This window comes from Paenibacillus sp. J22FR83 (assembly GCF_059691955.1).
In genome coordinates this window covers 288,358-346,028 of the sequence record NZ_JCAUAM010000008.1, presented here as the reverse complement: position 1 = coordinate 346,028, position 57,671 = coordinate 288,358, and the positions used below count along the sequence as shown (strand labels likewise).

The following is a 57,671-nucleotide window of genomic DNA, read 5'->3' as shown; positions in this document are numbered from 1 at the left end:
TACGTGAACGTACGGCCGTTACACGATAGGTCTGTTCGATTCTCGACAGATTGAGAATGGCCATCAGAAGCAGTCCATAACCTAGTGTCCGTACAATTCCTTGCACGGTATCTGCTCCTAGTACGAGCTGAATGCCTACGAGATAGATCAAGGTAGCCATCACAAACCAAAGACTGTGCTGCCTTTGGAGCATTAACGCTTGAACAACCGAGAGGAGCAGCGCCCAACCCATTAGAAACAGAAGCGTGCGCATTTCGCCGCTGATCATGTCAAAATGAGCCTGTACGATATAGAGCATATCTTGCACGAGCGTTCTCGCGAGCGAGAGAATCCATCCTCCAGCAAGCACGGTATCTCGGTTAAACATATAACCTATAAAAACCAGAATTATGCTGGACTTTGCCAACCAACCCCATCCATAAGGGACGCGGAAACAATCCAGTGCAAGACACAGAGCAAACACCACTAGAATCGGTCCAATTTGGATCACTTCATCGCCCATCCAGGCCAAAGGTCGCAGCCATTCCGAGAGAAGGAGAAACAGCAACAAGGTGATGAGACCATCTCGGAAGAGATTATTGTGCGCCTGCGGCTGGTTGTCTGCGCGGAAGATGAGCTGTGATGGGTGATGGGATGAAGTGTCTAGGTGGGTGGGATTCATATTGCTAGCGTGCGGATTGTCTAGGTGTGCGTTACTTGACTGGGAAGATCGTAAGTTCGATGTGTCCGAACGTGAAGATCCTAAGTCTGAAGTGCCCGAACGTGAAGATCCTAAATCCGAAGTGCCCGAACGTAAAAATCCTAAGTGCGATGCGCGAGAGCGCGTGTGCCCCCCGCGGCGTGGTTCAAGCGGTTGCATCCTGAGCACCCCCTTGCCTTGGCCACTGGCTCTGCGGATGCGGCACTTCCGTGAAGCTGCAGCCTACGGCCTGCAGCTGGGAAGCCCCCTCTCGCTCTGCGACCGAGAGGGAAGGCCGCGCGTGCACGTAGATCACGTGCACGGCCCTGCGCCTGGTGCGCGCGTCAGCAACCGCGCGCACCAGCGCCACATCCAGCGTCGATGTGATGCACAGCATCGACGCTTGGGGCGGCAAGTCCCCCGCCTCTTTCCTGACGAGGTCAGGAAAGGGCATGGCGGGCTTGCCGCCAACGCTCGCGAGTACTTCGTACGCGAGCGTCAGATCGGGGCGAATCGTCGGCGCGATTCGCCTCGCCTGAGAGGAGCTGCAGGCGAAGCCGCAGCTCTCTCGCCCGCCCGCGGCGGCTTCGAAGAAGCCGGCCGCCAGGGCGACGCCCTTCTCAAGCAGCGGCTGAGCCGCCTCAGCTTGGCCCGCCGCAGGCGCCACATCGAGCAGCAGCATCCACTTCGTGGAGGCGGCCTGCTCGGGGTCTTTGGTCATCAGACGGCTCAGGCGAGCCGTCGATTTCCAGTGGATGCGGTGATACGGATCACCGCTGACGTAATCGCGAACGGAGCTGACCAGCGGCGTTTCGCCCTTTGAACTAAGCGGTGTAGAACCTTCATCGGATTGAAACGTCATCCCGCTCCGCCCCAAAGCATCCGGTCGTGGATACACAACATAACGCTGTAAATCTTCTCTCTGTACTTTGCGCAGTGCGAAACCAAAGAGATCTCCCGCAGCAGCTTCAAGATGAGTGAAGCGATAGCTTCCTCGCATGAGATGAGTGATTCGGTAAGGCAGTATAATGGACTTCTGGAACCAAGGGAGAAGCAGCTTGCTGTACGTCAGCTTTCTCCCACTTCCTTCATGAATCCACGTTTCTTTCAAGAGCAGCCACGGTAAAGGAACCCATGAACGATGCTGGAGCTCCAGCACAATCGTCACATCTTCACCCGCAAGAAACACGTCACCTGATAGGCGCCGATTCACATTCAAACCTTTCAGCGCAAATACATAAAATAATCCTGCCTGTATCCAGATCAAGGATAAACAAATACCGAGATACCACACAGCAAATCCGCCTTGGCGATACGCCAAAAAGACCACCAACATACAACTGACGAGCAGTATCGTCGTCTTCCCCCAGCTTCTCATGTGATGGCCCCCTACTTCGCTGTAACGTAACGAAGAACTGGTGTTTGCATGCCATCTAGCAGGCTTTGAAGAATCAGATCGGACGAGCGCCCCATCATGCGGGCATCTGAAGTCAGAATAAGGCGGTGTGTCCAAACAGGTAAAACCAAGTCTTTAATATCATCAGGGACAACGAAGCTTCTCCCTTTCACGTAAGCCGAGGTTTGTGCCCCTCGCATCAACGCATAGGACGCCCGCGGGCTTGCACCTACGTAAAAATCAGCATGATCCCGCGTTGCTAAAGCTAAACGAACGATGAAATCCTTCAACGTGTTATCCACATGGACCATGGACGCTTCTTTCTGCAATTGCACAAACTCATCCTGCACGATAACAGGTTTCAAGCTTTCCAATGGGTGACGATCCTGTAGTCGATCCAGCATCAGAATCTCTTGATCATGCGAGGGGTAACCAAGTGAAAGCTTCATCATGAAACGGTCCATCTGCGCTTCCGGAAGCGCGTACGTGCCTTCATAATCCATCGGATTCTGTGTAGCAATGACAACGAAAGGTTTCGGCAGTTCGTAACTTGTGCCGTCAATCGTCACTCGCTTCTCTTCCATCGCTTCCAAGAAAGCAGACTGCGTCTTCGGAGAAGTCCGATTACATTCATCTGCAAGTACGACAGACGTCATCAAGGGTCCTGGCCGGAACTCAAATTCATTGCTTTTGACATTCCAAACAGAAACACCGGTCACATCCGAAGGAAGCAAATCTGGCGTACATTGAATTCTCTTAAACTCGCAACCGATCGTTTTGGCCAGCGCGCGTGCTAGCATGGTTTTACCAACACCTGGAACGTCCTCTAGCAGCAGATGCCCGCCGCTCAACATGGCAATGAAAGCTTTCTCTATCGTTTCTCTTTTGCCTACGATTACTTTCTCTACGTTCATGATCATCCGTTCCACGAGAGGCTGCGGTTGATCGAATATTCGGGTTTTCGATGCCATAGTCAAGAAGCCTCCTTTATAAGGGTATGCTTCTAGTTTTTCCATCTCTCTACTCTTTTAGACATTAGCTTCCCATTGCAAATAGAGAGTTTGTGAGAATCGTATTATTTTCTTTGAAAAAATGAAGGGGACGCAGCGCCATAGAAACCCCACGGTAGTCAGGATCGATCACAGCATTCGTAATCTGGCCGCCGAGTGACACGATCGTTTTGCGCAAAGGTACGATAATTTGATTATCTTGCATGTTCATATCTGCTAGCGAATAAGAGGCTGTTTGCTTACCTAAAGTAAACAAATGAATACTTCTATTCACAAGATCGTAGTCCAAATCATAAATGCCATAATGGGCACTGGCTGTCATCGTATCCGCTTGCCATGCCACTTTCCCACCCATCTTCTCGATCAGATAGCGCAGAGGCAACTCGATTTGATTCGCATGTAGTTTATAAATAGAAGGTTCTATCGTAAATGTATTACCCCCAAGCACATGAACCTGCAAAGGTAGAGCAGCTTGCTTCGCTAACATACGGGCAGCCTCAGCTTCTTCTTCCTTCTTCGCTTTAGCCTTCTCCTCCGCTTCGGCCTCCAGCTGCTGAGCCAGCCGTTTTTCCTCTTTCTTGGCAAGCTCTGTTGGACTAGGGTGTGCCGCAGCATACTGCTGTGTCTGGTCTACCAGCGCTTGAAATTGCTTGAAGCTCATGTTCCGCGACCATTTTGGCTTCGTGATTGCGAATTGTTTCGGTTTCACTTGTTCCGTTAACGTAGCGAACGTGTACCCTAGCTTTTTGTAATAGCTAATGACTTGAGGTAACACTTGCACGGAAGATTCATGACCCGTTCCATCGTGAAATAAAATATTAATCTCGTGATCGAGAGGGGAAGCCTTCACCGTCTGCCAAATTTCATTCACAGGCACATTGGCTCTCTTAGAGTCCCCACTATCAACATTCCAGTCATGTATGATATATCCGGCTTGTTCCATCAGGTAATAGTAGTTCGCATCGAAATTCGTTGCTGTCCCGCCAGGCGCGCGCACGAGTTGGGGACGTATCCCCACAATATTAGAAATAACGTCCTCGCTGCGTTGAATTTGGTTCCAGAAGGTTTGAAAATCACTATAAAGCTCTTTATATACATGATTATAGGTATGATTGCCAATGGCATGACCGTCGTTTACGATTCTCTTAAGTTCATTCGGATGCGCTTTCGCTTGTTCACCTAGTACAAAGAACGTTGCTTTAACTTCTTCTCTATCTAAAATATCCAATACCTGATTCGTCAATTTGCTAGGACCATCATCAAATGTCAGATACACAGTAGGCTGCTCCGGTGTTACGTAAGTCCGCTCACTCTTCAGTCGCTTCCCTGCTTGAAGTTGCTGGAATGCCTCTTGTACGGCTGGGTCCCCTTCATTGTCTGCGGCTTGGGCTGGCATCCTACCAACCAAGAGTGAAACTAGTAAAACAACAACCATCATGATTTGAAAACGTAGTCGTCCGTTGTTTGGAGCCTGTACCTGTGAGCGCATCCGATGATCCCTCCGCATGTTCTATCATTTTGACATCTGATAGATTATATGGGCGGAGGTGCGAGAGTATGACACGAAAAAACGGCTTGCAACGGTACGGATTTTACGCATTTGTACACATTTGAATTAAATGGAAAATATGCAGCTATTCATAAGAGTTTCCTTTGAAAACTAGAATTAACTGTAAAATATGTAGTTAAAATCATCTTTTTCTTTGAAATCAACTAAAATGTTTGTAATTAGCTGTATCCTTTACGAACAAAAAACGATCCCTCTCCACAAGGAGAAGCATCGTTTGAGGTTGATCGTATTCGTCCTCTACTTCATTTCCATCACAGCATCCAACACGGACTGCACATGATTCTTTATCTTCACTTTGCTCCACTCTTTCACAATGTATCCTTTTTCATTGATAAGGAACGTCGATCGAATGATGCCCATGTACTCGCGGCCATACAACTTTTTCAGGGCCCATACCCCATACTTTTCTGCTATTTTATGATTGGTGTCCGAGAGCAGGAGGAAGGGAAGCTCATACTTCGCAATAAACTTATCGTGCGATTTCAACTCATCTGGGCTGATGCCAATCACTTCAACGCCTAATTCAGCAAACTTGCCGTTATAATCTCGAAAGTCGCAGGATTGCTGTGTACAGGTCGGTGTATTATCTTGTGGGTAAAAATAAATAACGACTTTACGCCCTTTATAATCGGCTAAAGAAACTTTCTCTCCGTTCGAGGCAGGCAGCGTGAAGGCTGGCGCCTTGCGCTTGGTTACTGCCGGTTCATTGACTTTTTTCACTATGACTCTCTCCTCTTTCTTGTCTTGCTAGGTAACGCCTGACTTCCTCCCATTATGCGACATTCACCTTGCGACATCAAACGAAAAAAACTGCTAAGAATTACAATGTATTCCGAGCAGCTTTCTATGAGAAAAGGTTAAGACCTCACGCTTCCGTTCGCCTTGTATCGAGGTGCCTCAATTTATCAGGATTCATGACGAGGTAGAAAGCTTTGATCTGCCCATCCTCCAATAGGAACGTCATCACATTATGGGGCTGATCATTCACATACGCAACAATACCTAGTTGTTTGTTTACCGTCATAAAGGTTGAGCGATAGCTCTCGGGCAATTTGGCTAAAACCCCAGATAGGAACTTGGCAATTCTCTCCGCTCCTAGAATAGGGTTGGTCGCCGCATTCACCTTGCCTCCGCCATCAGAGTACAGAACTGCATCGGATTTCACGATCGTTAACAATTGCGCAATATTCCCCGACACTAGCGCTTGCACGAATTGTTCCACGACGGCTGTCGTTTGATTAACATCCTGTGATTTGAGCGGTAACTTCGGTTCACTTCCCCGCCCCTCTGCCGGAAGGCTTATCGCATTCTTGGCACGACGGAAAATTTGGCGGCAATTCGCGCTGCTTTTGCCCACGATATCGGCGATTTCATCATATTCATACTGCAGGACCTCGCGAAGCAGGAAGACTGCCCGCTCTACCCAAGACAGCTGCTGCAAGAGCAAGAGATATGCGGTGGATAGCGATTCTTTGTGTGAATAGGCGAGCTCAGGTTCGATCTGATGATCTGTACTAGGTGTTACGAGTGGCTCTGGCAACCAAGGCCCGATGTAGACCTCTCGGTTTTTGCTGGCTGATCGCAGGTTGTCGATACAGCGGTTGGTCACGATTTTGCATAGATACGCTTTGGGATTGTGAACATGATCTAGATTCGTCTCATTGGCGTACAGAAACGCCTCTTGCACGACATCCTCCGCATCCATCACACTGCCTAACATGCGATAAGCAAGTGAGAACATCAATGGTTTATAGGATAGATAGATCTGCTCGGACGCTTCTGCCCCTGTGATTTCCATCTTGCCACACCTCCCGTCTCTACTGTTGATAGCATCATTTTAAGCGAACTGCGGTGTTTTTAAAATAGCCCGAGCCGCACGTCTTGCACTAGCCGCTGAAGCATCAGCCAACATCTCGCCATGACTGACCCAGTCACCAGCTACATAGAGACCCCGAACACCTTCAACTGCAGGCCCTATTTGCAGATTGGATTTCCCCACATGCAACGTGTCATGGACGACCGTCATGTTCGGCAGAAACTGTTTGGTTACGACTTCTTGTTCCCAACCTGGATGTAGGGTCGTCATGGCAGCCTTAAGGGCTTCCTCATCTTCTTTCGGATTACTTTCCCCAGATCCGTTATATTTGACCATATGCACGACGAGTGTGCCATCCTCACTCAGCTTGGCATTTAAAGTGTGATGCGAGAAAAAGATGGGTTGGTCCAGCGCAATCGCCACATTTCTGCCTGGAACGGAGAGCTTCTTCAATCCTAAGTCTAGACATGCAGCTTTCGAAGGACGCGCTTCGTCCTTCCACTGCCTCAATATCGTGTGGTCAGCATCCACGACTAGCTTGTAGGTCTCCGACGGGGACGCAGTGCTGATGACATGCGATACCTCTATCATTTCGTCATGAGCAAGTTTGATGCCCTGTACCTGACCGTTCACGTGTACGATCTCTTTCACGTCAGCGCCACTTAAGATGTGGACACCTGCATCCATTGCTTTTTGTTGGAGCTGATCGACGATTGTTTGCCAGCCTCCATTGATGTAAAGTACTCCTTTTAACGAGCGTTGTACCTGCCCTAGTACTGGACCAGCAAGCTGATGATCTGGATCAAATGTGTATGTTGCCGTTCGGCACAATGAGTAGAAAATATGACGAACCATCGGATCCGCAATTTCTTGCTCTGCCCACCGTCTGAGCGGTGTGTTTTCAACTTTGCTCGCATCCATTTTGGTTAACCGTATGACAAGTCGCAGCAGTCCCAGTTTCCCTGACCAGGTGAGCAGCTTCGATGTGAGCATGCTTAGCGGTGTTGCCGGCATGGGCGCGACCCCTTGGTTCCACAACGCATTGACCTTCGCAGATGGTGGACCCCCTTCGAGGCGAATACCTAACTCTTGCAGAATACGAAAAGCTTCTCCCTTACGGTATAGAGCGTGGCCCCCCAGGTTAAAAAGCACACCGTTTTTCTTATTCGTCATCGCTCTGCCGCCCATTCGTCCCGAACGTTCCAGCAGAACAACACGTCTGCCCCCTTTCGCTACTTCAAGTGCAGCAATGAATCCAGCTAAGCCCCCGCCAATAACGGCTGTATCGTATTTGGTCATGTTCATCATCCTCCAGTTTCGCTTTTATATGACTTAAGGCGAATTAGGAGTGCGTTTTGTGACAAGTGCAGAAAAAATTATTTCTGCGCGCTGCTCAGGTGAGGTGGGGGAGGGCTAATTTGTTTTCGGGCAATGGGGATGGAGATGGGGGGATGAGGGTAAGTGAACTTGACGGGCCACTTTCGGACATGAATGGAGGTGGATGAGGCGGGAGGGGAGTGTTTAGCTGTATAACCTACAGCTATTCCTGCAGATTAGACGCTTTCTCTAGAATAGCTGTAAAAACTACAGTTAAAATATCGAATAACCGAAGAAACCGGATAATCGAAGGAAAATAGATGTAGGAAAGCAAGTTATACGTTCAGAAACGCGAAATTCGGTTCGAATAGCTGTAGGAAGTCCAGTTAGTTAGACCACCGACAGTTAACAACGTGCGCGCGTAGTTGATGAGATCGGTTACAACGCAATAACTCCCGCGAAAAATAATCCACAGGTACATTTCTGTGGATATCTTGGCATGTGGATATGTTAATATGCACGAAATAAGTTATGCACACCAGGGACTTAAGTCCCTGTGGACTTGTGGACAACTCTGTGGATAGTTGTGTGTAACGATAACAAAGTGGCATTACCTATTGGAGAAACATCCTCTGAGATGCCCCTGTTTACTTTTGTAATCACACTATCTAAGGTTGCCGTTACACTTTTCCATCACCCGCCATCCGCCGCACTCCCCCAATATAACAGAGCCCCATTCCTCTATTCGCCAAATTATTCACAAATTCCAATATGTACGGAACGAGGTTCCGCTATTTCATCGAATTACGCTCCCAAGCTTCAAATTCCTGCTGAAATAGCGCCCTCACGTTCCGTTGCGTCTTAGAAGTGGCTGTTCTCGGCGAATAACGGAAACTCGTTCCGCATCTCCAAGAAAACGAACCCCTTACGACTACTTATACTTACTACCCTCAAGCGTAACTCCCTTATGCAGCCGCAAGGCTTCACGCCAATAGTAGCCTGCAATGGCTATATCGAAGATACCTAGGCCCATCGGGTTAAAAAATACGTGCTCCTGCGCTCCCACCCCAGCTAGCTCGTCGCGCAGCACGACATCGGCTAAGGTGCGCACGTCCGATTCCTGTAAGTTGTACCGCAGATGCAGTTGCTCGATATCTGTCCCCTCACGGCATACCTCGCGCCAATCATCTACAATGATCGCTTTCACGCCAGCGACGCTTTCTGGTTTATAGTCCCGGAGGGAGACATTGAGCAGAAGCGCACCTTGAGGCGGGGCCTCATCAATGTACCTCTCCGCCGACACCGTGCATGTCATAATGACATTAGCCTCGCGATAGCCTACGCGCCAATCATGAATGACCTGCGTCCTGCTCTGAATTGCTTCCGGAATCGTCTCCATCTCGACACCATTCAAATCATAAATCCGCACCTCTTCAATCCATTCGCCGAATAAAGCGGTACACATATCCAGATGCAGGCGCCCAATAGGTCCCCACCCGATTAAGTGAATACGCAGACGCTCAGGCTGCCTTGCTTTCACAAATTGACTCAACATGACACCGCTCACCGCTGCGGTCCGCAGACCGTTTAACAGTCCGCTGTGGATAAATGCCAGTGGCTCACCTGTTGAAGGCTTATTCAGAATCAGCGTATTATGAGCCCGGGGAAGTCCCATAAGGCGATTGTCTGGAAAACTCGCAATCCATTTAATCCCCGAAATATCGATGCTACCGCCTACATAGGCAGGCATGGCAATAATCCGGTTTTTGGGATCACGAAAACGTAAGTATGGCTTCAAGGGATGCGCACAATCCCCGTTATCTTGTATGGCAACGACATCTTGAATGATATCGGTTAGCTTCTTCCAATCGATTCCGATTTCTCGGATATGGTCATCCTGTAAATACAACATTCGCTAGTCTCCCATGCTAGTTACTCGGTATATACCCTATTTCTCGCCCAACCCATTCATCGTTGTACACCGTATTCAAATACCGTTCACCACGATCCGGCAAAATCGCCGCAACAACGGCTCCCGCAGGAATGATTCCACTCATTCGTTGTATCGCTGAAATAACGCCCCCGGAGGAAGCACCAGCTAGAACGGCCTCTTCACGAACTAAGGCACGGCAGCCCTCCACACACTCCCTGTCGGATACATAGATGACCTTGTCCGCAACATCATGCCGATGCAAGCCAGGCGTGATACCTGCGCCGAGTCCAGGGAATTTCCTCGACCCCTTTTCCCCGCCAAAAATAACACTGCCTTCGGCATCCACCGCCACAATCTGTGTCGACCATCCACGACTTCGGATATACTCCATACATCCTCGAATCGTTCCACAGGAGGAAACACCGCAAAACAAATAATCAACCGCCCCTAATTGCTCCCCAATTTCCCGCATCGTTGTTTCACTATGAGCCAGCGCATTGTCCGGGCTTGCGTACTGATTCGTCCAGTAGGCATGAGGGATTTGACTCACAAGCTCTGCTACTCGCCGGATGCGAGCTGGCAGAAATTCCCCCGTCGCTTCATCCGGTACTGAGACGAGGTCAATTTCACCGTGGAAGCTGCGGATGATTTGCAAATGCTGCTGCGTCGTACGCGGATCGACAACACAGATGAACCGTAGCCCGAGATAACGACAGAGCTGAGCCAGACTGATCGCGAGGTTGCCCGAGCTAGACTCCACGATGACACTCTCGCTCGTCACCTCGCCGCGACGGATTGCCTCCCGCAGCATGAACAGAGCCGGCCGATCCTTCGCGCTGCCGCCAGGGTTCATCCACTCCATTTTGCCATAAACATCAAAGGGTTGATCTTTAAACAAACGCGACAGCCGAATCAAGGGCGTATGCCCGATCGCACGGACAATTCCACCTTCAAGTTCCATTCACTTCACGCTCCTTTATGTGTAAAAAATCTTTTTATTTTTCACGGAGGTGCGGTTCTGTGAATCCTCAAAGGTGCCCCCGATAACTTGGATACCATCCAAAAGTTTGGCCTTAATCATCATGCCGATCGCTGGAATGTGGTTCTCGACATCCGCACGAATGCTGTTCAGAACCGCAGGCGTCGCCAGCGCACTGTAGATATACACAGTTAAGGCATTGACACTCACCTGCACACGAACACTGGCTTCACGCAGATGACGATACACGACATCCTCGATGTCATAGATACTTATTTTCTCCCCATGCTTCAGGTCGGGCCCGATGCGCTTGACGATACTCTGAAAGCTCTGCGTTGGAACGCCGTCCACATCAATAACTTTCAGATCGCGCACAACATCATACGTCACATAGCGCAGTGCCGGAAACGAATCCCTCACTGTCGAAGTAAGCACCAATACTTGCTCTAACTTATCCGGCAGCGGCTCCAAGTCCGCACCTAGAAGCTCAGGCTGGATCCCCTCTGCGAGGAGCCCTTCCGCCAATAAATACCTACCATAAACGTGGGAAAAGTAGGCAATGGTCCCAATCTCGATAGATCCATACGTATCGGTGACTTGCGTCTCCGCTATCCCCAATCTTTCGGCCGTGCGCTGTCTCCATCCGGGAGAAGCAATTTCCCCAACTAGAATGACATGCTGGATGCCATACGCTTCAGGATTCTCCGACGCTTGCATAATCCGATCCAAAATGGAAGGCATCGTGTACAGCACCTCGGGTCTAAAGCTTTGAAGCCGTTCAATATGCTCCTCGATCGGAAGCCGAAAGGATACCGATTCTACCTCCATACCGAGCTCGCGGAATACCTCGACAGCCGTTGCCTCCGCGTGCCCTGTTCCCATGTCTGCCATCGCAGTTCGATAACTAGTGCCTGCCAGAATAGTGCGGAACACATCCCCTTTAATTCTCAGGTAATCCTCTTCGTCGGATTGGGAATAAAAGATGGTCTTACGCCGTTTCGAACTCGTACCTGACGTTAGATAGCGATTCATTGGCTCCTGCAGAAATGGATTGGTATCTGCATAATAATGCGATTCCAACATTCCAGCTGTCACTAGCGGCATTGCAGCGAGTTCTTCCAGCTCGTGTCCTGGCAACAACCAGGGAAATTGCCGTTTCATCTTCTGAATAACTTCCTCTACGCGCATAGATGTGCGGCTCCTCCTCTCAGCTCTAGTAACTGAACCTGTTCTCCAAATCCACCTGACTACATATTCTATGCGCCCTTCCCGCCTATCGTTCTTTTTTCCTAATTTCCTACCTAATTCCCTGTTCACCCGTCCCCAGTGTCGTTCATATCATAGTGAAATAACGTAACGCGGAACTCCGTAGAGAGAGGATCATTTCCATGACAAGTTCACTGAAAGCCGTCTCAAGCAAATGGATAAAAACACGCATTATGCAGCGGAATGTGAAATTAAGTAAATATGTGCCTGCGACACACCCTTTTGATCGAAATCGACTATCGACCATGCTCACCCGGCACGGTATGCTCTACGTTAAACCCGACATCGGTTCGCTCGGAATTGGCGTTATCCGCGTTGAGAAACGCAGTGGTACTTACCGCTATCAAAGCGGCACGCGCATCTTTCATTTTCAGACATTCGATAAGCTGTATCTCTCCCTGAGGCACCGCTTCGGCACCAAGCGTTATCTCATTCAAAAAGGTATTCACGTGCTAACGCACGAAGGCAATCCCTACGACTTCCGTGTCATGATCCAGCGAAACCCTTCGGGCAGATGGGAATGCACAGGAACTGCAGCCCGGGTCGCACACCCGCAGAAAGCTGTCACCAATGGCAGTCAAGGCGGCACCATCTACAGCCCTTATGATCTCCTGTCACCGCGAATCGGTGTCCAAGCAACAACTCTTCTCCTGCATGAAATGGAAAAAATATCACACCTTACCGCGGGTCAACTCAGCCGCTCCTACCCAGGCATGAATGAGCTCGGCATCGATATTGCCGTCGATCAAAGGCTGAAGCCATGGATCCTCGAGGTCAACACACGACCCGATCCCTGTCCCTTCACCAAGCTGGCGGATCAAACCATCATCCGCAGAATCGTCCGCTTCGGCAGAGCCAATGGCCGGAAGTATGATTTGACGTGCTCGAAGGCGAAGAAGGCGCCTAAGCGGCGCTTCTCGACTGCATCTTTAGATCAGGAGCAGCCGCTTCCGAGTGCAGAACCTTCTGCTCACCCTTTTTCAGAACCGTTTCCTGAGAAAGAATGATTAATATCGAGGTTACAGCTCCCTTTCCGACGGATTCCTCGGCGGCTTCACGCTGTAAGCGTGTTTTTCACCGTTACAGCTCCCTTCCGGACGGATTCCTCGACGGCTTCACGCTGTAAGCGTGTTTTTCACCGTTACAGCTCGCTTCCGGACCGATTCCTCGGCGGCTTCATGCTGTAAGCGTGTTTTTCACCGTTACAGCTCGCTTTCCGACTCATTCCTCGGCGGCTTCACGCTGTAAGCGTGTTTTTTCACCGTTACAGCTCGCTTTCCGACTCATTCCTCGGCGACTTCACGCTGTAAGCGTGTTTTTCACCGTTACAGCAGTTTCCATACAAAACAGGCCGTCCCACAAGGTTAATCACCTTGTAGGACGGCCTGTTGATTTGAGCTATGAACCTGCGCCGCGATAACGCTTCACGCCAATGTTCCACACCGTGATGCCCAGCGCACTAAACGCGATGCCCACCACCGGGGTAAGCAAAGCAAACCATTTCCAGTTCTCTGGATCAATGAAATAGGCTGCCGGGTAAAAGCCCACGAATGCAAAAGGCAGTATCCACGTCAGAATACTCCGCAGCAATTTATTATAGATCGTTGCCGGGTAACGCCCGTAGTTCTGAATGTTCCATATCAACGGCAGGATACCTGTTGGCGCATCCGAGAAGAACGCTAGCGAGGTCAATGAAATGTATACACCTGCATAAATCAGAATCGAACCCACCACCATGACGATGAAAATCAGCGGATCATGCCAATGGAACGGCAGGTCCAACTGCACCCAGGAGTAGATCATGACGACCAAGCCTCCCAATGCACTGAACATCGAGGCAGGATCGAGATTCTCCATCATCAGCTGCCACAGATTATACGCTGGCCGCGTTAGGATACGATCCATTTCCCCTTTGACAATGTAGCGCTCACTAAAGCCCCACAGATTAAAAAAGGAAATAAATATGCCATAGGGGATCATAAAATAACCGTAGATGAACAAAATTTGTTCTTGATTCCAGCCGCCCATCGATTGCGTTTGCATAAAAACGACGAGAATGAAGAATAGATTCAGTCCATTGAATAACAAATCGGACAGCACTTCAATCCAAAAATCGGATCGGTAGGTGAGCCGCGTTTTCATGTAGTTTTTGAAATAGTCGAAAACGAGGGTGATATAAAACATGCGTTACCCTCCTTGTACGAATAAACGTGTTTTGGATTTTACCCACAGTGCATAGATCGGAATAATCAGAATCAAGAACCAGAGTACTTGTACGCCAAAGTTTTGGAGTATAGCGTTGCCCGTTATTTTGCCGGTAAACACTGCGCTGGGTAAATAAGTAATGGCCTGAAAGGGCAGCCATTCAAGAATCGACTTGGACCATCCTGGGAAAAATGAGATCGGGATAATGAGCCCTGAAAACAAGTCCACCGCTACGCGCTTCATGCGCATAAGGCCTTCATTATTTTCGAGGAAAAAGGCAAATAAACCCGTAATAATATTCAACTGCGTATTAATTAGAAAGCTGAAGAACAGCATCACTAAGTAGATAACCCACAAGCTCGGATCCGCTGGGAATTGAATCGGCAGCAGCAACCAGATCAGAATCATGCCTGGTGTAGTGAAGAGCAATAGCCGGAAAACCCCTTCGCCTAACCCCTGCATCATTTTCACAAAAATATAATTGTAGGGCCGGATGAATTGAATCGCGACACTTCCATCACGAATCTCGTTTGCAATCTCGCGATCTAGGTTATTAAAATAGAAAGCGCGTCCCATCCAGGATATCGCCACATAGGTTGTCATTTGCCCGAGGGTAAGACCACCAATAACAGCTTGATCGCCGTAAATCGCTTTGTAGACGAAATAGTAAGAACCAATATTCAGGGCATAAATCAGGATCCCGCTGTAATAATTCACCCGATAAGCGAGCATCATGAGAAACCGCATGCGTATAACTTCTATATAAGCTTTATGCATGGGTTGTAACTCCCTCTGGCTGATCGATCTCCAAACGTTTCACTTCGGCCGAGCCTGATTTATAAATTTCACGCACGATATCGTCGGTATTCGTTTCATTGATTTTGATATCTTGGATTTGCAGCACCCCAACGACGCGACTTAATACATCCGAGATATTCGCTCTTTCGTACGGGATGAACACTTTGGCGGATAGCTCGTTCTCAAGCTGCCAAGCGACATCCAAACCCTGGGTCAGCTCTTGAAGTCGCGGTAACGTCGTTGGCTGCTCGAACTGTAGGACAACTTCTTTTCCTTTGCCCCATCTAGCTTTCAGCTCTTCCAGACCGCCATCATAAATAATTCGGCCGTCATCCAGCATAATAACACGGGAGCATAGTGCTTCGATGTCCTGCAGATCATGCGTTGTCAGCAGAATCGTCGTCTCATATCGCTGATTGAGTGACTTCAGAAATTCACGAATCTCTGTTTTGACCACAATGTCGAGGCCGATAGTCGGCTCATCCAGAAACAGAATTGCAGGATTATGCAGCAGCGAAGCCGCTAATTCACAACGCATCCGCTGACCTAAGCTGAGTTTACGGACAGGTCGTGACAGGAGATCGGATAGCTGCAAACGGTCAACGAGTTCGTCGAGGCGTTTTTTGTAATCGGCTTCGGAGACCCGATATACCTTTTTCAACAGCTGGAAAGACTCTACAACACCGATGTCCCACCAGAGCTGACTGCGCTGACCGAACACGACACCGATCCCAGCGACGAATTTCTCACGCTCTTTGAACGGCACATAGCCATTCACTTTGATGTGTCCCGAAGTTGGGACGAGGATACCGGTCAACATTTTGATCGTCGTCGATTTCCCGGCACCATTTTCACCGATATATCCACAAATTTCGCCCTTCGGAATCTGAAAGCTTATGTCTTTCACAGCTGTAATTTGCTTGTACTCACGTTTGAATAAATCTTGCATGGCTCCCTTAAGGCCACCGCGGCTTTGCTGAACTTGAAATTCTTTGCGCAGCATTTGAACATCTATGGCTAACATGCGTCTTCCCCCCTGACTTCGTCGTCTCGGTTACAGATTACGGCAACATTCGTCATAACTTGCTATCGAAGTTTCGTAGCATCTATAATATGGATCATAATGGCGTTTCATACAACCGTACAACAAGCTCATGATACCCCAATTCTGTAAGAAAAAAAAGTACAGATTAATAGGCATCGTTTTTCACCTTACATCAACGCTAAATTTACCTTGGAGAGGAGCTTACATAGTATGAAAATTTTCAAACGGACCATGCTCCTGATCGTCATGCTTCTGCTAGTTGTCGCCGGCTATTATACTTACGCCTTCTACAGTTTCGCGAACAGTATCTCTCATAACTCAGACACGAAGGATGGGAAAGGTAGTGGAACCATATCCTCACTTCCAAACAACGTGAAGGATGCAGATAAATACCTACCACCCAAATGGGAGAGCAAGCAGCGAGTGAATATTCTGCTATTAGGCGGCGATTCTCGCGGCATGGTGAAGAATGAATTACCTCGGTCAGACAGTATTATGCTAGCCTCTATCGACCCGGTCACCAAGAAAGCTCACCTGTTCTCGATTCTGCGGGACACCTACGTGAAAATCCCTGGCGAAGGCGAGGATCGGATTAATACCGCGATTACGACAGGCGGACCTAATTTGGCCATGAAAACCGTCAGCGATCTGCTTGGCATTCCTGTTCAATATTATGTGTATACGGATTTCAAGGGTTTCATCGCGCTTATTGACGCGGTAGGCGGCATCGACATTGATGTTGAAAAGGATATGAAATATTCCGATTCCGAAGATGATCATGTGTACGACATTAATTTGAAAAAAGGGCAGCAGCATCTAGATGGCAAAACCGCCTTGCAATATGTGCGTTTCCGCCATGACGCGTTGTCTGACTTCTCTCGGACAGAGAGACAGAGAAAGTTCCTGACAGCTGTTGCGGCTAAAATGCAATCCACATCATCGCTGATCAAGCTCCCGCGCATTCTGAATGCGATCGATCCGTACATCGATACGAATCTTAGCGTAACGGACATGCTCAAGCTCGGAAGCCTTGGCTATGAAGCCAAAGCTGACGGTATCGTCACTTCACAGCTTCCCCCTTCAGAATTACTGATGGAGAAAACGATCCGTGGGGCTTCCGTGATCACTGCCGATAAAACGAAGCTTCAAAAGTATTTGAAAGACCTTTTTGCAGGTACAGCCGAAGCGGATTCTGGGCCAACTAAGCCATCACCTTCGCCAACACCGAAGGTTGCTACCAAAGCCGCGAAGTAGGACACACATGCTTGACAAACAGATAATAAGAGTGGGTATCCACTCTTATTTTTTGTATGATTATGGCCTGCTGAGAAAGATTGCGAATGACTGCTCAGGCAAATAACGAATGACAAAATTGGAATTTTGTTTTTCGTTATTTGTCAGTCGCTAGGCGAATGAGGCTAGGTTATGGCGATCCCGTGCTAGCCGCGCTTCCTAACGGAACGTCAGGGAGCTATTCCCCTGAAATCAGCCGTTCCGCTACGTTTCGTTGGCGGATTAGGAGCACACCTGAAGAAAGATTCAAAATGCTGTTAGTAATTACCACTACATATAAAGGACTGATATCGCATGGAACGCAAGCAATCCGAACTCCTCTATCAAGAAGCACTACAACACATCGTTGGCGGGGTCAACTCCCCTTCCCGCTCATTCAAAGCCGTTGGCGGCGGCGCCCCCGTCTTCATGAAGCGTGCGCAAGGCGCACACTTTTGGGACGTAGACGGGAATCGCTTCATTGACTACCTCGCCGCCTATGGCCCCATCATTACCGGTCACGCGCATCCGCACGTGACCGAAGCCATTATCCGCGCCGCACAGAACGGCACGCTGTACGGTACTCCGACCGAACTCGAGATCGAGTTCGCCAAAATGCTGAAGTCGGCGATTCCCTCGCTCGACAAAGTGCGCTTCGTCAACTCCGGCACCGAGGCCGTGATGACGACGATCCGCGTGGCGCGCGCGTACACGAAGCGCACCAAGATCATTAAGTTCGCCGGGTGCTACCACGGCCACTCGGATCTCGTGCTCGTGGCGGCCGGCTCCGGGCCGTCCACATTAGGCACGCCAGACAGCGCTGGCGTGCCGGCGAGCATCGCGCAAGAGGTCATCACCGTGCCGTTCAACGACATACCGGCACTCGAAGCCGCGCTTGCGCGTTGGGGTGAAGACATTGCCGCGGTGATGGTCGAGCCCATCGTCGGCAACTTCGGCATGGTCATGCCCCATGCCGGCTACCTCGAGCAGCTCTGCGCAGCTGCTCGCAAACACGGCGCCCTCGTCATCTACGACGAGGTGATCACGGCGTTCCGATTCCATTACGGAACGGCACAGACCTACGATGGCCTCCCGATTCTAGCGGGAGGCCCCACAGAGGCGGCGGCGCGCTTCGCCGCCGTAGAGCCGGACCTGACGGCCCTCGGCAAAGTAATCGGCGGCGGGCTGCCGATCGGGGCCTACGGGGGCCGCAAGGAAGTGATGGAGCAGGTCGCGCCGCTCGGACCTGCGTATCAAGCCGGCACGATGGCGGGGAACCCCGCCTCCATCTCGGCCGGCATCGCCTGCTTGGAGGTGCTCCAGCAGCCGGGTGTTTACGCCAAGCTTGAGCTGCTTGGCTCAGCACTTGCTAGTGGCATCGCCGAATCCGCCGCCCGCCATGGCATCGCCTTGACGCTGAACCGAATCGGCGGCGCGTTCTCTACACATTTTTGTGATCATCCAATCACCAATTATGAAGAAGCGCAAGATACCGATGGCGAGAAATTTGCCGATTTCTTCCGACTTATGCTGGAGCAAGGCATTAATCTTGCCCCATCCAAATACGAAGCGTGGTTCATGACCATCGCCCACACAGAGGAAGATATTGCCCAAACGCTAGAGGCGGCAGACCACGCTTTCAAAGTCATGAAAAATCGATGATTGTCCCAAAAACGAACTATGACCGGCAACGGTTTATAGTTCGTTCGTCTTTACACTCTTACATGGGGTGTTAGGAATTTTGGTTTTATTCACCAATATACAAAAAAGATAACGCTTACATTTTTGATTTCGGTCTGCAAGTATTGTCGGATGAACTTTTTCATGCTATTCTAAGATTACTTTTACCCTTTTAGCGAAACGGCTTGAATACACAGTATTTTCCTAGAAAGTTAGGGCATCATTTACAAATACTGCACGAATTTTTGTGTGTAGTGCCTTACTTTACTACGAGTCGATTTATGCCGCATTTCGAGAGATTAATCTCCTGGAATTTGGCATGATATTCAGTGATATTGCATTTTTATACACAATCATGCATATTTCGGATTTAAGCGAATTGTAGCTTTTCTCCAAAACCAGAGCTGAGGGGCTCGATCATTTGTGCCAGAATGCAAGAAGCGTAAGCAAGAGGAGTTTAATTATGTATGGGGGGTGACGGTCAGGCGACTGACCAAAGCAAATGAATGAAATTATGCGTAATGAAGGCCGTTTTCAAGATCTACTAGGAACCGAACACGACAGCTGCGGTATTATTTGTATTATTGAGAAGAATGGTCATCCTTCCCGTGATAACATCCAGAAGACGATTGATGCTCTTGTTAAAATGGAACATCGCTCAGGATTTATCAATGGTGAGGGCGATGGTTGCGGTATTCTAACAGATATTCCACGTGCTCTTTGGGAAAAGAAGCTAACAGATGCGGGTCTGGACAGCAAGCTTGCTTATGACAATCGTTTCTCTGTCGGACATATCTTCGTTCCACGCAAGTTGGATTTGACTGTTACTGAGATTCAAAACGGCATTCGTGAGCTATTTGCCTCCCATGATGTATCCATTATTCTAGAGCAAGAAAACCTAGTTGATAGCGGCTCATTAGGCGCTAATGGTTTGCTCGATGAGCCTACGTTCTGGCAAATTGCAGCCATCAGCAACAAGACCGAAGGTCAAGTTGCCGATCACCTTTATGAACTGCATATTGCGATTGAAGATCGTTACAACGTACATGTTGCGACACTTAGCAATGTGACATCTGCTTACAAAGTACTAGGTGCAGCAAGCATCCTACCTAAATATTTCAATGACTTGCGTGATCCTTTGTTTGCTTCCCAAGTAACCATCGGTCATAACCGTTATTCAACGAACACATTGTCCAGCTTCTTCCGCGTTCAACCGTTCTCCCTTCTTGGACATAACGGTGAAATCAACACGGTGAAGAAACTTCGTCTTGAAGCTGATATGGTTGGCGTTCCACTTGTAAGCGGCGGGTCTGACTCCCAAGACATGAACAGAACGATTGAAACGTTCATTCACCGTTTTGGATTGTCCCTTTTCGAAGCAATGGAAATGGTGTTCCCTCCTATTATTAATGAAATGAAACAGTTCCGTCCGGAACTTCAAGATCTTTACGTGTACTACCGTCAAGTTTGGGGCCACTTTGCACAAGGTCCAGCGGGGATCGTTTCCCGTTACGGTAATGAGTGTATTTTCAGCGTAGATGCATTAGGTCTGCGTCCTGTATGGATGGTTGAAAGTGATTCTTCCCTGTACTTCTCATCTGAGCAAGGTGTTATCACGGTTGGCGAAATGGTTGCTGATCCGAAGCCAATTGCTCCAGGTGAAAAAGTCGGTGTTGTTCTAACACCAGGCGAACACATTCAAGTTATTCCATATCACGAAGTTCAATCCTTGGTCTATGATCGTGTAAGCAAGCGTGTCAATCTGGGCGGTCTTCGCTCCTATTTGAACCCTGCTCCAACGAATACTGAAGCTGAGCTTAACGAGAACATTGTTACAACAGATCAAGTGTACAGTGCATTCGGTTGGGATCGCGATGGTATTTCACACATTGAATCTATGTCCGAAACAGGCGCTGAGCCTATTCGTTCCTTGGGGCATGATTCACCGCATGCGGCTCTTGCATGGGAACGCACCAACGTGCCTGACTTCATTAAAGAAAGTGTTGCCGTTGTAACGAATCCGGCGATTGACCGTGACCGTGAAATGGAGCATTTCTCTACACGCGTTATTGCAGGTGCACGTCTTCCCGTATTCGCACAGGTGGATAACAACCTTCGTCTTGAACTTCTAGCTCCGCTAGTTCTTGAAGGTACGAACGGTATTGGCAGTGAAGAGCACTTATCCCAACCTTCTTTAGAGCAATTGCTTGCACAATTCCGTGCACAAGGCGATAACAAAGTAGCTGTTCTATCCACGACTTTCGCTAGAGGAACTTCTCTGAAAGATGGTTTGGATGCACTTGCTGCTGATGCTATCTCAGCTGTTCGCAATGGCGCTGTACTTCTCGTCTTGGATGATGCAGCAGCTCACCAGAACGACCGTTTGTGGCTAGATCCGCATCTTGCTGTTTCCAAAATCGATATCGCACTTCGTGCAGAGAAACTCGGTTTCGGTGACAACTTGCGCCGTCAAGTTACATTGATTCTTCGTTCAGCTGCTATTCGCAGTCTGCATGATATCGCGGTAGCTTGTGGTCTTGGTGCAGATGTCATTTCACCTTACTTGTTGTTCTCTACAGCTTCCGATAAAGAAGGCCAAGCAGCAGCAGCACGTAAAGTCTACGCAGCACTTACAAAAGGACTTGAAAAAGTCATCTCGACAATCGGTACGCATGAGCTTCGCGGATACACACGTTTCTTCTCCTCCATCGGCTTCCATCCGGAAGTTTCCGAGGTGCTGGATATCGTGAACTATCTGGGTAGCGAACAAGCAGGAACTGGCTTTGCACAGCTTGAAGCTGAAGCTGAAGCACGTTATGCGGACTTCGTTAATCCGAAAGCGAAAGCGGCGAAAAACTTCCGTTTCTTCCAACGTATGTGGAAAGCGCTAGGCGATGCTGCATCAGGAGCTGCTCCTTACAGCGACTACCGCGACAAGCTGCGTGAAGAAGAGAAGAAGAACCCGATTTCCATTCGTCACATTGCGGGCTTCAAAGCAATTAGCGATGGTCGTCAACCACTGGATCCGTCACAAGTTGATATTTCCATTGGCGGTCATTCCTTGCCGATGTTGATCTCTTCGATGTCCTTCGGTTCACAAAATGAAACAGCTTTCCGCGCCTACGCTGAAGCCGGCGAACGCCTGAACATGGTTACCATGAACGGCGAGGGCGGAGAGATTAAAGATATGCTTGGCCGTTACAAAAAAACGCGCGGCGCGCAAGTCGCTTCCGGACGTTTCGGTGTTAACATTGAGCTTGCTAACGCAGTAGCTTTCCTTGAGATCAAGATTGGTCAAGGGGCAAAACCAGGTGAAGGCGGTCACTTGCCAGGTTCCAAAGTTACAGCGAAAATCGCTGAAGCACGTAACGCTACAATTGGTTCAGACTTGATCTCGCCATCCAACAACCACGATATCTACTCCATCGAGGATTTGGCGCAAATCATTTCCGAGCTTAAAGAAGGTAGCGGTCGTAAAGCTAAAATCATCGTAAAAATCCCAGTTGTTCCTGGTATCGGTACAATTGCAGTTGGTGTAGCGAAAGCTGGCGCTGACGTGATTACCCTTTCCGGTTTCGACGGCGGTACAGGTGCGGCTCGTATTCACTCCTTGACACACGTTGGTCTTCCTACGGAGATTGGTACGAAGCTTGCTCACGTTGCTCTAATTGAAGCTGGTCTTCGTCACCGCGTTGAGCTGTGGTCCGATGGCGGTCTGAAATCAGGCGCTGACGTTGTTAAAATGGTTATGCTCGGTGCGAACCGTGCTGGTTTCGGTAGTATCGCAATGCAATCCATCGGTTGTACAACATGTCGTGGTTGTCACCTAGACACGTGTCACGTTGGTATCGCAACACAAATCGATTCCATGGAAGAAGCCGAAGAAAAAGGTCTTCGCCGTTTCGTACCGCGTGTTTTCGATACAGCAGTAGATAGCCTGGTTCGCCTGTTCGGCGGTATCGGTGAAGAAGTACGTGAAATCGTTGCTTCCCTTGGTTTCAAAAGCTTACAAGAACTTGTTGGCCGTTCCGATCTATTGGAGCAAATCAGCCACAATGAGCGTATTGACTTGTCCGACATTCTACGTTTTGTTCCAATGCACCAAATATCCGATGCAGAAAGAGCGCTTGAAGAAGCGGCTGTTTCCTCTGATATCCGTATCGCGGCTGGCGCAGAAGGTTTGGAATTCTTCCCGGATTCCGTCTCGTTCGACGCTCCTGTCGTTCGCAATTGGTCCAAAGTGGATGCCGAGTCCCGTATCCTAGGTACTCGTTATTCCAGTCATCGTGTAAGAGACCGTTTCAACGGCAGCTACGATGCACTTCCAACTGTTGCGCTGAATCTTATTGATGGATCCGTTCCTGGTAACGGTCTGGCTGCATTCAACGCACGTGGCGTAGACATTACCGTACACGGTGGTGCTGAAGACGGTCTTGGTAAAATGGCGTTCGGTGGTAAAGTAGCCATCGTGAAGTCCCTTGGCCACAACAACACGTTCATCAACGGTAGCGTTGGTAAATCATTCGGTTACGGTGCTCAAAAAGGGTTGTTCTTGATTCAAGGCAGTGCAGATACTCGCGCATGTATCCGTTTCTCGGGTGCTGACGTAGTCTTCGGCGGCGAAATCACGACACCTCTGCAAGATGAGCTTGGCGGTCTAGCCGCTCGTGCGAACCTCAAAGGCTTCGCGTTCGAGTACATGACAAACGGCCGTGCCGTTGTTATGGGCGATCCAGGTCCTTGGATCTGTGCAGGTATGACAGGTGGAGTTATCTACCAACGTCTAGTGCCGGAAATGGGTCTTGATCAAGCAGCGATCGAGCGTCGTATTGCCAAAGGTGCAAAAGTTAAACTTGAGCCAATCGGCCTTCAAAGCAAAAAAGATCTTACTGAATTGCTAACAGCTTACCACGCTGAGCTTGCGAACTCCGGTCAATCCGAAGCCGCAGCGAAAATCGAAGGTTTGCTAAGCAATCTCGAAGCTAACTTCATCCGGATCTCCCCGGTCAACATGCAAGCTGACCAATCCGTTGCTACAGAATAAAAGTAAATATGCCCAAGATAAGGTGATAGCATCATCTTATCTTGGGCTTTTTCTTACTTTTAGTGGAAATAAGGTGATGCAATAACGTTATTTATAGGCCACTGCATAAAAAACTCCCTTGTTTCACATTTTATTAGTGCAACACCAATCCGCATACCACAGGAGGTTTTCAGCGATGAGCCACTCGAAACGCCGCCAAGAAGCTGCATGGAAGAGTCGTAAACAAGCGGGGCATCCACCACATGGTAAGGTGAAAGCACTGGCCGAATTTGCCAGGGAGTATGACGCGGAAAACAAGTAACACGGATTCCCCCTCTCCTCCCACACGTTAGAGGGACCAACACAAAGAGCCCGTTCGACCTATTTCTATGGAAATAAGGTCATCGGGTTCTTTGTATTGGACTCGTGCGCGTCTACCTCTCCAAATCCGGCGGAAACCGGTGATGGGTGGCTTGCTCGAAGCCATAGGCGAGTTGGATCAGAGTAGGTTCGCTGAAGGCTCTGCCGGAAAAAACGACACCAAATGGCCCCTTGGTTGAATCACCGTCAGCATCAATAATGCCGTGTATGGAATACCCGGCCGGAACGGAAATCAGCGGATAGCCCAAGCGCGCCGCGATATACAGGCCATCCACATCACCTGGAAGCAAGAGCGCGTCCAAGTCGTCTTGGTCCAATGCATAGTCGATTCCTTGTTGGAGAGGCAACTCCTTGTAGGCTTGTAACTTTTGGAGATAGGACTCCTCCGTCAGGGTCGTTTCTTGAGAACGGATGAGGGTGTCCTGCCCGAATTGCAAAGCCGCCTCCGCATGGTTGCCATGATAAGCAATCAACTCCTCCAAAGAATGCACGGGTACGGATTCAGCCAGCCGCGATAAATACGCATTCAGACCTTTTTTGAATTCATAGGTGATCGCATCATTATTCCAGTTCTGCTGTTCCACATGTAAGCTTACTGGATCTACGATCGTAGCGCCTTCCTTCGTCAAGGTTGCAATAGCAGCCTCCATAATGGCAAGTCTTTCTGCGTCCAAATGTTGATAGTAATGCCGCGGAATCCCGATCCTGGCTTGACGCAAGAAACTTGCATTCAAGAACGGTGTGTAATCTTGTAAGGCAACTTCGCTACTCGATAACGTAGCCGGATCCTCACTGTCAATACCAGTTAATGCCCCTAACAAAATAGCAGCATCCCTAACTGTCCTAGCTATCGGTCCAGGCGTATCCTGCGAGCTCGATATCGGGATAATACCAGCGCGGCTCACTAAACCAACCGTAGGCTTGATCCCTACTACCCCATGCTGAGTTGCCGGCCCAACGATAGAACCTGCTGTCTCTGTTCCAATTGAAGCAGCGCTCAGATTAGCAGCTACTGCTGCTGCCGAGCCGGAGCTAGAACCGCTAACGAACATTTCACCAGGACCATACGGGTTAAGCACTTGCCCGCCCCGTGAACTATATCCCGCTGGCATGGAGCTGGACATGAAATTCGACCATTCGGACATATTCGTTTTCCCAAGTAAAACGGCACCCGCGGCTCGCAGTTTTGCCGCTACGAATGCATCCTTTGCCGCATACGAATCCGCAAGTGCAATTGAGCCAGCGCTCGTATGCATGTTATCCCCTGTATCGATATTATCTTTGAGAAGAATCGGTATCCCGTGTAATTTCCCTCGGCTCCCTGATTCTTTGCGTTCTTTATCTAGGTTCTTTGCGATTTGAATCGCATCGGGATTATGTTCTAATACGGCATTAATTATCGGATCATACTTGTCAATGCGCTCTAAATATACCCGAACAAGTTCCTCTGAGGTTAATGAGCCTGTCTCCATGGCCATTTGCATGCTTTCTATATCCGCTTCTATGATCCAATTCTCTCTATCCTTCATCACTTGATCGACTCCCTGTTGCCTACTTGGGTAACATCCCCAATTCAACTTACCATAAGGTGGTTAAGCCACATATAGAAAGATTAACTATACTCAAATTAGGCGGCAGTCCCCCGCGGATATATGCCCTACCTGCAAAGCCCATGCAGCTCACGAATACGCCTGACGGCACGCAAATGATGATTGGCATGTCCAGCCATCATTTTCAGCAATTGGGCTGCGGTTTCTACCCGATTCGTTGTCCGAATAGTCCGATCTAATGCATCAGGAAGATGTTTGCATAGCCCGATAATATGCCGCCTTGTCGCTCCAAACAGCTCCACTTCAATAGCGATTGGCCGCTCTGCATACAGAAGTCCCCGATGCCAATCATCCGGTTGGAATGAATTACCCGCGTACATACGCCCTGGCTCTGCGAGTGCGAATTTCACTTTATGTAAGGAGATCAGCTCCAAATCGATCAGATGCAGCACGTGCTCACGAATCGACCACTCGCCCTCTTCTTCGCGAAAGTTAAGCTCTATATCAGATAAACCATCAATGGCTTGGTGTAAATCATCTAAACCCGCTTCATACATCCTCATTATTTCACTATGAGAGGGGAAAAGTTCTTCCCAGTACACCAGTGTATACCCATCAAGGGTCGGAACATGGCGTTCACGAATATGTTCCGACTCCTGGCTCCCTATGGCCATCTGGAAGCCTCTAGCGAGCAAGTTTGACTCCACCTCAGCAACCGAAGCTACACCGATGTAAATAAGGCCTCCAGCTTGTACAGTGCTGTAATTCGGTCTTAACCAGCGGTTCATAGCCTCATTAGCCTCATAACCCTCCACGACTAGAACAGCCTCATCTATTGTCTCCCCTATGCGCAGCAATGCCGCACAGCCTCCCTCGTCCTGCTCAAGCAACTCCCACCCTAGCTGGCTCCTATAAAAAGCGATCGACGCCTCCAAATTGCTCACGTTTAGCAATAATCTAGCCCTGCCGTTCTGCTCCATCTGCCCTGCCTCCATTTCCGCACAAAAAAATACGCTCCGTCTTAACTTCGACGGAGCGCATGTAAATGCCTACTTCTTGGCCGCTTGGTAGGCCTCGATATATTGTGCAGCCTTCTTGGCAACAAGGCTGTAGTTTCCTGATTTGACCGCTTCGCTGGTCAAATCGGAGCCGATGCCGACGGCAACTGCGCCGGCCTGAATCCACTCGCCGAGGTTGCTCAGCGAAACCCCACCGGTTGGCATAATGTTCGCCTGCGGCAGCGGACCTTTAATGGCCTTAATCATCGCCGGGGAATAGAGATTGCCCGGGAACAGCTTTACAATGTCCACGCCTAGCTCTAGCGCGGCTTGAATATCCGCAATGGTCATGCAGCCTGGCATGATCGGCACACGATACCGGTTACACAGGGTAACCGTGCTCGGGTTCAAAGACGGGCCGACAACGAACTCGGCCCCGCTCAAGATCGCGGCACGCGCTGTTTCGGGGTCGAGGGCTGTGCCCACTCCGATAATCGCGTACTTGGACGCGTCCTTCGCTGTGCTCGAGTAGCGCTTCGCTAGCTCCTCAATCGCGCGCAGCGCGAAAGGCACGGTCATCGTGACTTCGATGACTTTGATCCCGCCGGCGATCGCTTGATCCGCCATTTCGACGACTTCTTCTGGTGTTTCACCGCGTAGAACGGCAACGACACCCTCATTAGTAATTTGCTGAAGTAATTGAAGTTTCTTCACTGGTATCTTCCCTTCTATGTGTAAGCATGTATGTTTGAGATTTCATATCTTCTTCCGAGACAATTAACGTTCAATATGTTTAATGTTGTTAAGTACCGCTTCCACTTGCTCCCACGTCGGAGCGCCTTCCCAATCGCCTTCCGCCTGCACGATCATGGAGCCCACCAAATTCCCGATGCGAACAGCTTCAGGATACTCGTACGATTTCAGCACGCCAACCAAAAAGCCCGCACAAAATCCATCGCCCGCACCCACGGTATCAACGACTTGCTCTGCTTTGAAATAAGGCACAGTTGTAATCGTATCCGCTGTCACGACATACGTCACATCTTCTCCACCTTTGACAATGGAAACCGCCGACAACTCGCGCAGCTTGCTAACGATGACATCCCAGTCTTCTGTTTGATACAGCAGCTTCAGCTCGTCCAAGCCCGGCAAGAAAATATCGGACAGCTTCGCTAGCTCCAGCAGCACTGGACGTGCTTCTTCGATGCTCCATAGCTTCAAACGCAGGTTCGGATCAAAGCTCACCTTCACGCCATGCTTACGTGCTAAGCGAACAGCTTCGAAAGCTGCCTCTCTGCACGACTCACTCAAAGCCGGTGTGATACCGGTAATATGCAATATTTTAGCCCCAGCAATGTACGCTTCATCCAAATGTTTCGGGCTCGTCTGACTTGCCGCAGAATTCTTCCGATAGTAGTAAACGGACGTTTTACCCATTAGAACTTCTCGCATCATAAGTCCTGTAGGCGCATCAGCCGTCAATTCCGCACGGGAAACATCGACACCTTCACCACGGATACTTTTGAAAATCATACGACCTAACGGGTCCTTACCTAATCTACCGAACCAACCAACACTGCCGCCTAGACGTGAAATACCGATCGCTACATTGCTCTCAGCACCGCCGAACAAGCTATGCAGCTCCGAAGAGTACTCCAGGCCCTTACCACCCGAAGGCATGAGCAGTGCCATTGTTTCTCCAAACGTAATAATATCTGGTCCAAATCCTGTATTTACCGACATAGAAGCACTCCATCCATTCCGATCACGACTCGCGTGTCCCGTTAATTGAAACGTTTAAATAACTAAGATACCTCATATTATAGTGGATTTGAGCGGATTTCACCAGTTTTTTAGGAGAAAGTTCCCCAGCTCCAAATAGAGGAAAAAACCTCTTGCCGGATCATTCCTCATGGAACGATCTTGCAAGAGGTTGATTTTACTTCACAAGCCCTGTCGCCTCTGCTGCTGCGAGCGCTTGTTGAAGCTCTTCGTGAATATGTCCATTCGATGCCATCACATTACGAACGCCTAAGTGATAAGGGTTACCTTCCGTATCTGTCACACGTCCGCCTGACTCTGTGATGAGCAGGGCACCCGCTGCAATGTCCCAGGCATTGAGCCCAATTTCCCAAAAGCCGCTAAGACGGCCAGCAGCCACATAGGCCAAATGCAGCGCTGCGGAGCCTGCCACACGGATGTTACGAACTTTCGGGGAAAGCGCCTGAACACCTTTCAGATTAATCGGCAGCGCCCCATCACGATCCGCTGGGAAGCCTGTGGCAATTAAGCTGGTGAGCAGTGTTTCTTCTGCGGAAACTTCTGTCTTTCTACCGTGCATGTAAGCGCCTTTCCCCTTCTCAGCAACGAATAGTTCGTCACGGGATGGGTCATATACAACACCAACGATAACTTCGCCTTTGTGCGCGAGTGCAATCGATACGGAGAAGAAAGGAAAACCATGCACGAAATTCGTTGTACCATCAATCGGATCCACGATCCAGAGGTACTCTTCATCGCTCATTTCTTGCAAGGCTTTGGCTGACGCTTCCGGACCTGGCTCTACGCCTTCTTCTCCAAGAATAGAATGGTTCGGGAAATGCGTCATAATCAAATTACGAATCAGCTTCTCAGAACCTTTATCGACCTCGGTCACCAGGTCTTGAGCAGAGTACTTCGTCCCCACATGATTAATGTCTCCGAGCTTCGTCTTAATCCATTGTCCTGCTTTGGCTGCCGTGTTAATAGCTACTGCTGTAAAACTCTTGCTACCTACTACGAAAGTTTCTGCCCCACTTTGTACCATATATATCAACTCTTTCTTTTCATTAATTTAGATATTACGTTAAGTATAGTAAATTATACGTTTCTAATACTAGTGCGTTTCATCCTAAATTATTCGTACATTTTCACATTTGGTGCGGAATTTCCACGAGAAAAAACCGTAGCGGCCCAAGACCGTACGGTTATCCTCTTATCTCTATGAAAATCCAACCATCTAAATACCAACGATATGATAACCACCGTCTACATAAATAACTTCGCCAGTGATACCACGGGACAAGTTGCTCATGAGGAACATCGCCGTGTCGCCAACTTCAGCTGTTTCTGTCGTTTTGCGAAGTGGAGCCTTCTCTTCGACTTGGCGCAGGATCGAGTTGAAATCCTTGATGCCTTTGGCAGCCAATGTACGGATCGGACCTGCTGAGATACCGTTTACGCGGATACCAAATTGGCCAAGATCTGCCGCGAGGTAACGAACGCTAGCTTCAAGCGCAGCTTTGGCAACGCCCATGACGTTGTAATTCTTCATAGCGCGCTCTGCGCCTAGGTATGTCATCGTCATGATGCTTCCGCCTTCTGTCATGAGCGGGTAAATGCGTTTGGATACGGCAACGAGGGAGTAAGCACTGATGTCGTGCGCGAGCGCGAAACCATCGCGTGATGTGTCAACGAACAGCCCGTCCAGTTCTTCCGTTTTAGCAAAAGCAATACTATGTACAAGACCGTGTACGACACCGAACTTTTCTTTGAGCGCGGATGCCAACGTATCGATCTCTGCATCTACGGTTACATTACAAGGCATCAACGTGGAGCCAGGGATCGTGTCGGCCAGCTTGCGTACGCGTTCCTCCACGCGCTCATTTTCGAACGTGAACACTAGGTTAGCGCCTTGCGCAGCTAAAGATTGTGCAATGGCCCAAGCGATACTGCGGTCATTAGCAACACCCATAACAAGTATATTTTTCCCATTTAATAATTGACTCATGGTTCGTAGAAGCCCCTCTCACAATGGCATGGTTAGTCGTTAGATCTACCTTCCAAAGTACCCCATTTCCTCCAACAATTCAAGAAAAATATGGGATTAGAGCGTAAGCGACGCTTCATCGAGGGCTGTGACGCCTTCTTGTCCCTTGAGGTCCTCCATAAGCTTGAAAAGAGCGCTATCTTTCATCTTCGCTTCGATCATAATATCCAGCTTCGGTGTGATGGGGGCGATGGATTTCAGGAACGTGTATAAAGGCCCTACCTCCACGTAATCGGCGTGGCTTCTTGGTTCTGTTTCACCTTTGGGGCTGGACACGTGAATTTTGGGCGGAAGGGAGGCTGACGCTTCATCCAGATGTAAGCGCGCCCGTGCAAGCCATGTTTCTTGAATACGCGGCCACAGCTGAACGACATCTTCCCCGTTGTTGTTGACCGCATGATGATGTACATCCAGCACCATGGGAGCGCCAACTTGCTCGGCTATCTCTAGTGTTTCTAGAGCATTGAAAGTTTTGTCGTCATTTTCGAGGGTGATTCGTTGTTGAATCGGCACACGCATGGCGGTGAAATTGTGGACAAATCGCTTGGCTGATTTTATTTTATCCCCATAAGAACCACCAACGTGTATGTTGCACATCGCTTCCATCCCAAGCCCCATCGCGTTCAGCATGTCGGAGTGGCGCTCCAAGTCTTCGACCGATTTCTGGAGCACATCCTTCCGCGGCGTGCTGAGTACGGTGAAATGATCAGGATGGAAGCTAACGCGCATGTTATTCTGCTTGGCGTAGCCCCCTAGCTCCTCGAATTCTGCCGATAAGGCGGGGATTGGATCCCAATCGCCTAGCATCTCATGACCAAGCAGCGGGATGAACCGTGAGGAAAATCGGAACACCATGATGTCATGAGCCCGATTATGTCTAAGCAAGCGAAGCGTATTATGTAAATTCTCAGCCCCGATGCGCTGCAACTTGCGAATTGCTGCCTCGCGATCGAGCAGCTTGCTGAAGTTTGTTGCCGTCATCGTCTTGGACGGGGAAGCATTCTTTACCACAGTGGACATGGCTACGTATCCTAGGCGAATAAGCATGTTCGGTTCTCCTCCAGGTTTTTCTCAGAGTTAGATTACCCTGGCAAACAGAGGCACATACAGATTCTATAGACAAAAGACCCTTCAACGCTTCAAGAACGTCGCAAAGGTCTTTCGGATGGATTGCACCAGATTAATGGTGATGGTGTTCGTAGTCAATCTCGATACGCGCAAGGATACCAGCTGGATTACCTACGCTTCGGTTTGCATTGGATGGCGAGTTGAATCCAGCGATCACAATGTTGTTTTCTCCCCTTTGAAGAAAAGGCTCGATATGAAATGTTCGTCCTGGATTGTAGAAAGCTAAGGTGTCCTGCGGTTCATCAATAAGCACGGGCACGCCATTAATGAGCACGATCGCATAGTTATCAACTGCTAAGAATAACGTAGCTTTCTTGATATGCCTCGAGTGGACTTTGAATGTTTTGGCAACTACTGCAGCAGGCCCAATGGAATCACTCGCCCCCCACACATAAGCTTCACCTTCTTTCGGTTGCACCCATTGCTCAATTGGCTCGTTTTCAATTGCGTTTATCCAACTACCGTCTGTACTAATGATTTGTGTGTGTTTTTTCATGTATAATCACTTCCTTTCTAGTAGGATAAGCTATTATATGAAGCTAGCATTCCGTTTGAAAGGGACAAAAGAAACCGTATAAACATACTGTTTTTATGCGAAGAGTGGGACGATTGCTGGTTTTCTCCCGTCGGTGAGCAGGACAATAAGGCCCAAAATGGGCCTTATCCTGCGGCTTTACGGCACAGGCATGACAATAGCGCCCTTTTGGGGCGCTATTGTTGGTTTTCCCCCGCCTCTGCGTGGGTGAGCAGGACAATAAGGCCCAAAATGGGCCTTATCCTGCGGCTTCACGGCACAGGGCAGGGCAATAGCGCCCTTTTGGGGCGCTATTGCTAATCAATTCCCGCCGTTGCGTCACCTACTAGGCTCAGAACAAAAAACACCGACCCCCAAAAGGTCGGTGTTTCTCTACGCTTGCTCCCCGAAGAACATCTCGAACGCAAGAGAAGTCTGTATGCGAGCTTCTTCCTCGCTTAACCTCCGGATGAGCTCCATCTCCACTTGTGTGACCTCTTCACCTTGGAAATTGATTTCCGCGATGGAAGCCACGATGCGCACGATAGCAATCGCCTGATTGTCTGGCGTGTACGCAATGACCTTCTGGCCTGTTGGGAAAACACGGAAGCCGCTCTTCACCATTTTGCCGCGGCCGTATTCTAGCAGCTCGTAAAGCTCTTGCTCGGACTTAAACTTGCAAACTGAATTAAATTCCGTTTGAAATCCCATGGCTCATCTACTCCGCATCGAAAGAATATTGGATATTTTGTTTAGCTGCGTGGCGCTCCAGCGCCAGACGAATGAGATCATCCAGCAGCTCTTTATAAGGTTTACCTGTCTCTTGCCATAGCAATGGATACATGCTGAATGGCGTAAAGCCAGGCATCGTATTAATTTCATTGATGTAGATTTTCTGATCGATTTTGCCTAAGAAGAAGTCCACACGTGACAACCCGCTGCCATCGACCGCCAAGAATGCGCGAAGCGCCAATGCTCTAACCTCATCCGACACTTCTTGCGGGATCTCTGCCGGGATAATCATCGCTGATTTACCGTCCAGATATTTGGCTTTGTAATCGTAGAATTCATTAGAAGAGACGATCTCACCTACAACAGAAGCGATAGGCTCATCATTCCCTAGAACAGCTACTTCGATTTCACGAGCATCGATATTTTCTTCAACAATGACTTTGCGATCGTATTGGAAAGCAAAAGCAACGGCCGCGATCAACTCTTCTTGATTTCTCGCTTTGGAAATTCCAACGCTTGACCCAAGGTTAGCCGGCTTCACGAAACAAGGATAGCCAATCGCTGTCTCCAGCTCCATAAGATGATAGGCCTGGTTCTTTTCCCACTCGGTACGCGTAAAATGACGGAAAATACACTGTGGAAGTCCTTCCTGCGCGAATACCTTTTTCATCATGACTTTATCCATGCCAACAGCAGATGCCAGTACACCAGCACCTACATAGGGGATGTTCGCCATTTCCAAAAGTCCTTGAATCGTCCCATCTTCCCCGAACGTGCCATGTAAAAGCGGGAATACGACGTCTAATCCGAGATCCTCAGCTCCAGCGGATGTAATAGAAGAAACAGCTACGTCGCCCTTCGTTTGAATACCGCCAAAGATCGGTGCAAGCGCGTTGGAAGCAGGTGCGCTAGCGTCATCCGTGCTAAAAGTCAGTGCTTCCTTAGACTGAGCAGGAGCTAGAAGCGGCGTTCCACTTCTCCACTCGCCTTTTTTGGATATATAAAACGGTGTAATCTCATATTTCGTGAAATCCACAGCTTTCATAACGGCCAATGCTGTTTGCAAAGAGACGTCATGCTCACCGGATTTCCCTCCATAAATTAAACCAATTCGTATTTTGCGGCTCATTACGTACCTCCGTCTAGTATTTACAATTTCTATGCCAATCTACATCTCATCAGCAACATGAATGAACATGTATTTCGTCCGTTCCGACCAAGCAGGTGAATCCTTGTATGCCCAGTACCGATTGCGGCTATTAAAGGTATGCGCATTAACTAGCGGCATCCCATTGGCATCTTTTGCAATAACGAATGTGTTGTGTTGGAAACGCCCGTCGCCATCCCAGTCATAGCTGATCGTGTCTCCTGGCTCTAGCTCCCAAGCATTCTTGACGACAGTACCTGTCAAACCATGCGCATGAGGACGTTCCAGGTAGTGATGCAAACTGTTAGCTACTGCCCAGCTATAGCTCCAAAGCTCTTGATGGCCTTTTTTGCCACCATACCACCAGCCCGATTCCCTTTTCCCAGTATAGTCCATTGGAGCCCCACCTGCAAAGAGGCATTGCGAGACATAATTCGTGCAATCTACTTCAAAATACTCATAACTCGGATTCGGTGTTTGCCACCACTTTTCCGCATATTGGACGGCTTTGGGACGGTTATAAATGGTTTTGCGATGAGCGAATTCCAGACCACTCGTATTGCGTATACTAGGATTGATATAAGGAAGAGATGGTGAGCTGCGCTGCGTATCTAGGAACGTTTGATTTTCTGACAAATGGAAGCTGTGGCCGCGACTGGGCTGTGACTTCTCACTTTGTATAAGCTCTGAGCTTTGAACTTTCCAGCCTAAAGCATTGTGCTCGATGATCACTCGTTCAGATTCGATACACTCCTCCTGATGTTCTATTAAACCAATTTGATAGGTCAAAAACCGATGCAGCTGGATATCCGCAATAATACCATATGGCAATTCTTTAACACCTAGCATACGGAGCTTTGTTTCTCCGCGCAGCAGCTTAGCGTCACGTTCTCGGTAACTGTTCAGGAGCCTTCGCACCTTGACATCCTGTTTCCGTACATAAGCGCTGTCCGAGACAAATGCTTCCAAGGGTGCGGATGAGCCCTCAAGCTCAGCCTCATTTTTCGCATGAACATAATTGTAGAGCGCCGTTTTCCAGGACATCTTGGTATCCCTCCTTAGCTTTTATGAAAGTTTGTATGCGTTTGGTTAGGACAAGCCCGAATTGCTTTGAATTGATTCAATATATGACATCAGGACGGTAAAAATGATTGAAATTAATCTTTACTCCCACGTGGCGAAGCGCTATACTTGAGGTAGAGGGAATTATGAAATCGAGTTTCACTAGATGAAATCCGATGGATGATTGATATTATTTTTTGAGGAGGAACTACCTATGTCCAATAAGGACTCTTTTTCTGTGCGTAAGCAGTTAACTGTCGGCACGAAATCGTTCCAGTATTACAGCCTTCCTGACTTTGAAAGCCAAGGTCACGGCACAATTAGCAATCTGCCAGTTTCGATCCGCGTATTGCTTGAAGCTGCTGTCCGTCAATTCGATGGCCGCGCTATTACAAGTGAGCATGTGAAACAAATCGCTGGCTGGGCTGAAGGCCGCGATGAGAACAAAGAAATTCCTTTCATCCCTGCTCGTATCGTTCTTCAGGATTTCACAGGGGTTCCAGTCGTCGTTGACCTTGCGGCAATGCGTGCGACTATGGCTCGTGAAGGTGGAGATCCTAAACGTATCAACCCACTTGTTCCTGTTGACCTTGTAATTGACCACTCTGTCATGGTTGATGCTTTCGGTTCCCCGGATGCACTCGAAATGAACATTGATTTAGAATTCGAAAGAAACGAAGAGCGTTACCGCTTCTTGCGTTGGGCACAAACAGCATTCGATAACTTCCGTGCAGTGCCACCTTCAACAGGTATCGTTCACCAAGTTAACTTGGAGTACTTGGCATCTGTTGCAGCAACAAAAACAATTGACGGCGAAACTGTCGTGTACCCAGATTCACTCGTAGGTACAGACTCCCATACAACTATGATTAACGGTCTTGGTGTTGTAGGTTGGGGCGTTGGCGGTATCGAAGCGGAAGCTGGTATGCTTGGTCAACCTCTATACTTCGTAGCTCCAGACGTTGTTGGTTTCAAATTGACTGGTCAATTGGCAGAAGGCGCAACAGCGACTGACTTGGCATTGACAGTTACTCAAATACTGCGTAAAAAAGGCGTTGTTGGTAAGTTCGTTGAGTTCTTCGGACCTGGACTAAGCAACATCTCCCTAGCTGACCGTGCAACAGTTGCCAACATGGCTCCTGAGTACGGCGCAACAATCGGTTTCTTCCCTGTCGATAACGAGACTTTGAACTACTTGCGTGCTACTGGCCGTGAAGAAGAGCAAATCGCGCTTGTCGAAGCCTACTATAAAGCTCAAGGCATGTTCCGTACAGACAGCACACCAGATCCTGTGTTCACAGATGTTCTTTCCCTTGATCTTAGCACGGTAGTTCCAAGCTTAGCTGGTCCTAAACGTCCGCAAGATCGCGTCGAACTTACGAACATGAAAGAATCTTTCAACGCTATCATCCGTACACCGATCGACAAAGGCGGATACGGTTTGACAGAAGAGAAAGTGGCTGAAGTTGTTGATGTTGTGTATCCGAACGAAACGGTTAAAATGGGTACTGGCGCAGTCGTCATAGCGGCGATTACTTCCTGTACGAACACATCCAACCCAAGCGTTATGATCGGTGCTGGTCTTGTAGCGAAAAAAGCGGTAGCTCTTGGTTTGAAAAAACCAGCTTACGTGAAAAGCTCCTTGACGCCAGGTTCCCTAGTCGTTACAGATTACTTGGTTAAAGCAGGCCTTCTTGAGTCCCTAGAAGCTCTTGGCTTCCACGTAGCTGGTTACGGCTGTGCAACTTGTATCGGTAACTCCGGTCCGCTTCCAGACGAAGTGAGCAAAGCGATTATCGACAACGATATGACCGTTGCTGCTGTTATCTCTGGTAACCGTAACTTCGAAGGCCGCGTACACGCACAAGTAAAAGCGAACTACCTTGGATCACCTCCACTCGTTGTTGCTTATGCTCTTGCAGGTACAGTGAACATCGATCTTGCGACAGATCCAATCGGTTACGACCACACGAACAAACCTGTCTACTTGAAAGACATTTGGCCTACAAACCAAGAAATTCAAGATGCGCTTAAAGTTGCAATGAGCCCTGACATGTTCCGTGACAAATACAGCAACGTCTTCCGTGCGAATGAGCGTTTCAACGCTATTCAAATTCCTGAAGGCGATCTGTATGAGTTCGATACCAACTCCACATACATTCAAGAGCCTCCGTTCTTCACAGACCTTGGAACAGTTCTTGATGATATCGCAGATATTCGCAGCGCGAAAACACTAGCACTTATGGGCGATTCCGTAACAACGGATCACATCTCCCCTGCTGGTAACATCAAAGTAGACAGCCCTGGAGGCCAATACTTGATCAACCATGGTGTAAAAAGAGAAGACTTCAACTCCTACGGTTCCCGTCGTGGTAACCACGAAGTGATGATGCGCGGTACGTTCGCGAACATTCGTATTCGTAACCAAGTGGCTCCAGGAACTGAAGGCGGCGTAACTACTTACTTGCCAACTGGCGAAGTGGAATCCATCTACGATGCTTCCATGAAGTACCAAGCTGCGGGCCAAAACCTTGTTGTTATCGCTGGTAAAGAGTACGGAACTGGATCTTCCCGTGACTGGGCAGCTAAAGGTACTTTCTTGCTAGGCGTTAAAGCCGTTATCGCAGAAAGCTTCGAGCGTATTCACCGTAGTAACCTTGTTGGAATGGGTGTTCTTCCACTTCAATTCGTTAACGGCGAAAGCTGGAAGTCACTAGGTATTACTGGCCGCGAGACATTCGACATCACAGGCCTTAGCAATGACGTTCAACCAGGTTCCACGGTGAAAGTTACTGCAACTCGTGAAGATGGCACTAGCTTCGAATTCACAGCTCTTGTGCGTTTGGATAGCTTAGTTGACGTAGACTACTACCGTAACGGTGGTATCCTACAAACCGTTCTTCGTTCGATTCTTGCAGAGAAGAACTAAGAAATACGTTACAGCAAACACACACACAACCAGATAAAAGTCCGGGATCGCCTTATGGCGGTCTCGGGCTTTTTGTTGTTGGCAGGGAAAATTTGGTTTCCGATTATGCGACTCCAAATAAAGGTCTGCCATAACGATATTTGCGTATTGCGAGGGCGTGAATAGCAAAGCAAAGGAGCTAAGCGTGAAAATCGCCTAGCTCCTTTGCTATCTCTTAAAACTATCGCAAGATCGTCTCGATCCGCTGAATTTCAGCAGGATCTAGCTGCAGTCGGCGTAAGGTACCGACGTTGTCTTCAATCTGGCTGACCTTGCTCGCGCCGATTAGTACAGAAGCCACACGTTCTTTGCGCAGCACCCAAGCTAGTGCCAATTGAGCCAGTGTTTGTCCGCGCTGGGCGGCAACCTCATTTAATTCCCTGATTTTATCCAGTTTCTCTTCCGTAAGATCTCCGCTCTTCAGGAAAGGGCTGTTCGCGCTGGCTGCTCGCGAATCGCTCGGAATACCGTCCAAATATCGGTTAGTAAGCATGCCTTGCGCCAGCGGGCTGAAGGCAATGCAGCCTGCTCCGCCTTGTTCCAGCTCATCCAAGAGGCCATCCTCTACCCAACGGTTGAACATAGAATAGGTAGCTTGATGAATGAGTAGCGGCGTGCCGAGCGATCGAAGAATGCGAATCGCCTCTCTGGTCTGTTCCGCGCTGTAATTCGATATGCCGACATAAAGCGCTTTGCCTTGACGAACGATTTGATCAAGCGCGCCCATGGTTTCCTCCAGCGGCGTGTTCGGATCAGGCCTGTGCGAGTAAAAAATATCAACATAATCAAGTCCCATTCTTTTCAAGCTTTGGTCGAGACTAGCGATGAGGGATTTCTTCGAGCCCCACTCTCCATATGGCCCCTGCCACATATAATAGCCAGCCTTCGTAGATACAATCATTTCGTCGCGATGAGCGGCTAGGTCGGATTTCAACACTCTTCCGAACGTTTCTTCGGCTGAGCCGGGGGAAGGGCCGTAGTTATTCGCGAGATCAAAATGTGTAATACCGAGATCGAACGAGCGAAGCATCATCGCTCTCGCATTCGCCAGTGTATCGACATCGCCGAAATTATGCCACATGCCAAGGGAAACCGCTGGCAGCTTAAGTCCCGAATTGCCGCAGCGGTTATAAACCATTGCATCATAACGTTGTTCGTTTGCTTGATAAAGCGTCATAGGTCAGTCACTCCAATTCATTCTGCGTATTAGGTTTATCCTTTCAGTCCAGTCGTGCTGATCCCTTCAACGATATATTTCTGGAAGGTGAAAAATACAGCGAAAATCGGCAGCAACGACAGGATCGACATGGCGAACATGGCCCCCCAGTCCGTTTGCATGGTGGGATCGGAGAAGTTTTTGATAGCGAGCGAAACTGTTGCCAGCTTCGGGGAGTTCAAGTAAAGCAATGGGCTGAAGAAGTCATCCCAAGTCCAGTAAAATTTGAAAATGGATACGGTAATGATGGCAGGTACAAGCAGCGGAACCATGATCCACAGAAAGATTTGATACTTGTCGCATCCGTCCATATATGCCGATTCATCGAGATCTTTCGGGATGCCGCGCAAAAACTGAATAATTAGAAAAATGAAGAAAGCTCCACCGAAATAAGATGGTACGATCAGCGGCAGAAACGTATTGATCCATCCGATTTTCTGAAAAAAGATATACTGCGGAATCATCAGCACTTCCCCTGGCAGCATCATCGTCAACATCATGCAGCCGAACAAGAATGCGGCGAATTTGAAGCGGATGCGAGCGAAGCCGTAGGCGACCATCGTCGAAGAGATAACCGTTCCGATGACGGATAGAATGGTGATGATGAACGAGTTTTTGAAAAAGACCGCAAATGAAATGCCTGCAAATCCTTTAAAACCAGCAGTGTAATTGCTAAAATTCCAGTGAGACGGAATGAGGCGATGAGCATCCACGAAAATATCTTTGGTGTCCTTGAATGAACTTGAGAGCATCCACAGCAACGGATAGATCATGAGAAGGGCAAAAACAGCGATAATGCCGTGCGTAACAACAGAGCGTGTTTGATTAAGTAGTTTGGCTGATGGTCGGCTCATACGCTATTCTCCCTTCGACTCATAATGAACCCAATGTTTAGATGATGTAAAAATGATCGCGGTAAATAAGGCGATGGTCATGAGCAATACCCACGCCATTGCAGAACCGTAGCCCATCTCATAGTAACGAAACGATTTCTCGTAGAGATAGAGTACATAAAACAGTGTTTTATCAAACGGGCCCCCACCAGTTACGATCATACCTTCCGTGAATACCTTGAATCCGTTAATAATACCCATGACTAAGTTAAAAAAGATAACGGGCGTGAGCAGTGGAATTGTAATGTTCTTGAACTTATGCCACGCGTTCGCGCCGTCTACTTGGGCTGCTTCGTATAAACTGACCGGTATTTGCTTTAGGCCCGCGAGGAAAATCAGCATCGAAGATCCGAATTGCCAGACAGATAATAAAATCAATGATGAAAGCGCCGTCGAAGGATGCGTGATCCAGGATACGTTCGTGGTCACCCCGAAGAATGCTTCCAAGAACGAGTTGAACGCGCCAGCCGAACCGAACAATTGGCGCCACATAACAGCCACGGCTACGCTGCCGCCGATTAAGGTTGGCAAGTAGTAGGTAGCCCGGAAGAAGCCAAGGAACCGGATCTTCATGTTCAGCATCATCGCCACGGCCAGCGCGAAGATGAGGCGCAGTGGTACCGCGGTAAACACGAAAATAAGCGTTGTCTTGATGGAAATCCAGAAACGAGTATCCTCCGTGAACATTTCCTTGAAATTGGCCAGTCCCACCCACTCAGGAGGAGACAAAATGTCATAACGGGTGAAAGCCAAGTACAGCGATGCCCCAATCGGGATTAAGGAAAAGGCAAGAAAGCCAAACAACCAGGGGAAAATGAATACATATCCAGCTGTATGGTCGGATCTCCAGAAGTTTTTCATATTGGCCCCCTTTTCAATCGATTTCATAGTAAGAATGGTCGGGGATAAGATTGCATCAAGAGCTACTTATCCCCGGCTTGCTTATTTCTTTTTCGCGAGCGCGGCTGTTGCTTCCTTGCGGAATTTCTCAGCTGCTTTCTCTGGCGTCAGCTTCTCATAGAAGACTTCGCCGCGAACGTTAGTGAAGAGCTTAGTGACTTCTGCACCTGCAACCGGTGCTGGCGGGTCGATGACGCTAGAGTGTTTCTCAACCGTCTGCAAGTATTGGGAGACGCGTTTCTGCGTGTCACTGAACGTGCTCTGCATGCCTGTAATCAGTTTCGGATTATATGGCATGCCGAAGTAAGCGTTAAGCGACTTAGCCGCATCCAAATTGTTCGTGAAGAACTCGATAAACTTAGCCGCTTCTTCAGGATGTTTTGACGAAGCTGCGATTCCATGGAAGAATGAGGGCTTCATATACATCCCTTTACCGTCTGCCGAACCCGGATACATGGCGAACCCAACTGGTTTACCTAACTGTTTCTCCATAATATCGACCTGGTTGCTCCAGTACGCGAAGCCGCCGAACGCTGCTTGCCCTTTTGGAAAAGGACCATCCTCAAGACCTCTCACCTCTTGCTCCACGCCCATCGGACTAATAATGCCGGCTTTCTGCCATTGAAGCTGCATATTCATATAGTCGACAAATAGTTTATCATCGTCATAGCCGAGGCCATCTTGCGCCGCGTTATACAGTGTCTTGCCATGTTGTCTGAGCCATACCTCAAAGTGGGATTGCATCAGATGGGTATCACCGTAAATGTTGAGCTTGTCTTTAACCGTTTGCAAATCTTTGGCGTACTGATCCCATGTGTAATCCGGCCCTGGCGCTTTAACACCAGCCTTATCCAGCTTCTCTTGATCATAGAACATAACTAGCGCATTATTTCCGATGTTAATCCCATAGTTTTTGCCTCCGACGATACCGCCCTTCATGTTCACATCCGCAACGCCGGTCATATCTATCGTTTTGTTCTTAATGAACTCGTCAAGCGGCATTAGCATGCCCTTGTTGACATAATTCTGAATTTGCGCGTAGTCGACACGAACAATATCGGGAAGACTATTTGAGGCGGCTTGTACGTTAATTTTATCGTTATAGGCGTCGCCAGCGTAATACTCGGCTTCGATCTTGATGTTAGGATTTGCTTTCTGGAACAATTCGATGACGGCGTTATTTTTATCAACCGTCAATTGCGAACCTGCCCAGTACGTCATGCGCAGGGTTACCTGCTCGTTCTTCTTTGGTGCAGCTGTTGCCGGCGCTGTTGTTCCTGTCTTCGTATCTCCTGATGTAGTTGACCCCTGCGAGCATCCAGCGAGGGCGAATGACAACGTTAACAGTGAAGCCAAACACGTTACTGTAATTTTCCGCATAATGACACTCCCCAATTATTATTTGTCTCTCAGTGCGTATTGCTATAAAGGGAATAGGTAGGCCCAGCCTATCCGCCTTTTCACCTTCATTTTACTGGCTGCCAAGGTCTCTGATAATAAAAAAAACAGACACGTTTTACTAGAAAAATCAGTAATACGCGTCCTTTTTATTGGTCGATTTGAACTCCACTGGCGTAAGGCCTGTCGCCTTCTTAAAGATATAGCTGAAGTACTGTGGATCGTTGCCAAAACCGGTTTTTTCCGCAATTTCATACACTTTGGCATGGGAATAGTTCATCATTAGCTCTTTGGCTCGCTCGATGCGTACCCTCGTTACGTACTGTGAAAACTTCTCGTTTAATTCCTTGCGAAACAGCTTGCCGAGGTAGTCCACATTCATAAAGAAATAGTTCTTGGCTAGCCACTGGAGACTCAGCTCTTCATTTCCCAAGTTGTCATGGATATGCTGAATCATACTGTGCACGAGCATTTTATTTTTGGTCGTAAACACCTCATAATTTTCCTTTGTAATCGCGTGCGAGACATTGAGAATGTATTTATGAATATCCTCTAGTGTCTTCATCTTCAGAATAGGGGCAATTTTGGTGATCGTTTCATGGATCGCGTCGGGCATGGTCTGTCTGACTATTGTTGTAACGAGCTCTATACAGAAGCTAATAGCAACGGGGATTTCGCAGCGCAGCTCGCGCAGTGTGTCGAAGAAACTTCCAAGTCCCACATTCAAATCTTTGATATTCCCAACTTTGATGGCCATCACGATGTCACCATAGTTCATATTGACCGTGTCCATGCCATTTGAAGACAGTTCAATCCCGACTTCACCGCTCGTAATAATGCTGCTTTCTTCTAGATAGAATCGGTATTGAATATATTGCTGGGCATCCCTATAAACCTTCGGAAGATCCTCGAAAGCGCATTGATCACTGATTGACAACGTCAAATCTACCTTATAACGGATTTCAAATTCTTCCTTGATGCTGGTTGTTACTGCAAGTATGTCCTGAACGTCCATATCCTCAACGAGAATGATGAACTTGTCCCCTACGATCGTGCTGAGCATTCGATTCCGAGCCTGAATAAGCTCTTCCGAGATGTTCTTCAATGCATACAGTTCTACAAACTCGAATGCTGCCTCTAGTTGGAACAGAATCAGCCTAAGTTTCTCATTGCCGATATGCAGAATTTGCTTATAATGCTCCATCTCTTGCTTAAAAAAACTGCGGTTCAACAAACAGTCCCGGAGGAGCTGCTCTTTCACCATGGGAAGAGCTTTCGCCAATTCGTTTTCCATCTGACGGTAGTGACTAGTTCGGCTTCGCTCTTCGTCCAGTTCGCGAATTACCTGATGCAGCACTTCCGTAATATCACCTTCGTCGCACGGTTTGAGAAGGTAGTGTTTGACGCCATACTGCATGGCCTTGTTGGCAAATTCGAACTCGCCGTGGCCCGAGAGTACAATGAATTTAACCTCTGGCCGGCGCTGAATCGTTTGTTGAATCAGTTCAAGCCCGTCCATTCGCGGCATCTTGATATCGGTAATAATGATATCCGGCTGCACATCAAGCAGCATGCTGCTGGCCGTTAACCCGTCGGGCGCACACCCTATGTATTGCAAGCCAAGTTCTTCCCACCCGACCAACCTCGAAATGCCTTCCCTAATCACACGCTCGTCGTCGACTAGAAACACTTTATAAACCCGCTCGCTCATTCTCTCGGCCCCCTTCGTGCCCGTTATGTACCGTTGTTCATGTAAGGGATAGAAATGGCAACTTTCGTGCCTTGACCTGCCTTACTATCGATGTCGATGCCGAATGGCTCACCAAATAGAATTTTGAGCCTGCTATTAATACTCTTCAAACCGATACCCGTTCCTTCTGCTGTCGTTTCATTCGATTCCAACTTCTCGAGATAGTCAGGATCCATGCCTGGGCCTGTATCTGCTACAAAAATTACTAGCCGATCCGCGTACTCCTCCGCGGTAATTCGTATCTCACACACGTCGTTTGAATGCTCGACACCATATTTGATGCTATTCTCAACGATAGGCTGCAAAATAATGCAAGGCATGCTTAGCGCATACAAATGTTCAGGGATTTCCATTCGATAAGCGAGTCTTTCTTCGAATCGAAATTTCTGGATGTGAATGTAATTATCCAGATTGGCAATCTCATCTTTAATCGTAATGAATTCCTTGTCGCTGACGGTGCTGCGCAGCAGGTTTCCCAGCGCCTTGACCATTCCGGAAATTTCTAGTTGACCGTTCATTCGCGCCAGCCAATTAATAGAATCCAGCGTATTATAGAGAAAGTGCGGGTTCAGCTTAGCTTTTAACGTATGATATTCCGCATCCTTTAGCATCAATTGCTTAACGTAATTTTCTTGGATCAACATATCGAGTCTATAGGTCATTTTATCGAAACTGCGACTTAATTGGCCGATTTCATCACGGTATTTCGGCAACTCCGCATTATCCAGCTCGAAATTCCCCTTCTCTAGATTCGACATCTTCTTCATCAGCTTCTCGATTGGTTTCGTAATGCTGCTCGAGAACTTCAGCCCTATTACTAGAATGATTAATAAGACGATCGTATACGTGCAAAGCAAGACGATTTGCATGATGATGGTATCTTTAAATATCGAACCATAAGGAACCAGATATAGGAATGTCCAGCCTGTATACGGCTGGGCAAATGCCGCCGCGAGATACTTACTCCCTCTCAGCGTCACGAGGTTATAATCTTTGTTCGCGTCGATAGCGAGCTCTTCATTCTCAATTGGACTATGCTGCGGATAAATGAAGGCGTTGCCAGATTTGATCAACAATGTCGAATCGTAGTAGCTGCTCTCATTCGAGGCCGAATAAATAATTTTATCAGCGAATGTTCGAATGATGAGGGTACCGATATGCTCCATACTGGTATCATTGACCTCACGAATTTCGCGCACCGAATAAAAAGAATCTTCCTCATTAATGCCCCCCATCCATACATTGGCCCCCTTCTGTTGCTCTGCCGTATTCCGCATCGTCTTAATGACGTCGAAACTCAATCTGCCGACGTTCAAGCCAACTCCATGAGAACCGTTATCGGTATCAAGAACTTCGATGGAAGCGACTGCGTAGTCAAACAGATGATAGGACATAAGCTTCTTCATCAACTCATTGGAAGCTGTGTATGATTCATAAGACTCCCGGTCGGCATTCAGCATTTTCAGATATTTTTGCACGTCGGGGTCCGACATAATGGTCAGAGACAATCTATCTATGTTTTGCAGCTTCTCTTCAATTCGTTGGGAAAACAAATGAAATTTCTCCGTCGTTTCCCTATATATCAGCTGATCGTACAGTGATTGAGACAGCCTGACGAACGACCAGCCGAGAAAGCTCGTAAGGAAAGCGCCAAGCACGATGAAGATAAGCAATTTATGTTTAATTTTCAAGTTTCTCATAGGATCACCCTTGCTCAATTATAACACACATCCGAAATGGGGCTGGAAACAGCGAAAAACGGAAGGGCCTAGTAGCCCCACCGATTTTCAAGTCCTCTCTATCTCGTTGGATCAGCATTCCCAGTCCTCGCCGGCTTGAAATACGAATCAATGCTGCTCAAATCCCCTATCAGATCCTGCGGATCTTCTAATCCAATGTTCAAACGCACAAGGCTAATCGGATTGGTTTCAGTCGAATCCGAGGTCTCGCCGACGACCAAAGCCAGGCTTTCATAACCCCCGAAGCTTAGCCCGATTCGGAAGTAGCGCAGCTGGTCAACCCAAGCCTTGGCCTCTGCCAATGTGCCTCTGATCTCGACAGACAGTAGACTGCCGCAGCCGCTCATTTGCTTGAGCGCCAGCTCGTGTTGTGGATGCGAAACAAGCCCTGGGAAGTTTACTCGGCGGATGACGGGCACGGTCGCCAAATATTCCGCCACCGTATGCGTCGACAAGCTGAGGCGCTCCATTCGCAACGGCAACGTACGCATGCCGCGGAGCATCAAAGATGCAATGTGCGGTGTCATGACGCCGCCGAGCAATTGCAAGTCAATGCGGCTAAGTTGCTCAAGCAGCTCATCCGAACCGATGACAGCTCCGCCAAGCGCGTCGCTGTGACCGCTGACGTACTTAGTCAGCGAGTGCACGACGAGATCAACGCCCATTTGCAGTGGATTTTGGTAGCAGGGAGATGCCCAAGTGTTGTCGATGATCGTTCGGATCTTGCGAGCCTGGGCCTCTTGAACGCAGGCCGTCAAATCCTGCAAACGGAAGTAATAACTGGTCGGGCTCTCCAAGTAAAGGAGTGCCGTATTGCTGCGAATCGCCGCAAGAATGGCCGCCATGGACGTGCCGTCCACATACGTGACTTCTACACCGTATCGGGTAAGAAAATAATCAAGAAACTCCCGCGTTCCAAAATATACCTGATCCACACAGACGATATGATCGCCCGCACGGACAGTGGACAGAATGGCAGCCGAAATGGCAGCCATTCCCGAGGCAAAGCAGCGCGCCTTCTCACCGTGCTCGAGCGTAGCAAGACGCTTTTCCAGTTCCTGCACCGTCGGGTTGCCCATTCGACTATACTTGAAAGCATGTCCAGGCTCATCACTTGATGCATAAGAAAATAGCGTATTCTGGTAGATTGGGATTGTGACTGCCCCTTGGTGCCGCTCATCGTGCTTATCATGCGCAACAAATGTATACGGCAAAGGGTTCTTGTGCGTAAATGTGTTCATATTCATGCGGTTGCCCCTCTCTAGTCGCTCCTAGCCGTCTATGCGTTAATTCAGCGCCGCTGCACGCGCTGCCGCGGCTACGACCCAACTGGTGCGCTGACGGTCAATATCGCCGGGCAACGAACAATCCGCGCCCAGCATAACACCGATACTTGACGTTTCATCAAGCAGATAAGCTGTAAATTGAGCGATGTCCGCTTGATCACCGCTGCACAAAATTCCTGCCTTCGTATTGTCGAAGCCGCCAAGAACAGTCTTGCCGCCGAAAAATTCCATGCCTTCTTTTAAGCTGAGACCTTCGACATAGATCGCCCAGTTAAATGCTTTGGCCGGGTAATCCTGCCACACATTCAAGCGGTTCTTAACGCCGGCCCATCCGCATAGATGCAGCAGCGTATTGTCGCTGACGACATTCGCGCGATCCAGTACAATTCTATCGCTCGGTGTAACCCACTCGCGATATTCCTCATAGGTAAAGCGATCCGTCTCCCCGCCTTGCAGACAGTAATAGATGCCGGTGCATTTGCCTTCTGTCAGCAGCAGCTCCGAAAGAGTGGCTTGATCCTCCGCGATAACTTCGAGCGCGTACATGACCGCCTCTGGATCCTCCTTCAGATGACGCATGACAAGCTCGTCTGATGTGCCGAAGCGGATGCAAGAGAATGGAGCAAACACATTATAAAATGTACAACATTCCCCTTGCAGCTGTTCGTAAATGCCTTTCGCCCGTGCAACTTGTTCACGGATGTAGGGATGATCCTTGCCAAGGGGTTTCAGCTTGCGCCAATCTGCTGCTTCCTGAATGTCGACCGTAATAGGGAAGTTGAAGAATCCATCACACATGATTTTAATAAAATCAATACCGCTTTCCTTGTAGTACTGCACATGCGCATCAATGCACGCCTGACCTTCGGCTTCTTCACCAGAGAAATGAAACCAGAATCCAACTGGTACCTTATCAACTGGTTGTTTGTTTAATGCGTTAAGTACTCGTGTAATTTTATCCATATTCGGCAACGCTCCCTTAGGTTAGATGAATCCCCTCTGCAGCGGGGTCTGTGAAATTAGAGTAAGTGTATCATCTGCCCCTCAGGAACAATATAAAAAAAAGCGACATGTTTTGTGGGAAAAACCGAAAAAAGTTGGGAGAGAAAACCGAGATTTCATGAAAATTTCACCCCGCTTAACCCTTAGAGCCCCAAGGGATTGACTTACATTTCCAAAAACTGCGGGTTGAGACCGTGTATATTGGTGCCTATACTGAGGAAAGCGAAAGGGGAGATGAAGATGATGTTCATAAAAAAACTAGTCGTAGTCGCACTCGTAGCTTCCTTTGGTTTAGGGATGAATGCAGGAACGTGGAGCCCGCAGGCATCCGCAGCAGAAGCTACGACTTTAAAGCAAGGTACGCAAAATGGTGATGTATGGGACGCACAATTCCGACTAAAAACTTTAGGCATTTATGAGCCTTCTATAGATGGAAAATATGGTCCAATCACAGCCGCGGCCGTTCGTAATTTTCAAACGAATTATGGACTGAGTGTGGATGGAATCGTTGGTGCGAAAACGTGGGAGTACTTGCGTAAATTCACGGTGAATCAAGCTGAACTCGATATGCTGGCTAAAGTCATCTACAGTGAGGCTCGCGGTGAATCCTACGAGGGTCAAGTCGCTGTTGGAGCGGTCGTTATGAACCGGTTAAAATCCAGTCAGTTCGAGAATACCATTCAAGGCATCGTGTTCGAGGTTGGTGCTTTCACGGCTGTCAGCGATGGCCAATATAATTTAACACCAGATAGCCAAGCCTACAAAGCTGCATTAGAGGCCGTTCGCGGCTGGGACCCAACGGGTGGTGCACTTTACTATTTTAATCCCAAAACAGCGACAAGCTCTTGGATCTGGACACGTCAACAGACGGTGCAGATTGGGAATCACATTTTTGCGAAGTAACAAGCATAAGGAAAACACCTCTAGACGAAGCCGCTATGGAGCGAGCTTGTGTAGAGGTGTTTTTGTATCCTAGAGAGGCTGCCGCTTACGCTTGCTCCGCTAACTCCTTCATGTGCTCCATAACTTCGAGATGCACATTGCGAATAATGCTTTGGGTCCATATATCGAAATAGAGCGATGGTTTTACTTTCAGGTCATACCAGCTAGTGCCGATGAGTGTTGTAGTCCCATCGCCATTGTCTTCTAGGATGAATTGACCTTTGGACAAACTCAGGTGTCCTAGTATTTCGGGATCATCCGGCAGTTTTGTAATGGCAAAGGTGAGTTTCCGATTTTCCTCATATTCTACGATCTTCTCATCAAAAACGATGCCATTGCTGAAAATACACTTACGTTCAGCTCCTACATAACGGCCTTCTGCCGTGGATTGCACGGGACTTGGCAACCCGATTTTAAATAACCAGTAGTCAGGTTCTGACGTTATGGGTGAAAATGCAGTGACATTTTGCCATACAACTTCTGGTTTCGCGTGAATTAAGATTCGGTCCGTGACCTGACTTTCACCTGGTTGGGCAGTCAAGATATTAGCTAGGAGAAGAACAGCCATTGCCGCGAGAATACTGACGTTTAATGTGGATTGGTTCCATTTGAACATAAGTTTGCCCGCCAGAACACCGAGTAGAATAAAGAGATAAATGAGTGGCGCCACGATGATCAGGCAAATATACCCCTCACCCATCATGAAATAACTATAAATTAAACCTACAACAAGATTGAGAAACGCATAACCAAAGGATGGGCCAACCGTTACACGGTGTTTACGCCAGAAATAAGCATTGATCATCCCCATGATAAACGGGAGTAGGACGAAATCGGATAAGACCAGTATCCCTCCAGCGCCTGTCGCTACCCTGACGATATAAGCCGTTATAAGCATAAAAATGATTCCGCATCCGTTGGCCACAGCAATTCCTAACCAGATATCTTTGGCTCTCCGACTCAAAGTGATCACTCCCTAGAACTGTCGCGTAGACGTTGTCGATAAGATTCTATGACTAATCTAACGCGAATTGGAGTGTTTGTAAATAATAACCAATTCTATAGTGGAAAAAGCCAACGCACCTACTCAGGCGTCAGCTTGTTCTTCATACCAAGGGTTCAAGTGGACCAGCACTTCATCCACATCCCCGTGTGCTTCTTTAATTCTCCGCTTAATGCTACGAATGATATCATGACCTTCTTGAATCGTCAGCTGGCCTGGAACGCCAAGTCTCGCATCAACTAATATGTAATGGCCATGCTCCCTCGCACGAAGTCGATCGATTCGTTTAACCTCGGGTACACCTCGAATTAATGATGCATATTGCTCAATGTAAGTGGGACTGACACTACGTTCCATCAAAATATCAAAGGATTCGCTTCCCATCTCGTAGGCTAGTTTCAAGACAAGGAACGAAACGATGATCCCTGCTACCGGATCTCCATACGCCAAGTAGCTAATGTTGTAGTGATCCCCGATTAATGCGAGTCCGATCCCCACTGAAGCCGCGATAGAGGCGTACACGTCCGCTAAATGGTCGTAGGCTGTCGCTATCAACCCTTTACTGTTCAGCTGCTTTCCGATACGCATCGTATAGACATACAGGATTTGTTTCCACACGAGGGAAATGACAGCTGCACAAAAAGCAATGATATGCGCCTCGCCCGCCGATTCGAACAGCGCATGTATCGAATGGTAACCCATATAAATAGCGGCTCCGCCTAATATAATTGCGACTATAAAAGCCCCGAGCACCTCCGCTTTCCCATGCCCGTAGGGATGCTCCACGTCCGCTGGTTTGGCGGATACGCGCATGGAGCTGTATGCCGTTGCCGTTGCAATAACGTCCCCAGCGTTATGGATACCGTCCGCAATGAGCACTTGGCTATTGAACAGAAGGCCGACTATGATTTTGATAGCGGTCAGCACGATGTTGCTGGCCAAACTTATCCAGATCGCCAGCATGGAGGCTGTCTTCTTCATGATGTACACACCCTTTCCCACCTATAGTATGGCTTATCGGCGGCAAAGCATCCGTCCAAGTTGCACCCCCTATAAACGTGTAACTCGAGCCAACCGTGTATCAATAGTCCGACTTTGCTCAACTAAATCGAAGAATCCTCGGTAGAATAGACAAATAGTCCGATTCTGCCCAACTAAATCGCCGTTTTCCTCGCCAGCGAGTTGTTTTGGTCGATTTAGTTAGGCGAATTAGGACTAATTTAGGTTTAATGGCGCGGATAGAAGGATTAGTTCGGTAATTTCGGACTACCCGGGGAAGTGGGGCGAACAAAAGGAGCTATGCTGATGGGGTATGTATGAGCAGGGAGATATGCAAATAAATACCTGCCGTTGTGCAGGTACTTATTTGCAATTTATTTCCTACTCAAGCCAGCACGTTATCAGGCTTGAGCGCTTAGCGCAGCATCGTGCCCATCCGGCGCGCCGCCTCCATAATCGTCGGCGCCTGCTCTTGCATCAGCTCCAGCGTAAGCCTGTTCGCTGGACCCGAGACCGCGAGGGCGGCCACTAGACGGCCGCCGCGGTCAAGAATTGGCGCGGACACAGCCGCCGCGCCAGGCTCGCGCTCTTCGACGCTCGTGGCGAAGCCCGCGCGCCTTGTGTCGCTGAGCTGCTGCAGGTACGCCTGCGTCCCTAACCCTGTCGGCCAGTCGGCCGAGGTTAGCAGCTGATCCAGCAGCCCTGGCTCAGCGAAGGCGACGAGCACCTTGCTCGAGGCGCCGACGTAAAGCGGCATTCGCGCCCCGACAGGGGCGACTCGGCGAATGGCATGGTTGCTCTGCACGGCTTGGATGCGCACGCGCACCAGGCCGTCCTGCACGTACAGCGAGATCGTCTCCCCGAGGAGGTCGCGGAGCCTTTCCATCTCCGGCAGCAGAATGATGCCGGGGTCTCCCTCTTTGGATAAGTTAGCCGAAAGCTCCCAAAGCCGGTAGCCCAGTCTGAACTTATCTGTCGCTTCATCACGCATGATGAAGCCTTTGCCTTCAAGCGATGCTAGAAGGCGATGTACCGTGCTTTTGTGAAGCTGCACACGTGTAGCAATTTCGGTTAACGTCAACTCGGACGCCCCCGTGAAACAAAGCATAATATCTAAAGCGCGCTCAACAGCACGCACGGTCAGCTTGCCATCTTCCATAGAAGAGTCACCACCTTCATAAGCCAAACTGTTTCACTATATGAAACCTTGTTATGTCCAGTATAACGAAACTAAATGGAACCGTAAAGGTCGAACACCTCTTTTTCCCATTATTACAGAAGCGTTACAATAGGCTTACAAATGCCGCATCCGCATTGACTTGTAAGCGCATTCAGAATACTATTAAAGTACAGCAACACTTATCAGAATATTTAAACAATTATACCTCCCACTCATGTTTCACCACTACCTAGCGGCATTTCACATACACACATCTTCATGGAGGGAGGCTTATCAGATGTCTACTACTACTCTCAATCCTGTAGCAGGATCGCTTCAGCCCACACTTGATCAGGTTATTACGCAACCATTTTTACGCAGAAGAAAGTTTATTGTTACGACTCTTCTGGCCTTATTGATTGTATGTACGTCCATTCTTCTCATCTTCCACGCTTACATTGCTTGGACCTTGGCTAGACCACATATTGAGCCTCTGCATTCGAATCCGATGAAGGCTGTCCGACTTCCATACACGAATATCTCCTTCCCGAGCCATAACGGTGCATCCATCTTAGATGGCTGGTTCATCCCGGCTGCTAGCTCGACTAAAACGGTCATTTTCTCACATGGATATGGTGGTAATCGCGAAGAAGAATGGGTTCCTTTGTACACTTTGGCCCGCGAGCTTCACAAAAAGCAATATAACGTTCTCATGTTTGACTATGGCTATGTGAATCCCATGAGTAGTCGCCTCATGACCGGTGGTGTTCAGGAATCCCAAGAACTGCTTGGGGCCATTGAGTATATCAAACAGTCTACTGGCGGTTCGATCTTTATTTGGGGCTTTTCCATGGGGGCAGGCACTGCCTTACAGACAGCTCTGCAGCAAAACGGAGATATCTCGGGGATGATCCTAGACAGCACCTTTCTACTGAACTCGGACACCCTTTATCAAAATATGAATCAAGTCGTGCGTTTGCCAAAGTACCCTTCTCTACCGCTTGTTCGTCTGTTCTTTCCTTTAGTGAATGGCGTAAGCTTGCATGACGTGCCCTTTACAAAAGTAACCACAACGTCCTATGAGATGCCGATCTTCATGATTCATGGCACCAATGATAACAAAGCACCTCATGTTCTCGTCGAAGCCATGTTCAAGCAGCAGCACAACACCGCCTCTAAGCTATGGATTCTCCCTAATGCACAGCATGAACTTCTGTATCGCGCTGAACCCAAAACTTATGTGAGCCGCACAATGGACTTCCTTAACAGTATTGAACCCTTGGCCACATCCGAGTACGTTAACGCTGGTATTCCCTCCTCCCTATAAAATCGACCTCTGATGAGGTCGGTATTTTTTTGCCGTTTGGCCCGTTTACCCCATCCTCTCAACTGAATTCCCCTGCGTCGCCATTTAACTGGAAAACCTACAGCTAATTCTAGCTTATTTCGTTGATTTTCGAATTTAAATGGAAAAAGTACAGCTAAATGCTGCACTTTGTCGCCAAATCCCTTAATACCGCTAAATTTACTACAGGAAATCCATCTATTCATCTGGAAGGTGCATAAACAGCCCAATTAGCTGGATAAAATCAATTTATTCGTGTTGACGGTGGGGCTGGCGCGAATTGTTTGCAATGCTACTCGCTACTAGCCCGCGAGAACTGAAAGAAAAGATAGCTACTTGTTTGGTCGTGGTTTATGTTACTTTGCTGCTGACTGATACTCGGAGCTAGTTTATGTTACTTGGGTAGTAGACTGCTGTTTGATTCCCATTATGTTGGTTGCTGGCTTCTGTTAGGTATGAGTTGATGAGTGTCTGGTAGCCGCTGTCTGTTGCAGTTAGTGAGAATAGTAGTTTAAAGTAGCTTAGCTCAAGAGCTCTTGGGATCCTACCTCTTGGGCTTTCCACTCTACCCTACGTCACCAGCACCACTCAACTCCCGATGCCACGAACTTAACTGGAAAACCTACAGTTAATTCTAACTGATTTCGTTGATTTTCCCATATAAATGGAAAAAGTACAGCTAAATGCTGCACTTTTCCCTATTTCCCGCTAAAACCTCTAAATTAACTACAGGAAATCCATCTATTCATCTGAAAGGTGTATAAACAGCCCAATTAGCTGTATAAAATCCATTTATTCGCATTCGCATTCGCACGCACGGGCGGCGGCGATAGGTGGAAGTTGAGTGGCTAGCCCTACTCCCACGCCTCAATCCATCTCATAAATCGAGCCCGATTTACTCGCGAACAGCTCCGCGTACACCTTCTCGGCGTAGGCGTCGGTCATGCCCGAGATGTAGTCCGCGACGAAGCGCGGCCAGCTCCAATTGCTGTTGATGCTGCGCCGCTCATAGCTGTCAATCCAGTCGGGCGGGATGATCCATTGCCCTTTGTCCTTGTGGATGAAGCTGTCCCAGAGGCGCTCCACAATGATCTCGCTGCGCTTCTGCAGACGCAGGACGCGGAAATCCTTGATCAGCGTGACCCACGCTAATTTCTTGAGGATCTCCATCGTCCGCAGCAGGTCCATGTCCTCTACGCCGTCTTTGACGAGGGCGACCTTCTTCCAGCCGCGATCCGTGTCGTCGATAATATCCAGCCGCGACGCAAATGAGCTGACCCAACGCGCTTTCATCTCTCTGCGTGTCCGTGATTCCTCACGGTTGCATGCTGCAAATATAAGCTCCCATTGCTCCAAATAATCGTGCAGCACGCGGCGCACCATCAGTTCGATATCAACCTGTTCCCAGCCAAATTTATGCTGATTCGGATCGTTCAGTATCTCCATCACGAGATGTTTGATCAATCGTTGATCCTCGAAAAAGGTAGCGTTCATTTGAATTTTGCCTGCCCGAATGCCATCCTCGATATCATGCGTAGAATACGCAATATCATCGCATAGGTCCATCAATTGTGCTTCCAGCGTGGAACAACCCGCAGGCATTTTCCAAATGTCCCGCAGCTCCTGAATGACGTCCCACTCTGCCCCGTAAACACCCTTCAGGCGTCCCTCTTCTTCAATTAGAAAAGGATACTTATTGATGCCGAGAAGCACCGCTGCCGTCAGGTCTAGGCCGCTCTCGCTGCCCGCTCGTTTTTCTAGAAACATAAGGATACGGAAATTCTGCGCATTCCCCTCATATTTCAAGCCGTGATCCTTCATGAGGATATGATTAAGCACCTCTTCACCCTTATGTCCAAAAGGCGGATGACCGAAGTCATGCGCAATGGATGCACACTCGACCACGGTCGGATCGATGATCAGGCCTGGATGCTCTCTTTTGCTCAAAAAGGGATTGGTCCGCTCTAAACGCTTCGCGACTTCTCTCGCAATCTGTGCAACCTCCAAGGAGTGCGTTAGACGTGTCCGGTAGTAATCGCCCGAGCCCGCTCCGAATACCTGAGATTTGCCCTGTAAGCGCCGAAAGGTCGGCGACTGAATTAACCTTGCGTAATCCCGTTCAAATTCATCCCGTTCTTCACTCCATTTCGAGGAAGCTGCCTCACCAGGCCGATATTTCCGTATGTTGTTCATATGTTTGCCTCCTCTAGCCCTCTTGCTACTCAAACGATTGCACACACTGCTATCAGTTTATGCGAGAGCATGTACAATAGTCACCATCCGACCCCCTGATGCAGAAGGATTATATTTTAAAAAGAATACTATATTCTCCATGCCCCAACAAGTCTAACCTGGTATTCAACTAAAAAAAGGGAACGCTGCACAAGACCATTGTCTTCATGCACATTCCCTGGTTCTCTTCTTATTTTAATAAGGATAGAAATTCCGAACGCAGTGTAGCATCCTTACGGAAGGAGCCGCGCACAGCGGATGTTACGGTTTGACTGCCGTATTTCTTCACACCTCTTGCGCACATGCACATATGCTCACCTTCAACGACAACCATGACGCCATGCGGCTTAAGTACATCGAATAGAATGTCAGCAATTTCAGAGGTAATCCGTTCTTGCACTTGCAACTTGCGTGTAACTACATCAACCAAACGAGCAAATTTGCTGAGACCCGCCACTTTACCGCTCGGTAAGTAACCCACATGAACTTTCCCGAAGAAAGGCGCCATATGGTGCTCACACTGGCTGTAATAAACGATATCTTTAATAATAACAAGCTCTTCATGCTGTTCATCAAAAGTAACCCCAAGCACTTCGCGAGGGTCTGCTGCATATCCTGCAAAAATTTCTTCATACATACGCGTTACACGTGCTGGCGTATCTAGAAGTCCTTCCCGATCTACATCTTCACCAATCAGTCGCAGGATTTCACGGACATGACTTTCAATCTGCTCGCGATTCTCCGCAACTAGACCGTTTTTATAATCGATGGATGCCATCTTCTCTATCACTCCACCCTAGTTCTTAAAATTAAGAATGTATTTTACTTCCGTTTTTGATTGAAATTTTGATTTTTCATCATTTGTTGTGCTTTATTCAATTGTTGTTTATTCATGTTGTAACCCATTTGCTTCGCCATTTTGGCTAGCATCTCAGGATTGTTCTGCATGGATTCCAACTGTCTCTTCAAATAGAATACACCAATAAAGAAACCGCCGACCAAACCAACAATTAATGTGAGAATGGGAATAATATAACTCCACATAATCTGTGCCCCCTGCTTGTACGAAATTTAGAATAGAATGCTTGTTCTATCATATCATTACTGTTCCACGGTTTACAAATTAAAGAACTTGTTCAATGAAAACAGTTGTTTCTTTGGCTAGATCGATCTCTTTGATCTCCAGCAATTTATCTGAAGCATCTTGCTTCACAATTCGAATAATCGGGCGAGTCGGAAGTCCTCTGTGCTGACCTACGACAACGCCAGTCTCCCGATTGGTCAACCGAACCGAAGTACCTGTCGGATAGATCGAGACGATTTTCATAAATTGAATCAACACATCCAGGTCTAGCTTCGTTTCGGCCAGCGCCAGCATATGTTCACAGGCTTCATGCGGCAGCTTACGGCGCCCTGCGGACATATCAAACAACAAGTTGTCGTACATGTTGGCGACGGCGGTTATTTTGGCATAGAGATGAATTTCTTCGCCCATAATCCCTCTCGGAACGCCTTCTCCATGCAATGTCT

At 48.5% G+C, this 57,671-nt stretch carries 47 protein-coding genes (2 of these 47 only partly in view); 8 read left to right on the top strand and 39 right to left on the bottom strand.

Translation table 11 applies throughout. The features are described from left to right. The 10 genes from AC58PV_RS16980 to AC58PV_RS16935 form a co-directional block, all read right to left on the bottom strand. A protein-coding gene (locus AC58PV_RS16980; protein WP_497433388.1) for a transglutaminase TgpA family protein crosses the window boundary here: on the bottom strand, positions 1-859 show its 5' end (the start). The gene continues 1,619 nt to the left of window position 1, outside the view; 859 of the gene's 2,478 nt are visible here — the first part of the coding sequence; its start codon is at positions 857-859; its stop codon lies off the left edge, out of view. Next, positions 846-2,057: a DUF58 domain-containing protein gene (locus tag AC58PV_RS16975; protein WP_497433387.1), complete on the bottom strand. Its 1,212-nt coding sequence runs from the start codon at positions 2,055-2,057 to the stop codon at positions 846-848. Before AC58PV_RS16975 ends, AC58PV_RS16980 begins: the two co-directional genes overlap by 14 nt. A gap of 11 nt (positions 2,058-2,068) precedes the next feature. After that, on the bottom strand, positions 2,069-3,046 hold the full coding sequence (locus tag AC58PV_RS16970; protein ID WP_497433386.1) for an AAA family ATPase: 978 nt from the start codon (positions 3,044-3,046) through the stop codon (positions 2,069-2,071). A gap of 64 nt (positions 3,047-3,110) precedes the next feature. After that, a complete protein-coding gene (locus AC58PV_RS16965) occupies positions 3,111-4,574 on the bottom strand; it encodes a polysaccharide deacetylase family protein (protein ID WP_497433385.1) in 1,464 nt (487 codons plus the stop codon). 318 nt (positions 4,575-4,892) lie between these two features. Next, positions 4,893-5,375: a thioredoxin-dependent thiol peroxidase gene (gene bcp, locus AC58PV_RS16960; RefSeq protein WP_497433384.1), complete on the bottom strand. Its 483-nt coding sequence runs from the start codon at positions 5,373-5,375 to the stop codon at positions 4,893-4,895. Between the two features lie 145 nt (positions 5,376-5,520). Beyond that, entirely contained in the window at positions 5,521-6,453 is a 933-nt protein-coding gene (locus tag AC58PV_RS16955) for an RNA polymerase sigma-70 factor (protein WP_497433383.1), read from the bottom strand. Between the two features lie 39 nt (positions 6,454-6,492). Next, entirely contained in the window at positions 6,493-7,770 is a 1,278-nt protein-coding gene (locus AC58PV_RS16950; protein ID WP_497433382.1) for a phytoene desaturase family protein, read from the bottom strand. 949 nt (positions 7,771-8,719) lie between these two features. Beyond that, on the bottom strand, positions 8,720-9,700 hold the full coding sequence (locus tag AC58PV_RS16945; RefSeq protein WP_497433381.1) for a 2,3-diaminopropionate biosynthesis protein SbnB: 981 nt from the start codon (positions 9,698-9,700) through the stop codon (positions 8,720-8,722). Between the two features lie 16 nt (positions 9,701-9,716). Continuing rightward, on the bottom strand, positions 9,717-10,682 hold the full coding sequence (gene sbnA / locus AC58PV_RS16940; protein WP_497433380.1) for a 2,3-diaminopropionate biosynthesis protein SbnA: 966 nt from the start codon (positions 10,680-10,682) through the stop codon (positions 9,717-9,719). Between the two features lie 15 nt (positions 10,683-10,697). Continuing rightward, positions 10,698-11,888: a phenylacetate--CoA ligase family protein gene (locus AC58PV_RS16935; protein WP_497433379.1), complete on the bottom strand. Its 1,191-nt coding sequence runs from the start codon at positions 11,886-11,888 to the stop codon at positions 10,698-10,700. A gap of 200 nt (positions 11,889-12,088) precedes the next feature. Between AC58PV_RS16935 and AC58PV_RS16930 the strand changes: the two genes are divergently transcribed. Continuing rightward, positions 12,089-12,973: a YheC/YheD family protein gene (locus AC58PV_RS16930; RefSeq protein WP_497433378.1), complete on the top strand. Its 885-nt coding sequence runs from the start codon at positions 12,089-12,091 to the stop codon at positions 12,971-12,973. 391 nt (positions 12,974-13,364) lie between these two features. On the opposite strand, the gene AC58PV_RS16925 is transcribed toward AC58PV_RS16930, so the two are convergent. From AC58PV_RS16925 to AC58PV_RS16915, 3 genes are read right to left on the bottom strand one after another with little or no spacing between them, the layout of a single operon-like run. Beyond that, entirely contained in the window at positions 13,365-14,150 is a 786-nt protein-coding gene (locus AC58PV_RS16925; RefSeq protein WP_497433377.1) for an ABC transporter permease, read from the bottom strand. 3 nt (positions 14,151-14,153) lie between these two features. Further along, positions 14,154-14,948, bottom strand: coding sequence for an ABC transporter permease (locus AC58PV_RS16920; protein ID WP_497433376.1), 795 nt, complete (start codon positions 14,946-14,948; stop codon positions 14,154-14,156). Then, positions 14,941-15,993 carry an ABC transporter ATP-binding protein gene (locus tag AC58PV_RS16915; RefSeq protein ID WP_497433375.1) on the bottom strand — a complete coding sequence of 351 codons (1,053 nt, stop codon included), beginning with the start codon at positions 15,991-15,993 and terminating at the stop codon, positions 14,941-14,943. Before AC58PV_RS16915 ends, AC58PV_RS16920 begins: the two co-directional genes overlap by 8 nt. Positions 15,994-16,224: 231 nt before the next feature. Here AC58PV_RS16915 and AC58PV_RS16910 point away from each other — a divergent pair, with 231 nt between their 5' ends. From AC58PV_RS16910 to AC58PV_RS16895, 4 genes are all read left to right on the top strand, one after another. Next, positions 16,225-17,268, top strand: a complete 1,044-nt coding sequence (locus AC58PV_RS16910) for an LCP family protein (protein ID WP_497433374.1) — start codon at positions 16,225-16,227, stop codon at positions 17,266-17,268. A gap of 333 nt (positions 17,269-17,601) precedes the next feature. Then, positions 17,602-18,948: a glutamate-1-semialdehyde 2,1-aminomutase gene (locus AC58PV_RS16905; protein WP_497433373.1), complete on the top strand. Its 1,347-nt coding sequence runs from the start codon at positions 17,602-17,604 to the stop codon at positions 18,946-18,948. 520 nt (positions 18,949-19,468) lie between these two features. Then, positions 19,469-24,010, top strand: coding sequence for a glutamate synthase-related protein (locus AC58PV_RS16900; protein ID WP_497433372.1), 4,542 nt, complete (start codon positions 19,469-19,471; stop codon positions 24,008-24,010). A 175-nt stretch (positions 24,011-24,185) separates the two neighbouring features. Continuing rightward, positions 24,186-24,311, top strand: a complete 126-nt coding sequence (locus AC58PV_RS16895; RefSeq protein WP_497433371.1) for a DUF6254 family protein — start codon at positions 24,186-24,188, stop codon at positions 24,309-24,311. 112 nt (positions 24,312-24,423) lie between these two features. Here AC58PV_RS16895 and AC58PV_RS16890 read toward each other — a convergent pair whose 3' ends face one another. The 11 genes from AC58PV_RS16890 to AC58PV_RS16840 form a co-directional block, all read right to left on the bottom strand. Next, positions 24,424-25,899, bottom strand: coding sequence for an amidase family protein (locus tag AC58PV_RS16890; RefSeq protein WP_497433400.1), 1,476 nt, complete (start codon positions 25,897-25,899; stop codon positions 24,424-24,426). 128 nt (positions 25,900-26,027) lie between these two features. Beyond that, positions 26,028-26,900, bottom strand: a complete 873-nt coding sequence (locus AC58PV_RS16885) for a DinB family protein (RefSeq protein ID WP_497433370.1) — start codon at positions 26,898-26,900, stop codon at positions 26,028-26,030. A 69-nt stretch (positions 26,901-26,969) separates the two neighbouring features. Further along, the gene (locus AC58PV_RS16880; RefSeq protein WP_497433369.1) at positions 26,970-27,632 is read right to left on the bottom strand and encodes a bifunctional 2-keto-4-hydroxyglutarate aldolase/2-keto-3-deoxy-6-phosphogluconate aldolase; all 663 of its coding nucleotides are present in this window, start codon (positions 27,630-27,632) and stop codon (positions 26,970-26,972) included. 63 nt (positions 27,633-27,695) lie between these two features. After that, complete coding sequence (locus AC58PV_RS16875; protein ID WP_497433368.1) at positions 27,696-28,661, bottom strand: sugar kinase; 966 nt, start codon at positions 28,659-28,661, stop codon at positions 27,696-27,698. 196 nt (positions 28,662-28,857) lie between these two features. Further along, positions 28,858-29,724, bottom strand: a complete 867-nt coding sequence (locus AC58PV_RS16870; protein WP_497433367.1) for an inositol monophosphatase family protein — start codon at positions 29,722-29,724, stop codon at positions 28,858-28,860. A 192-nt stretch (positions 29,725-29,916) separates the two neighbouring features. Continuing rightward, positions 29,917-30,687, bottom strand: coding sequence for an enoyl-ACP reductase FabI (gene fabI, locus AC58PV_RS16865; protein WP_497433366.1), 771 nt, complete (start codon positions 30,685-30,687; stop codon positions 29,917-29,919). Between the two features lie 96 nt (positions 30,688-30,783). After that, positions 30,784-31,773, bottom strand: coding sequence for a UV DNA damage repair endonuclease UvsE (uvsE, locus tag AC58PV_RS16860; RefSeq protein ID WP_497433365.1), 990 nt, complete (start codon positions 31,771-31,773; stop codon positions 30,784-30,786). A gap of 133 nt (positions 31,774-31,906) precedes the next feature. Then, a complete protein-coding gene (locus AC58PV_RS16855; protein WP_497433364.1) occupies positions 31,907-32,350 on the bottom strand; it encodes a hypothetical protein in 444 nt (147 codons plus the stop codon). A 411-nt stretch (positions 32,351-32,761) separates the two neighbouring features. Continuing rightward, positions 32,762-33,079, bottom strand: coding sequence for a hypothetical protein (locus AC58PV_RS16850; RefSeq protein ID WP_068671581.1), 318 nt, complete (start codon positions 33,077-33,079; stop codon positions 32,762-32,764). A gap of 7 nt (positions 33,080-33,086) precedes the next feature. Beyond that, positions 33,087-34,229 carry a D-alanine--D-alanine ligase gene (locus AC58PV_RS16845; protein ID WP_497433363.1) on the bottom strand — a complete coding sequence of 381 codons (1,143 nt, stop codon included), beginning with the start codon at positions 34,227-34,229 and terminating at the stop codon, positions 33,087-33,089. Between the two features lie 39 nt (positions 34,230-34,268). Continuing rightward, the gene (locus tag AC58PV_RS16840) at positions 34,269-35,291 is read right to left on the bottom strand and encodes an amidase domain-containing protein (protein ID WP_497433362.1); all 1,023 of its coding nucleotides are present in this window, start codon (positions 35,289-35,291) and stop codon (positions 34,269-34,271) included. A 232-nt stretch (positions 35,292-35,523) separates the two neighbouring features. On the opposite strand from AC58PV_RS16840, the gene acnA reads away from it, so the two are divergent. Next, positions 35,524-38,238, top strand: a complete 2,715-nt coding sequence (gene acnA, locus AC58PV_RS16835) for an aconitate hydratase AcnA (protein ID WP_497433361.1) — start codon at positions 35,524-35,526, stop codon at positions 38,236-38,238. A 220-nt stretch (positions 38,239-38,458) separates the two neighbouring features. On the opposite strand, the gene mgrA is transcribed toward acnA, so the two are convergent. From mgrA to AC58PV_RS16795, 8 genes are all read right to left on the bottom strand, one after another. After that, on the bottom strand, positions 38,459-39,454 hold the full coding sequence (gene mgrA / locus AC58PV_RS16830; protein WP_497433360.1) for an L-glyceraldehyde 3-phosphate reductase: 996 nt from the start codon (positions 39,452-39,454) through the stop codon (positions 38,459-38,461). A gap of 35 nt (positions 39,455-39,489) precedes the next feature. Beyond that, on the bottom strand, positions 39,490-40,347 hold the full coding sequence (locus AC58PV_RS16825) for a carbohydrate ABC transporter permease (protein ID WP_497433359.1): 858 nt from the start codon (positions 40,345-40,347) through the stop codon (positions 39,490-39,492). A 3-nt stretch (positions 40,348-40,350) separates the two neighbouring features. Further along, positions 40,351-41,247, bottom strand: coding sequence for a carbohydrate ABC transporter permease (locus tag AC58PV_RS16820; protein WP_497433358.1), 897 nt, complete (start codon positions 41,245-41,247; stop codon positions 40,351-40,353). An 81-nt stretch (positions 41,248-41,328) separates the two neighbouring features. Beyond that, positions 41,329-42,666 (bottom strand): ABC transporter substrate-binding protein, encoded by a 1,338-nt coding sequence (locus tag AC58PV_RS16815; protein WP_497433357.1) that lies wholly within the window; start codon positions 42,664-42,666, stop codon positions 41,329-41,331. Between the two features lie 148 nt (positions 42,667-42,814). Beyond that, positions 42,815-44,395, bottom strand: coding sequence for a response regulator transcription factor (locus AC58PV_RS16810; protein ID WP_497433356.1), 1,581 nt, complete (start codon positions 44,393-44,395; stop codon positions 42,815-42,817). A 23-nt stretch (positions 44,396-44,418) separates the two neighbouring features. Next, positions 44,419-46,134, bottom strand: a complete 1,716-nt coding sequence (locus AC58PV_RS16805; protein WP_497433355.1) for a sensor histidine kinase — start codon at positions 46,132-46,134, stop codon at positions 44,419-44,421. 98 nt (positions 46,135-46,232) lie between these two features. Then, the gene (locus AC58PV_RS16800) at positions 46,233-47,420 is read right to left on the bottom strand and encodes a trans-sulfuration enzyme family protein (protein WP_497433354.1); all 1,188 of its coding nucleotides are present in this window, start codon (positions 47,418-47,420) and stop codon (positions 46,233-46,235) included. A 39-nt stretch (positions 47,421-47,459) separates the two neighbouring features. Beyond that, positions 47,460-48,422: a uroporphyrinogen decarboxylase/cobalamine-independent methonine synthase family protein gene (locus tag AC58PV_RS16795; RefSeq protein ID WP_497433353.1), complete on the bottom strand. Its 963-nt coding sequence runs from the start codon at positions 48,420-48,422 to the stop codon at positions 47,460-47,462. A gap of 282 nt (positions 48,423-48,704) precedes the next feature. On the opposite strand from AC58PV_RS16795, the gene sleB reads away from it, so the two are divergent. Continuing rightward, entirely contained in the window at positions 48,705-49,364 is a 660-nt protein-coding gene (sleB, locus tag AC58PV_RS16790) for a spore cortex-lytic enzyme (RefSeq protein ID WP_497433399.1), read from the top strand. An 85-nt stretch (positions 49,365-49,449) separates the two neighbouring features. Here the strand turns inward: sleB and AC58PV_RS16785 are convergent, their stop codons facing one another. The 3 genes from AC58PV_RS16785 to AC58PV_RS16775 all read right to left on the bottom strand — a co-directional run bounded on the left by AC58PV_RS16785 (position 49,450) and on the right by AC58PV_RS16775 (position 52,564). Next, positions 49,450-50,367 (bottom strand): SRPBCC family protein, encoded by a 918-nt coding sequence (locus AC58PV_RS16785; protein ID WP_497433352.1) that lies wholly within the window; start codon positions 50,365-50,367, stop codon positions 49,450-49,452. A 123-nt stretch (positions 50,368-50,490) separates the two neighbouring features. Next, complete coding sequence (locus AC58PV_RS16780) at positions 50,491-51,387, bottom strand: cation diffusion facilitator family transporter (RefSeq protein WP_497433351.1); 897 nt, start codon at positions 51,385-51,387, stop codon at positions 50,491-50,493. Positions 51,388-51,820: 433 nt separating this feature from the next. Then, positions 51,821-52,564 carry an IclR family transcriptional regulator gene (locus AC58PV_RS16775; RefSeq protein ID WP_497433350.1) on the bottom strand — a complete coding sequence of 248 codons (744 nt, stop codon included), beginning with the start codon at positions 52,562-52,564 and terminating at the stop codon, positions 51,821-51,823. A 298-nt stretch (positions 52,565-52,862) separates the two neighbouring features. Between AC58PV_RS16775 and AC58PV_RS16770 the strand changes: the two genes are divergently transcribed. Beyond that, positions 52,863-53,891 (top strand): alpha/beta hydrolase, encoded by a 1,029-nt coding sequence (locus AC58PV_RS16770; protein WP_497433349.1) that lies wholly within the window; start codon positions 52,863-52,865, stop codon positions 53,889-53,891. A gap of 885 nt (positions 53,892-54,776) precedes the next feature. Here AC58PV_RS16770 and AC58PV_RS16765 read toward each other — a convergent pair. From AC58PV_RS16765 to AC58PV_RS16750, 4 genes are all read right to left on the bottom strand, one after another. Then, entirely contained in the window at positions 54,777-56,102 is a 1,326-nt protein-coding gene (locus AC58PV_RS16765; protein ID WP_497433348.1) for a deoxyguanosinetriphosphate triphosphohydrolase family protein, read from the bottom strand. 229 nt (positions 56,103-56,331) lie between these two features. Next, positions 56,332-56,919, bottom strand: a complete 588-nt coding sequence (gene folE / locus AC58PV_RS16760) for a GTP cyclohydrolase I FolE (RefSeq protein WP_056617551.1) — start codon at positions 56,917-56,919, stop codon at positions 56,332-56,334. Positions 56,920-56,963: 44 nt separating this feature from the next. After that, on the bottom strand, positions 56,964-57,185 hold the full coding sequence (locus AC58PV_RS16755; protein ID WP_497366236.1) for a YneF family protein: 222 nt from the start codon (positions 57,183-57,185) through the stop codon (positions 56,964-56,966). A gap of 79 nt (positions 57,186-57,264) precedes the next feature. Continuing rightward, positions 57,265-57,671 carry the end of an HD-GYP domain-containing protein gene (locus tag AC58PV_RS16750; protein WP_497433347.1) on the bottom strand. The gene runs 625 nt beyond the window's last position, so 407 of the gene's 1,032 nt are visible here — the last part of the coding sequence; the start codon falls outside the window, past its right edge — the gene reads right to left on this strand; it ends in the stop codon at positions 57,265-57,267.

Coding starts and splice junctions, on each gene's coding strand:
- AC58PV_RS16970 (WP_497433386.1), bottom strand. CDS start 3,046: ATGGCATCGAAAACCCGAATATTCGATCAACCGCAGCCTCTCGTGGAA.
- AC58PV_RS16885 (WP_497433370.1), bottom strand. CDS start 26,900: ATGGAGCAGAACGGCAGGGCTAGATTATTGCTAAACGTGAGCAATTTG.
- AC58PV_RS16820 (WP_497433358.1), bottom strand. CDS start 41,247: ATGAAAAACTTCTGGAGATCCGACCATACAGCTGGATATGTATTCATT.
- AC58PV_RS16920 (WP_497433376.1), bottom strand. CDS start 14,948: ATGCATAAAGCTTATATAGAAGTTATACGCATGCGGTTTCTCATGATG.
- AC58PV_RS16845 (WP_497433363.1), bottom strand. CDS start 34,229: ATGAGCCGCAAAATACGAATTGGTTTAATTTATGGAGGGAAATCCGGT.
- AC58PV_RS16930 (WP_497433378.1), top strand. CDS start 12,089: ATGACAAGTTCACTGAAAGCCGTCTCAAGCAAATGGATAAAAACACGC.
- AC58PV_RS16925 (WP_497433377.1), bottom strand. CDS start 14,150: ATGTTTTATATCACCCTCGTTTTCGACTATTTCAAAAACTACATGAAA.
- AC58PV_RS16840 (WP_497433362.1), bottom strand. CDS start 35,291: ATGTCCTGGAAAACGGCGCTCTACAATTATGTTCATGCGAAAAATGAG.
- AC58PV_RS16915 (WP_497433375.1), bottom strand. CDS start 15,993: ATGTTAGCCATAGATGTTCAAATGCTGCGCAAAGAATTTCAAGTTCAG.
- sbnA (WP_497433380.1), bottom strand. CDS start 10,682: ATGGAACTTGAAGGTGGAATTGTCCGTGCGATCGGGCATACGCCCTTG.
- AC58PV_RS16905 (WP_497433373.1), top strand. CDS start 17,602: ATGGAACGCAAGCAATCCGAACTCCTCTATCAAGAAGCACTACAACAC.
- AC58PV_RS16870 (WP_497433367.1), bottom strand. CDS start 29,724: ATGGTACAAAGTGGGGCAGAAACTTTCGTAGTAGGTAGCAAGAGTTTT.
- acnA (WP_497433361.1), top strand. CDS start 35,524: ATGTCCAATAAGGACTCTTTTTCTGTGCGTAAGCAGTTAACTGTCGGC.
- AC58PV_RS16890 (WP_497433400.1), bottom strand. CDS start 25,899: ATGAAGGATAGAGAGAATTGGATCATAGAAGCGGATATAGAAAGCATG.
- AC58PV_RS16805 (WP_497433355.1), bottom strand. CDS start 46,134: ATGAGAAACTTGAAAATTAAACATAAATTGCTTATCTTCATCGTGCTT.
- AC58PV_RS16910 (WP_497433374.1), top strand. CDS start 16,225: ATGAAAATTTTCAAACGGACCATGCTCCTGATCGTCATGCTTCTGCTA.
- AC58PV_RS16975 (WP_497433387.1), bottom strand. CDS start 2,057: ATGAGAAGCTGGGGGAAGACGACGATACTGCTCGTCAGTTGTATGTTG.
- AC58PV_RS16945 (WP_497433381.1), bottom strand. CDS start 9,700: ATGTTGTATTTACAGGATGACCATATCCGAGAAATCGGAATCGATTGG.
- AC58PV_RS16765 (WP_497433348.1), bottom strand. CDS start 56,102: ATGAACAACATACGGAAATATCGGCCTGGTGAGGCAGCTTCCTCGAAA.
- folE (WP_056617551.1), bottom strand. CDS start 56,919: ATGGCATCCATCGATTATAAAAACGGTCTAGTTGCGGAGAATCGCGAG.
- AC58PV_RS16800 (WP_497433354.1), bottom strand. CDS start 47,420: ATGAATATGAACACATTTACGCACAAGAACCCTTTGCCGTATACATTT.
- AC58PV_RS16955 (WP_497433383.1), bottom strand. CDS start 6,453: ATGGAAATCACAGGGGCAGAAGCGTCCGAGCAGATCTATCTATCCTAT.
- AC58PV_RS16815 (WP_497433357.1), bottom strand. CDS start 42,666: ATGCGGAAAATTACAGTAACGTGTTTGGCTTCACTGTTAACGTTGTCA.
- uvsE (WP_497433365.1), bottom strand. CDS start 31,773: ATGCTTATTCGCCTAGGATACGTAGCCATGTCCACTGTGGTAAAGAAT.
- AC58PV_RS16965 (WP_497433385.1), bottom strand. CDS start 4,574: ATGCGCTCACAGGTACAGGCTCCAAACAACGGACGACTACGTTTTCAA.
- AC58PV_RS16795 (WP_497433353.1), bottom strand. CDS start 48,422: ATGGATAAAATTACACGAGTACTTAACGCATTAAACAAACAACCAGTT.
- AC58PV_RS16775 (WP_497433350.1), bottom strand. CDS start 52,564: ATGGAAGATGGCAAGCTGACCGTGCGTGCTGTTGAGCGCGCTTTAGAT.
- mgrA (WP_497433360.1), bottom strand. CDS start 39,454: ATGACGCTTTATCAAGCAAACGAACAACGTTATGATGCAATGGTTTAT.
- AC58PV_RS16895 (WP_497433371.1), top strand. CDS start 24,186: ATGAGCCACTCGAAACGCCGCCAAGAAGCTGCATGGAAGAGTCGTAAA.
- AC58PV_RS16780 (WP_497433351.1), bottom strand. CDS start 51,387: ATGAAGAAGACAGCCTCCATGCTGGCGATCTGGATAAGTTTGGCCAGC.
- AC58PV_RS16875 (WP_497433368.1), bottom strand. CDS start 28,661: ATGTCGGTAAATACAGGATTTGGACCAGATATTATTACGTTTGGAGAA.
- AC58PV_RS16855 (WP_497433364.1), bottom strand. CDS start 32,350: ATGAAAAAACACACACAAATCATTAGTACAGACGGTAGTTGGATAAAC.
- sleB (WP_497433399.1), top strand. CDS start 48,705: ATGTTCATAAAAAAACTAGTCGTAGTCGCACTCGTAGCTTCCTTTGGT.
- AC58PV_RS16810 (WP_497433356.1), bottom strand. CDS start 44,395: ATGAGCGAGCGGGTTTATAAAGTGTTTCTAGTCGACGACGAGCGTGTG.
- AC58PV_RS16935 (WP_497433379.1), bottom strand. CDS start 11,888: ATGCGCGTAGAGGAAGTTATTCAGAAGATGAAACGGCAATTTCCCTGG.
- fabI (WP_497433366.1), bottom strand. CDS start 30,687: ATGAGTCAATTATTAAATGGGAAAAATATACTTGTTATGGGTGTTGCT.
- AC58PV_RS16950 (WP_497433382.1), bottom strand. CDS start 7,770: ATGACCAAATACGATACAGCCGTTATTGGCGGGGGCTTAGCTGGATTC.
- AC58PV_RS16825 (WP_497433359.1), bottom strand. CDS start 40,347: ATGAGCCGACCATCAGCCAAACTACTTAATCAAACACGCTCTGTTGTT.
- AC58PV_RS16850 (WP_068671581.1), bottom strand. CDS start 33,079: ATGGGATTTCAAACGGAATTTAATTCAGTTTGCAAGTTTAAGTCCGAG.
- AC58PV_RS16755 (WP_497366236.1), bottom strand. CDS start 57,185: ATGTGGAGTTATATTATTCCCATTCTCACATTAATTGTTGGTTTGGTC.
- AC58PV_RS16770 (WP_497433349.1), top strand. CDS start 52,863: ATGTCTACTACTACTCTCAATCCTGTAGCAGGATCGCTTCAGCCCACA.
- AC58PV_RS16900 (WP_497433372.1), top strand. CDS start 19,469: ATGAATGAAATTATGCGTAATGAAGGCCGTTTTCAAGATCTACTAGGA.